This is a genomic window from Dactylosporangium sp. NPDC000244 (genome assembly GCF_040300725.1).
In the GTDB taxonomy this organism is placed as follows: domain Bacteria; phylum Actinomycetota; class Actinomycetes; order Mycobacteriales; family Micromonosporaceae; genus Dactylosporangium.
In genome coordinates this window covers 192,367-245,936 of sequence record NZ_JBEPEH010000017.1, presented here as the reverse complement: position 1 = coordinate 245,936, position 53,570 = coordinate 192,367, and the positions used below count along the sequence as shown (strand labels likewise).

Here is a 53,570-nt window from a genome sequence, read left to right as displayed (position 1 = left end):
AGACCGATGCCCGCGAACGTCCACGGCAGCCCGTACTGCGTGCCCTTCGACTGCCCCAGCGAGAGCGCCGCCGGGGCATAGTCGAGCCCGCTCGCGACACTCTTGAGGTCGAGCAACTTGCCGGTGGCCGCGAGCGTGGCCAGCCAGGCGACGTCGAGCTGGATCGCGCCCTTGAGCTGGCCGCCCTGCACCTGCAGGAGCAGCTGGTTCAGGTAGTCGTTGTAGGGGTACGACGGCGTGGTGATCTTGGTCCCGGCGTTCGCGGCCGTGTACTTGTCGATGGCGTCCTGCATCGGCTGCTTCGTGACGGCCTCGTTGTAGGACCAGGACGTCAGCGGGAACTCCTTCACCCCGTCGTCCTTGAGGCCCTCGGTGCCGGCCGGGGTGGGCGCCTGCGTGGACGGGGCGCAGGCGGCGAGCGTCGACACGCCGATGGCGCTCAGCAGCGCGCGGCGGGTGATGTTCATGTGCGACTCCGTTGCTTTCTTGGGGGTGTCCTTTTGGGGGTTCAGCCCTTTACGGCGCTGCGACTCCGTTTGCTTTGCTGCGGAATGTCTTCGGGGGTTCAGCCCTTCACAGGACCGCGCTGCTCTTCTTGGGGTTCAGCCCTGCACGGGACTGCGTTGCTCTTCTTGGGGTTCAGCCCTGCACGGGATTGCGTTGCTCTTTTTGGGGGATGTCCTTGCGGGTTCAGCCCTTCACGGCGCCGGCGGTGAGGCCGGCGACCAGATAGCGCTGCAGAACGGTGAAGCCGATGACGACGGGAAGAGAGACGACGAGCGAGGCGGCCATCAGGTCCGGCCAGGCGGTCTCGAACTCGCCGAGGAACGTGTTCACCAGACCCGGCGGCAACGTCTGCTTATCAGGACCGGCAAGCGTGAGCGCGAAGATGAAGTCGTTCCAGCCCCGGATGAACGCGAACAACCCCGTCGCCACCAGCCCCGGCAGCGACACCGGCAGCAGAATCCGGTGGATGATCGCGCCCTGCCCGGCCCCGTCGACCTTCGCGGCCTCGATCAGCTCATCCGGAATCGTGTCGAAGAAGCCCTTCAGCATCCACACACACAACGGCAGCGTGAACGTCGTGAAGGACAAAATCAGCGCGAGGTACGAGTTGAGCAGCCCGGCCTGGCTGAACACCAGATAGAGCGTGATGAGCAGCAGGGCCTGCGGGAACATCTGCGAGGCGAGCACCAGGTACATGAGCGAGCGGCGGCCGCGGTACCGGAACTTCGCGAAGGAGTAGCCCGTGTAGGCGGACACGATGACGGTCAGCACCGCGGTGATCGCCGAGACGATCAGGGAGTTCAGCAGGTATTTGAGCAGCTTCGGGTTCTCGAAGATGCTGCCGAAGTGCTCGAACGTGATGTGGTCGGGGAAGAAGTGCGGCGGGAAGCGGAACACGTCCTGGGTCGGGGTGAGCGCCGTGACCAGCACCCAGTAGATCGGGCCGAACGCAAACACGCCGATGATCGCGACGGTGGTCGCGGCGAGCAGCGTGCGCGGGCGGCGCGGCTTGCGCAGGTCCGGCACCACCGTCGGAGCGGGGTCGGTCCGGACGAGTTCCTGCACGGTCATGCGCGCTCACTCCGCTCGAACGAACAGACTTGGACAGTCGCGGCGGTGCTCACGACCAGCGACACGCGCGGCCTGCGCCGGTTGCGCTGCCTGCTCGGTTTGCTCGGCTTGCGCGTTTCCGGCCCTGTCGTCATGCGCGGCTTGCGCACTTCCGGCAGGCCACCGCTCACCGCCGACTCCGCCGCGGCGCGCGGCTTGCGCGCTTCCGGCAGGCCACCGCTCACCGCCGACTCCGCCACGATGCGCGGCTTGCGCGCTTCCGGCAGGCCACCGCTCACCGCCGACTCCGCCACGATGCGCGGCTTGCGCGTTTCCAGCTCTTTCCTCATGCGCGACCTGCGCGCCTCCGGCACGCCACCGCTCACCGCCGACTCCGCCGCGGCGCGCGGCTTGCGCGTTTCCAGCTCTTTCCTCATGCGCGACCTGCGCGCCTCCGGCACGCCACCGCTCACCGCCGACTCCGCCGCGGTGCGCGGCTTGCGCGTTTCGCACACGAACTCCTGCACGGTCATGCACGCTCCCCCCGCTCGGACAGGCGCACGTACACGACGGTCAGCACGAGGATGAGCACCAGCCAGAGGGCACCGAGCGCGCTCGCGTTACCGAGGTCGAAGGCCTTGAACGCGGTGTCGTACACGGCAACGGCAAACGTCGTCGTCGAACCGGCCGGACCACCACCGGTGAGCACATAAATCATGTCGAAGTGCTGCACATTCCAGATCACCTCGAGCAGCACGACGATCCCGAGAATCCCCCGCAGATGCGGCAGCGTCACATGCCAGAACCGCGCCACCGCACCAGCACCGTCCAGCGCCGCGGCCTCATGCAACGCCGACGGCACCGTCTGCAGACCCGCCAGCAGCATCACCATGATCCACGGAAAGCTCGCCCAGCTCTTGGCCACGATGATCGCGGCCATCGCGGTGCCCGGCTGGCCGAGCCAGGAGATCGGTTCGTCCGTCAGGTGCAGCGTGGTGAGCAGCCCGTTGAGCAGGCCGTAGTTCGCGTTGAAGATCCAGAGCCAGATGAACGACACGACCACGCCGGGGATGACCCACGGCATCAGGAACAGGCCGCGGAGCACGGCCCGCCCGCGGAGGCGCGTGTTGAGTGCGAGGGCCAGGGCGAGGCCGATGACCACCGGTACGACCGTCGAACCGACCGTGAACACGATGGTGTGGCCGAGAACGGGCCAGAAGTTCTGGTGCAGGACCGCGGTGAAGTTGTCGAGCCCGACGAACGAGCGGCCCGGGAGCACGAGGCTCTGCTTGAACATGCTCGTGCTGAGCGCGCCGATCAGCGGATACAACACCACAGCGCCGAGCAGCGCGAGGGCCGGAAGCGTGAGGAGGAGCCCGAACGTACGGTCCTTCAGCCCGTGCCCGCGCTCACCGAGCCGCTGCGCGGGCGCGGCTTCTACACGTTCACTCATCGCGCCGCCTCCGTTCCTGCACGTTCGCTCATTGCGCCGCCCCCGTTCGTGCGCCGATCCCGCGGCGACCGAAGTCTGCGCGTTCACTCATCACGCCGCCTCCGTTCCTGCACGTTCGCTCATTGCGCCGCCCCCGTTCGTGCGCCGATCCCGCGGCGGCCGAAGTCTGCGCGTTCACGCATGACGGCTTGCCCGATCGCGCACCGGCACGCCGGCGGCCGAGTTTTCGCACGCTCGCTCATCGCGGGTCGTCCGTTCGCGCCATGCTCGCGGGGAAGGCGCCCTGGTGGCCGGGGCCCACGTAACCGAGGCCGATGCTGATCGAGTCCGCGGCCTCGATGACGCTGCGGGCCAGGTCGGACTCGCGGTTCGGCAGGTCGATCGCCGACAGCGGACCGGAGACGGACAGGGCCGCGGCCACGCCACCGGTCGCGTCGCGGATCGGCGCGGCGAGGCACGCCCGGCCCAGCGCCAGCTCCTCGATCTCGGAGAAGTACCCGCGCGCGAGCGAATTCTTGATCTCGGCGTCGAGGGCGTCATGGTCGGTGATGGTCCTGGGGGTGTACGACATCAGGAAGGGGCCCGGGAGCACCTCCCGGCGCTCCCCCGGCTCGACGCCGCTGAGCAGCGCCTTGCCCAGGCCCGTGGCGTGCAGCGGGTTGTGCTGCCCGGCGAGGGTGAACGAGCGCGGGGCCTGCCGACCCTCGAAGTTGAGCAGGTAGAACAGGCGCATGTCGCGGCGGACGGCGACGTTGACGCCGAGGCCGACCTCGGCCGCGAGGTTCTGCGCGATCTGGCGCGCCTCGCGGTGCACGGGATGGGCGTTGAGCACGGCGCCCCCGAGGCTCACCGTGTCCAGGCCCAGGCGGTAGAGGCCGCTGATCGGGTCGCGGTCGACGAAGCCGGCCGCCTCCAGGGTCCCCAGCAGCCGCGAGGCCGTGGAGAGGCCGAGGTCGGCGAGCTTGGCGACGTCGGAGACGCGCAGCTCACTCCGGCCGGTGGTGAACACCCGCAGGACCGTGAGCGCGCGGTCGACGCTCTGGTTGCTTCCGGCATCCGCTGCCATCGGGCCCTCTCTCGGGGGTCTGCTGATCTGTTTGGTTGCGCTCGCTCACGCAGGCGCGGTGCTTTGTGCGCGGTGACGCTCACTCGTGCAAGCGCCGCCGGTCTCGCCCGGTTGCATTCGTCTTCGCGCGGGCATGCGCATCCGGTGGGACGCACCCGCTCGCGCGAAGGTCCTGCCAGACGTCGCTCGGCTCACGAGAAGTTCCGGGCCGGGCAACGCCCGCCCTCGCGAGGGGTCATGCCGAGTGGCGCTCACCCTCGCGAGGGGTTCTGCTGGGTAACACCCCGTTCACCCGAGAGGCCTTCGTGAGAGCTCCCGGTTGACTCTGGAAATTGCTTGCGCGATACGGAAAGATATCCCGCATGTTGCAAGCGGTCAACCGCCATGTGGGGATGCCTTGTGAAGATCGTTGATGTGGCCACCTGGGCGGTGAAGCTGCGCGGCGAGGACGTCTACCTCGGCGCGGCCACCCGGGAGGCCTCGGACCGCCCGTACTATCAGCGCCCGCCCTGGCGCAGCCTCTACTCGGACCGCTACGAGACCATGATCGTGCGGCTGACCTGCGACGACGGGACCATCGGGTGGGGCGAGTGCCTGGCTCCGGTCGGCCCCGAGGTACCCCAGGCGATCGTCGACCGGCTCCTCGCCCCGGTCCTGCTGGGCGCCGACCCGCGCCCGGTGCGACCGCTCTGGGCGAGGCTGTCCGGACTCATGCGCGAGCGCGGGCACCTCGGCGGGCACCAGGCCGACGCGCTCGCCGCAGTGGACATCGCGCTGTGGGACCTGGCCGGAAAGGCGGCCGGGCTGCCGGTGTACGCCCTGCTCGGCGGCGCTTTCCGGGACACCGTCCCGACGTACGTGTCAGGCCTTCCGGTGCCGGACGACGAGGCCCGGGCCGCGCTCGCCCGCAACTGGCTTGCACAGGGCGCAACTCGCGTGAAGCTGCACCTCGGACACGGGGTCGAGCGCGATCTCGCCACCTACGACGCCGTGGCCGCCACCGGGATGACGGTCGCCGTGGACGCGCACTGGGCGTACGACCTGGCCGATGCCCTGCGACTCGGGCGCGCCCTGGACGAGCGGGGGGCCTGGTTCCTCGAGGCGCCGCTGGTCCCGGAGGACCTCGAGGCCCACCGCGAACTCGCGGCCGCTCTGACCACGCCGGTGGCGGTCGGTGAGGCGTTGCGACATCGGTACGAATTCCGGCTCTGGCTGCAGAATCGAGCACTCGACCTTGCACAACCGGACATCGGCCGGACCGGCATCACCGAGGCGATGGCGATCGCCGAGGTCGCCGCGGCCTTCCACGTGCCGGTCGCGCCGCATCACTCGGTCGGGCTCGGCGTGGTCCTGGCCGCGGGCCTGCACGTGGCCGCCGCGATCGAGGCGATGCCGGCCTTCGAGTTCCAGCCCGGCCCATTCCCCGTCGCGAACCGCATCCTGACCGCCCCGCTCGCCGGCGGCCCCGGCTCGTTCCCGCTCCCGACGGCCCCCGGACTCGGGGTCGACGTCGACATCAGTGCTCTCGTGGAGGATCAGTGACCCGCTCGTCCGATGTCCGTGGCCTCATTCCGGTGCTCGCCACGCCGTTCCAGCCCGGCGGCGCGCTCGATGTGGACAGTCTGCGCCGTCTGATTGCGTTCTCCGTGTCCGCCGGCGTTGACGGAGTGGCCGTGTTCGGCTTCGCGAGCGAGGGCTTCTCCCTGAGCGCGGCGGAGCGGCAGCAGATTTTGGCGGCGGTACTGTCCGAGCTCCCCGACACCACCCCCGTCATCGCCGGCATCTCGGCGACCGGCACCACCGACGCGATCGCGCAGTCCCGCGCCGCGGCCGAGGCCGGGGCCAGCGTCGGCATGGTGATCCCGCCGTACATGGTGAAGCCCTCCCCCAGCCAGATCGTCGACTTCTACGGCACCGTGGCCAGCGAGGGCGGACTGCCGGTGATGGTCCAGGACGCGCCGGCGTCCACCGGGGTGAATCTGCCGGTACCGCTGATCGTCGAGCTCTCCAAGCTCGACGGCGTCACCTCGGTGAAGATCGAGACCCAGCCGACGGCCCCGAAGCTCGGCAGCGTGGTGGACGCGACCGCCGATGACTTCCTGGTGCTGGGTGGTCAAAACGCACTGTTCGTACTGGAGGAATATGCACGCGGCGCCGTGGGCACGATGCCCGCGAGCGAGTTCCCGGACCTCCTCGCCCCGGTCCTGGCCACCTTCACGTCCGGCGACGCCCCGGCCGCCCGCGCCGCCTTCAACCGTCTGCTGCCGCTGATCCGGTTCGGCCTGCAGCCGGGCATCGCGTGGTCGATCCACAAACACGTCCTGCTCCGCCGCGGCGTGATCACCTCGGCGGCGGTGCGCTCCCCCGCGACCGACGCCGACCCGGCGACCCTCGCGGCGCTGGACGACATCCTCACGGACCTGGGCCTGTGACCCGCGAGCCGAATGCGGCCGGGCCGCGGCCCGGGGAGACCGGCGCTGTTCGCGGTGCTCTGGCCACGGGCGGCAGCCCTGGCCGCGCGGGCACCGCAAGCAGCACGGGCGGCGCGGGCACCGCAAGCAGCACGAGCACCGCAGGCACCGCAAGCAGCACGGGCACCGCAAGCACCGCAGGCACCGCAGGCACCGCAAGCAGCACGGGCACCGCAAGCACCGCAGGCACCGCAGGCACCGCAGGCACCGCAGGCACCGCAGGCACCGCAAGCACCGCAGGCACCGCAGGCACCGCAAGCACCGCAAGCACCGCAGGCACCGCAGGCACCGCAGGCACCGCAGGCACCGCAGGCACCGGGGCCAATGGTCCTGGCGGGCTTGGGGCTCTTCCGCGCGGGCCTGTCGTCGTCGGGCTCGGCGAGGCGATGGTGCTCTTCCAGCCCGCGAGCGGCGAGTCGCTGTCGTCATGCGCGACGACGACGGTCCACGTGGCCGGGGCCGAACTCAACCTGCTCGCGGCCGCGCGGCGGGCCGGTGTGCGCGCGGCGTTCTGCAGCCGGGTCGGGGCCGACCCGTTCGGGGAGCGGGTACTCGCGGCCGCGGCCGCGCTCGGGGTCGAAACCGGGCTCGTCGCGGTCGACGCCGGGCGGCCGACCGGTGTCTTCGTCAAGGACGTGCGCGACGACGGCGCCCGTCGCGTCTATTACTACCGCGCCGGTTCGGCCGCGTCCGCGATGGACGAAAACGACGCCGAACGCGCACTGAACGCGCAACCCGCGATCATCGCGGTGTCCGGACTCACCGCCGCGCTGGGAGACGGACCCCGGCGGGCGGTGGCGCGGCTGGGCCGGGCGCCGGGAGTACGACTGGCTCTGGATCCGAACCTGCGCCCAGGACTGCCGCCGGTGACGGATCTGTTGCGAGAGTTGCTGCCGGTGACCGCGTTTCTGCTGCTCGGAATCGATGAGGCCGGGCCGCTGCTGGGCACCGAGGAGCCGCACGAGGTGTTCCGGCGGGCCGCGGCGGCCGGGGTGCGCGAGGTGGTGCTGAAGGCCGGGGCGGCCGGGTGCTGGTACGCGAGCGCCGACGGCCCGGTGCACATGCCGACAGCCGCAGTGCGCGTTGTGGATCCGGTTGGGGGTGGAGACGCGTTCGCTGGTGCATACCTAGCTGCGCGTTTGTGCAACATCGGCCCCCGCGGCGCGGCGTGGCTCGGCACGCGCTTCGCCGCGGGCGTGATCGCGGCGCCCGGCGATACTGATGGGCTGCCCGAGGCCGCTGATGCCGCGGTACTGGTTGAGGCGGCCCGCCTACAGACGGACTCCGGTCTGCCGATGAAAGGGACAGATCCGATCAGTACGTAGGGGGCCCACACCATGCCCGGAGTGCTCTCCTGGCTCATGCCGAAGGTCAGGCTCAGCGATGCGGCGTTCCGGTCCCGGCACCGAGCGCTGACCGTGGTGCTGTGGCTGCACCTACCCGTGCTGGTCGTGGTCGCGATCGTCAACGGACACTCCGTCGTCGGCGACCACGTGCACGGCGAGGCCTGGCTTGTCTGGTCCTTCATCGCGAGTGTCGTGTTGTGCGCGATGTGGGGAGGTATCGCGCGTTCGCGCCGCGGCGGCTCCATCGCCGTGTCCCTCGGCATGCTGTTCGCCGCGATGGCGCTCGTGCACGCCGGCAACGGCCTCACCGACCTGCACTTCCACTTCTTCGTCGTGCTCGGGCTGGTCAGCCTCTATCAGGACTGGGTCCCGCTCTTCCTGGGCATCGTGCTCACTGGCGCCCACCACCTGACGATCGGCATGTCGATGGCCGAGATGGTGTACTCCACGCCGACCGCCCACGCCCACCCGATCTGGTTCTCGCTGCTGCACATCGCGTTCGTGGTGGCGATGTGCGCGACGCAGCTGACGTACTGGCGCTTCGCGGCGGCGGCCGAGGCCGAGGCCGACATCGAGCGCGAGCAGCTCGCGCGCGAGAACCAGGAGCAGCTGCGCGCCGCGGCCGAAAGCGCGACGCAGCGCGAGGAGCAGGCCGCGGCGAACGCCGCCGAGCAGGTCGCGCGCAGCGAGCAGCTCGGCCGCCGGCTCGAGACGGTGCTCGCCGACGTCGCCGACGCCGGCGTCCGCCTCGGCGCGGAGGCGGGCTCGGCGATGGAGTCGTTCCAGTCCGCGCTCGCTGGTATGAACACGACCGTGCAGGGCGCGGTGCAGGATACCGAAGAGGCGCTCACGGACTCCAACCATGCGCGAACGGTCATCGGCGAGCTGGAAACCTCCATCTCCGACATCGCCACCGTCGCCGGTCTGATCCAGGCGGTTGCCGACCAGACAAAGCTCCTGGCGCTGAACGCGACCATCGAGGCGGCGCGGGCGGGCGAGGCGGGCAAGGGCTTCGGCGTGGTCGCGAACGAGGTCAAGGAGCTGGCGGCGCAGACGGCCGCGGCGACGAGCCGCATCGAGACCACGGTCGGCCAGGTCACGGCGGGCGCTTCGGCGGCGGCCTCGGCGGTCGGCGGCGTGGCGAACCGGCTGGGCACCGTGGCCACCGCCCAGCGCGAGGTGGCGGCTTCACTGCACGAACAGACAAACCTGGCCGCAACAACGCGCAGCTCCGTGGCGGCGGCAGCGGAGAAGGTGAGCGCAACCGCGCACCAGTCCTGACCGCTTCGCCAGTTCCTGACCGCTTCACCGGTCCTGACCGCTTCACCGGTCCTGACCGCTTCGCCAGTCCTGACCGCTTCGCCGGTCCTGGCTGCTTCACCTCGCCGCAAGGAATTCCCCGCGGTCCTCGCCTCGAGCCCTCCCCGGCAGGGCCCGCACGCAGGCACTTACCCCCGTCGCTCCGGCTCGCCGAGCGAACGCTCGTCCGCCCTTGCACACATATGCGCGCCGCGGGATGTGTGGACGACGAACCGTCGCCTCCGCCGTGATCCGCGAACTGTCGTTGCCGCGATCGGGTCGGCGGCTTGTGCGCCCGCGCGTTCGCCGCGATCGGGCCGGTGTTCGGTGGCGATCGGCTAGTGCTCGGCGGTTCGTTCGTCGGGCTGGACGCCGGCGAGAAGCTGGAAGCACGGGCGCAGCAGGTCGATGGCCTTCTGGGGGTCGACGGTTTCGAGGCCGGCGATTTGCAGGAGGTACCGTTCGATCAGGATCCCGTGCGTGATCGCGTTGATGAGGCCGGCTCGCAGTCTTGCGTCCTCGCCGCTGAGGGCTTCGGCCAGGCGGTCCAGGCGCGGGAGGGCGATCGCGCGGAAGTCCTCGGCGGCGTCGTCGTGGGTGAGCATCGATCGCAGGACCGCCAGGGACGCCACCGGCTCGTCCTCCAGGCGGCGGGCCAGCGCCGCGAGAAGCTGCTCGGCCACCTCCTCGGGCGTGCCGGATGGCGGTTCCTCCGAGGAGAACCGCGCGACCTTGGCGAACAGCGCCTCCTTCGAGCCGAAATAGTGCATGACCAGGCCACCGTCCACGCCCGCGGCGGACGCGATCGCGCGGATCGTGGTGCGTTCGTACCCGAGGTCGGCGAACATCCGGCCGGCCGCCTCCAGGATTCGGGCCTCGGTGTTGCGGCGCTGTTCGGCTCGGGTGGACATGAGTTCATTCTACGGACGTTGACCGATTCTCCGATTTCGTTCTACGCTCGTTGAATGAAGCTGACGGCTCGGCAGGTCGTGGATCGGGTGCTGGAAGTCGGATTGCGTCAGGATGCGGAGGCGTTCGTGGGGCTGCTCGCTGCGGACGCGACGCTGGAGTGGCCGTTCCGGCCCGCGGGTGTGCCGGATCGGCTCCAAGGTCGCGAGGAGATCCTGGCGTTCATGACGCGGGCGGCGCGGGCACCGATCAAGTTCGAGGAGTACCGCGACGTCGTCGTCCACGAGACGGTCGATGCGGAGGTGGTCATCGTGGAGTACCAGGTGTTCGGGCACGTGACGACCACGGGCGGGCCGTTCCACCAGACGATCATCGCGGTGATTCGCGTGCGGGACGGGGAGATCGTGTCCTACCGCGACTACCTCAACCCGTTGGCGCTGGCGGCCGCGCGCGAATGATGCCGGCCGGTGGACGGGTGCTCGGCGGCTTGTGACCTGGCGCAGCGGTCGCGGGAAGCCGGCTGCGCGAATGAGCAACGCTTTGTGGCCGTTGCGACGAGTTGACGCGCATGGCGGATCGCGCGGAATCGGCTGCGCGAAGGCACGTCACTCTGTGGCCGTTGCGACGAGCTGACACCTGGCGGATCGCGCGGAATCAGCTACGCGCATGGGCGGCGCTTGTGGGCGGGGCGGTGAGTTGGCGTGCATGGTTTGTCCGCTCCGGCCCGGGCTGCGCGAATGAGCGTCCGTTGTGGCTCGGCGTTGAGTCGGCGCGTTGCTGGCGACTCGTGCGGGCCCGGGTGCGCGAATGAGCGTTAGCTCGCGGCTTCCGGGGTTGCCGGTGTCGCTGGCGTCGCTGGGGTCGCTGGGGTCGCGGCCGGTTCCGGGGCGTGGGTGCGGAACGACGGGGACAGCACCACGATGCCCGCGGCCAGCAGCGCGGGCACCACGAAGGCCCAGCGCAGCGACAGGCTCTCGGCCACCGCGCCGATCAGGCCCGCACCGACCACGAAACCGACATAGTTGAACAGGTTGACGCGCGCGATCGCGATGCCCGTGCCGGCCGGGTCCAGGCGACCCGCCGCCGAGAACGACTGCGGTACGACCAGGGACAGGCCCAGGCCCACCACCGCGAAGCCCGCGATACTCAGGGCGGGTGTCGTCGACGCGGCCACCAGGATCAGGCCGAGGCCGCCGACCACGCCGCCGACCGACACCACCATCGTCGGGCTGAAGCGGCTCACGATGCGGTCGCCCGCGGTGCGGCCGACGAGCATCGTCGCCTGGTACGCGGCGAGGCCGAGCGCGGCCACCGCCGTACTCGCGTGCAGGGCCTTCTCGATGAAGACCGAACTCCAGTTGGACACGGCCGAGTCGGCGATGAACATGAGCATCATCGCGATGCCGATCAGGATGATCGGGCGCCACGGGATCGTCGCCTCCGCCGCGGCCACCGTTGCGGCCGGGATCTCCTGCGCCTCCTCGGCCTTGCGGAGCTGTCCGGGGCCCGCGATCAGGGCCAGGATCGCGCCGACCACGGCGACCGTGGCCAGGGACGCACCGATCGACCAGCCCAGATGCGCGGTTCCGGACGTCGCGAGGGCACCCAGGATGGCGCCCGCGCTCCAGACGGCATGGAAGGAGTTGAGGACGGGCCGGCCGTAGCGGCGCTCCACGCCCACGCCCTGCATGTTCATGGTCGCGTCGACGAGTCCGAGCATGAGGCCGACGAACGCCAGCGCGAGGTACAGCTGCCAACGCTCGGCGGCGAAACCCGTCACGGTGATGGCCAGCGCCACGCCGGGGCCGCCCGCGCGCAGCACCGGTGAGCTGCCGAAACGCGTGGTGAGCAGGCCCGCGACCACGCTGCCGACGCCGGCGACGACGGGCACGGCCAGGAGCACCAGGGAGAGCTGGGTGTCGTCGAAGCCGAAGCGTTTCTGCAGGCTCGCGACCTGGGTGAGCAGGCCGGCGAAGCAGAAACCCTGCACGAAGTACGCACCGGCGACGGCGATTCGTGCACGGCGGTCGCGCGCGGCGGCCTCGGGGCTCACGCTGGCGGAGAGCTCATCCACAGGCCGGCTCCTCGAACGCGACAGAGAAGTGAAATTAGTTCGGAAGCATTGTCGACCGCGCGGCGGAACGCAAGAGCAGCAGACGGTGTGCTTGAACGGTCGCTGCGTACCCGACGAGCGTGAGCATATGGAAGAGGTACAGCCACAAACCGACGGCGACCGTTGCACCAACGGCGTCGAGGCCGCCGAACGGGGCGCCGAGGTTCAGCGGCAGTGTCCAGAAGAGCACGAAACCGTGCGCGAATCCGGAGACATTCGCGGCGGTGAACGAGCCGACGGCCGCGGTGACCGCCCAGCCGGGGCGGAGGGGTGCGATCAGGCGGTACACCAGGATGAACACGGGGCTGAGCACGAGCCAGACGATCAGGAAGCTCAGGATCACCGACCAGACCGCCGTCCAGCCGCCCGCGTGCAGGCGGCGCGCGGGCGCATTGAGCGCGGCGAGCAGTGCAAGAACGAGCACCGGGCCGCACGCGAGCAGTGGGAGCACCAGGAGGCGTCCGCGCCAGCCGACGGCCGCGCCGCCCGGCTCGCCGGACAGTGACGCGAGGGCGCGGCGCAGGCCCTCGCCGTACAGGGTGGCCGGGACCAGCGCGACCAGGGTCAGCCACCAGCTCATCGACAATCCGGCGCCGAGCAGCACGCTCGCGCCCGCGGCCATGCGCTCGGGCATGGCAGCGATCACCGGTTCGGCCAGGTGCCGCACCCGGCCGGGGCCGGCGACGGCGGCGGCCAGGCGCAGTACCAGCAATGCCACCGGCACCACCGCGATCCCCGCGTAGAAGGTGATCGCGGCGGCGTGCAGGTTGAGGTCGCGGCCCCGGAAGAAGCGCGCGACGAGCCTGGCGAAGCGGACGATCACACCGGTGAGGTACCCCGTGGGGCGGTGGGCGGAACGGGCGACTGTTCGCGCTGTGCGTACGGGCGTGTCGCTGGTCGCGCTATGGCGTGTTCGACGCCGTTCGCGCGGCCAATGGCGTGTTCGACGCCGTTCCGGCCAACGGCGTGTTCGACGCCGTTCGCGCCACCTCGGCTGTTCGAACGTGCGCTTGTCGCTTTTCACGGGGGCGAACACTCCGGTGACGTGCTCACCGGTGTCGAGCGTGACTGCTCGCGCGGTGCGTACGTGCAATGCGGCGCACGTCGCGGTCCGCCCACCTCACTGTCCGCGCACGTCGCTATCCGTGCACGTCCGATCCGTGCACGACGCTATCCGTGCACCTCTCGCTTTCCGCGCACCTCTCGCTTTCCGCGCACCTCTCCCTTTCCGCGCACCTCGCTGTCCGCGCACCTCGCTGTCCTTTTCCTCGCACCTCGCTGTCCGCGGACACTCTGGTGACGAATCCGCTCGCGCGGCGAGCGAAACGGACGGTCGGCCGAGTCGAGCAACCGAGGGAACGCACGTTTGCGCAGCCGCCGCTGCGCAAACGTGTGCGTTTCCTCTTTTGCGCGAACGCTCACTCCGGTGACGTGCCCACCGGCGCGTCGAGTAGAACCGACAGCAACTCGCGCAGCAGGCCGATGCCGTCCTGGCTGAGCACCGACTCGGGGTGGAACTGCAGGCTCGCGAAGCTGCGGCCGCGCAGTGCGTGCACGTCACCGTTGGCGGGATCGCGGGCGACCTCGACCGGGCCGTACGCGGTGTCGAGCACCGGGCCGTACGCGGTGTCGAGCACCGGGCCGTCATGCGTGGCCGCGAACGTCGAGTAGAACCCGACCTTCGCTGGGCGGCCGAACAGGTCGATGTCGCGCTGCATGCCCTGATACGGCGAGGCCTTGCGCCGCAGCGGCAGGCCCAGCAGGCCGGCGGTGAGCTGGTGGCTCAGGCAGATCGCCAGCATGGGCCGGCCCGCTTCGAGCAGCCCGGACACGATGCCCCGCATGCGCGCGATCTTCGGGTCGTCCAGCTGCCGCGGGTCGCCCGGGCCAGGCCCGGGGATCACGAGGTCGAACTCTTCGACCGAGATTTGGGAGTCGTACCGTACGAGCGTCGTCGACAGCCCGAGCACCCGCAGTTGGTGCACGAGCATGCCGGTGAACGTGTCCTCGGCGTCGACGACGAGCGCGCGGCGGCCGGCGAGCGCCGGGTCCGCGGTGAGCCCGTCGCGAGCCTGCAACCAGAACGGCGCGAGCGTCGCATTGCGCGCGACGAGCGCGGCCTGCACCTCGGGATCGGCGGCCAACCGCGCCTCGGACACCTCCGCGCCCTCGTTCTTGTTCGTTGTGTGCGCGTCTGCCGTGCATATGGACACGAACTCGTGTGCGGTTGGCGCTGCCGTGGCAGTCGCGGCGGCTGCGGTGTGCGCGGGGGCGTGGTTGGGGCCGAGGCCTAGCGCTCGCAGTACGGCTGCTGCTTTGGTGTGTGTCTCCAGGACCTCGCCGTCCGGCGTTGAGTGGCGCACCAGCGTGGCTCCGACCGGGACGCGGAGGCGGCCGGCGGCGTCGATGTCGGCGGTGCGGATGAGGATCGGCGCGTCCAGCGTCTGGCGGCCCTGCGCGTCGCGGCCGACCAGGGCCAGCACCGCGCCGTAGTACCCGCGGCCGCGGCGCTCGTGGCGTGCGACCACTCGGCAGGCGTTCTCGATCGGGCTGCCGACCACGGTCGGGGCGAACATCGTTTCGCGCAGTACCTCGCGCACGTCGCGGGAGCCGCGGCCCGCCAGCATGTACTCGGTGTGGACGAGGTGGGTCATCTCCTTGAGGTACGGGCCGATGACCTGGCCACCGAGGTCGGCGACGGTCGCCATCATCTTGAGCTCTTCATCGAGCACCATCGACAGCTCGTCGATCTCCTTGCGGTCGGCGAGGAACTCGAGCACCGCGGGCTTGGACGGGGCGCCGCGCAGGGTGCCGCTGATCGGGTTCATCATCACGAGTCCGTCGTCCACGCTGACGTGGCGCTCGGGGGTGGCGCCGACGAGCGTTCGCTCACCGGTGTGCACGACAAACGTCCAGTAAGCGCCACGTTCGCGCGTCAAAAGCCGGCGGAATACGGTCAGGGCGGCCGCGACCGGGTCGCCTTGGAGGTCGGCCTCGAACACGCGGTGGATGACGAAGTTCGAGCCCTCGCCGCGGCCGATCTCCTCGCGCAGGACCGTGTCCACGATGGACGCGTACTCCTCGTCGCCGACGTCGAAGCCGGCGTTCGCGAGCTCGATCGGCGTGTCGGGCAGATGCGCCAGGAGGTCGGCCACCGGCAGCTCGCGGCGTGAGGCAATGCGCAGCACGGACAATGGCGTGCCGTCGTCGACGCAATCGAAGCCGCGCTCGCGGACCTGACGGAACGGCACGAGCGCGAGGCACTCGTCGGGGATGTCGGCGAGGGTGTCCACGGTCGAAATCGGGCCGGTGAGTACTTCGACGGCGTCACGGCCCTCGCGGCGGAGCAGGGCGAACGGGGCTGCCGGGTCGAGCAGGCCGGCGAACGACGCGGACTGATCGAATGCGGCGGCTTCATCGGGCGAACGGTGCTGATCGAACGAGGCGGGCTGATCGAATGGCTGCGCCCGCCGCGTGTCCTGGTCGAGTGGTGTGGCCGGTTCGAGCGGCGCGGTGTTCGGTGGGGTCTCGACCGGCGACTGCGCGGACTGCGCGATGGGGTCGAGCGACGCGGCCGGGTTGTGCGGTGCGTTCGGGTCGAGCATGGCGTTCCCTTCAGGCTCGGGTGGCCACCTGCGGAGGCGGCACCCGGCTCTTCCGGGAAAGCAAAACGGCCGCCTCGTGGGCGGCCGCGAAAGTGTCACGCGGGAGTGGGCCGCCTCGTCAGGCGGGCCACCAGCTGTTCATTCGCGCGGTCACGTGCAAGAGCGTAAAGGGACGATGCCCGTCTGCGCCAGCACTTCGGGTGGGCATATCCAAGGATTTCGTGCGTCGCCTGTTGAGCGAACGTTCAAGGGGACGGGTCACGCCGCTCGCTCAGCAGTCGTGTGCCGTGAACACTCAGCCTGGCCTGAACCGCGCCATCGAGGTCAATGCCGACCGAGCGCGCGGCCATGATGTCGCTTGTTGAGCGAACGGCGAGGAACGGCTCACGCCCCGCGCGCTGGGTGGGTTGCCGGTCCGGAACCGCACAGGCGGTCTTCAACGGTGGCGGCGCCGACGTCCTCACGGACGACCCGGCCCTGGTGCGCCCGGGCTCGGCGTGGCGCGACCGGCCGGCATGCGCGCCCGTCGTTGTACGAGCGCGCATGCCCGGGTGTCACTTGTTGAGCGAGCCCATCTCCGCGTACCGGTCCCCCGCCACGTCGCGACCGATGGAGAGTTTCTCGATGGCCGCCAGGTCGTCGGCGGTGAGCTGGACGTCCAGGGCGGCAACGTTCTGCTCGAGGTACGAACGACGCTTGGTGCCCGGGATCGGCACGACGTCGTTGCCCTGCGCCAGCACCCAGGCGAGGGCCAGCTGGGCCGGGGTCGCGCCCTTGGCCTCCGCCATCTGCTTGACCTCGGCGACGAGGTCGATGTTCTTCTGGAAGTTCTCGCCCTGGAAGCGCGGGTTGGTCGCGCGGAAGTCGTCCGCGCCGAACTGGTCCGGGCTGGTGATCTCGCCGCTGAGGAAGCCGCGGCCGAGCGGGCTGTAGGCGACCAGGCCGATGCCGAGCTCGCGGAACAGCGGGATGATCGTGTCCTCGGGGTCGCGGCTCCAGAGGGAGTACTCGTACTGTCCGGCCGTGATCGGGTGCACGGCGTGCGCGCGGCGGACACTCTCCGGTGACGCTTCCGAGATGCCGAGGTGGCGCACCTTGCCCGCGGCGACCGCCTCGGCCAGCGCGCCCCACGTCTCCTCGACGGGCACGCTCGGGTCGACGCGGTGCTGGTAGTACAGGTCGATGTGGTCCACGCCGAGGCGCTGCAGCGACGCGTCGACGGCCCGCCGGATGTACTCCGGGCTGCCGTTGATGCGCCGCGTCCCGCCCTCGCGCTGGATGCCGAACTTGGTGGCGAGCACGACCTCGTCCCGCCGACCGGCGATGGCGCGCCCGACGAGCTGTTCGTTCGTGAACGGACCGTACATGTCGGCCGTGTCGAGCAGCGACACGCCGAGGTCGAGCGCGCGGTGGATGGTGGCGATGGACTCGGCGTCGTCGCCGGGCCCGTAGAACTCGCTCATCCCCATGCAGCCGAGGCCGAGCGCGGACGTGGTCAGTGCACCGAGGTTTCGCGTTTGCATGCCACCAACGTTCCCCCTTAGAGCGCGCTCTAAGTCAAATAGACTGGGGATTGTGGAGCCGGGTTACACGATCGCTGAAGTGTCCGAACGCACAGGATTAAGTGCACATACGCTGCGGTACTACGAGCGCGCCGGACTGCTCGATCCGCCCGATCGCGGCACGAACGGACACCGCCGATACTCCGACGTCGACCTCGGCATGCTGCGCATTCTCACCCGGCTCAAGGCGACGGGGATGTCGATCGCGGAGATGCGGCGGTATGCGGAGCTGTGCCGTGTCGGGCCGGACACGTTCGACTCGCGGCGGGTGTTGCTGGAGAAGCACCGGCAGCAGGTGCTCGACCGGATCGCCGCTTTGCAGACCGACCTCGAGCTGATCGAATCCAAGATCAAGTTCTACGCCGAGGGTGATACGCGCGATCTGGCCAGGCCGTAGAGACAGACCAGGGCCGCGATCACCATCGGGGTGCCGTCGCGGATCAGGCCGTCCACGCCTAGGAGGAGGTAGCAGAGCGTGGGCTGCACCAGTAGTACGAATGCGGAAATCAGGGCAAGGAGCAGCCGGGCCCAACCGTGGCCGAAGAGGGTCACGAAGCTGATGATGCCCGCCACCAGGCCGATCACCAGGCCCAGCACGAACCAGGACACCACCAGCGGCACCGAGATCTCCGGCCGCAGGCGCGGAGTGTCGAACAGCGTTCCGAGCGCGACCGCGCACGGAACGAACATGAGCGCGGAGTACGACAGGGCGGCGACGCGCGCGGTCAGCACCCACGGGGGCACCACGCGGCGCGGCTTGCGCCTGGTCAGGTGCTCGTCGATCGCGGGTGAGCGGAACAGCTGCCACACCACGACCGAGCACAGTGCCAGGACGACGACGAGGCCGGCCACGACCGGCAGCCTCGGCAGGAAGTCGCCCTCCTTCGGCTGGACCAGCCGTGCCGAGGCGAACACCGTGGTCACGGCCAGGATCAGGCCGAGCGGGCGGGCGGTCAGGCGGCCGTACCGCACCTCGCGCATCAGGAACAGGAAGCCGATTGCGCGCAGAACCGCCCAGAATGTGCGTACGCCGAGACCGAAGCCTGCTTCCGCCGAGTACTGCAGGTTGATCACGTCCACGGCGACGGTCGCGATGGCAGTGAGCAGCAGCAGCCGTCGCAGGCGCCGACTCGCCGGCGTGGGCGGGGGTGGCCGCTCGAACCGTACGAGATCGGCGAATGAGCGTCCGCCGCCGTTCATGGAACCGCACGCTAGCAGTCGGCGCAGCCGGCCGCTCGTCGACGTGGACGGCCGGCGCCTTGTTGACGAAGGCGGCCTGCTCCTTGTCGCAGGGACGGCGAGGCCCTTGTTGGCGGAGTCGGCCCGCGCCCTTTGGCGGAGACGGCCGGGCCGGTCGGACCGGCGCGTGATGAGCGAACGAGCGGCCGGTCCTGTTCGTGTCGAGGCCGGGCGCGCGTGTTTGGCGGGTTGACCGCTCGGACGGTACTTAATGTGCGAATGAGCAGGCGGTGCCGTTCAGGGAACCGCACGCTTGTGCGCGGTACGCGGCATATCGTGAGGACATGCTCGAGCACCTGCGCATCCTGGTCGTCGACGACGAGCCGGATCTGTGCGAGATCGTGCGCAGAGTGCTTTCGCGGGCGGGAGCCGAGGTGCTCACCGCGTCCGGGCTGGCCGGGGCCGAGCGGGTGCTGGCCGAGTATCCCAAGGGCATTGACCTGGCCATCACGGACCTGAAGCTCAATGACGGCTCCGGGGTTCAGGTGGCCGAGGCCGTGCGGGGCAGCAGTCCTGATGCGCTCATCATGTACATGTCCGGGCTGCCGTATTTCGATGCCGCCGTCATCGAGCTCGGGGAGGACGCGTCGGTGATTGCCAAGCCGTTCCGGGCCACCGAACTGGTGGACACCGTGCAGAGTGCGCTTGTCAGGGCTGGAAGGGTTGCACCCGAGGCTTGATCGGCGGCTTTGGTGGCGCTGGCAAACGCCAGGGCGGGCTGCGCGGCGCTCGTGCTGGAGCGGTCCCAGCGAAGGCCCAGCGGGCTGCGCGGCCGGCACATGCTGGAGCAGTCCCAGCGAAGGCCCAGCGGGCTGCACGGCCGGCACATGCTGGAGCAGTCCCAGCGAAGGCCCAGCGGGCTGCACGGCCGGCACATGCTGGTGCGATTCCAGCGAAGGCCGAGCGGACTGCGGGGCCCAAGCCGCGCACCATCGCGTCCCGCAGAGACGCAGAAGCGACGTGTTCGTGGTTGTCAGCAGGGGCAGCGTGCGCGAACGGGCGGGCCACGACTTCACGACACGCTAATCGGGGCTTGGCGAAGCGAAGCGCGTTCGGCCATTGAAAGGCGCAACGTCAGCAGGCAAGGCGCGCGGTGTCATGGTGTTGGCGGACCGAGCTGGGTCGTCCATGGTTAGCTGCCTCGGCCGCCTGGGTCGGGTGTCCGCGTCGCCGACGGCGGTGTCCCCGGACGAGGGTGAGCCCGCAGGCGACGGGATGCCATTGCGGCTTCTGTGGTTCGCTCGCGCTTACATAGGCCGGGGGCGAGCCGTGGCGCCGAATCGGGCGACAGGGCGCAAACGACGCTCATCGAGGGCGGAAGGGGCGCGGTTGAACGTTAACGGGCAGGGCTGTGGGGGCATAGGGACCCTGGAGGTGGCGCTCGATGGCTGACGACGAATCTACTGCTGACGACCCCGTGTCGGGTGGTCCCGACCGTCCCACCGAGCTCAGTAAGCGCTCGTGGTTCGAAGTGCTCAAACGGACAATCAAAGAGTTCAACAACGATAACCTGAGCGATTGGGCCGCCGCGCTCACGTACTACGGTGTGCTGTCCATTTTCCCGGGCATTCTGGTGCTCCTGTCGCTTTCCGGGCTGCTGCTGACGGACACGACACAGTCGGCCGTGCTCCAGAACGTGCAGCATCTGTTCCCCGGCTCGATCGCCGGGCCGATGACCGACGCGATCAGCGAGCTGAAGCGGGGCTCGCACGTGGCCGGGCTGTTCGCGATCGTCGGTCTGTTCGGCGCGTTGTGGACGGCGTCGGGGTACGTCGGCGCGTTCATGCGCGCGGCGAACGCCATCTATGACGTGCCCGAGGGCCGGCCCATCTGGAAGGTGCTGCCCATCCGCCTCGGCATCACCGTCGGGGTCGGCATGCTCATCGCGCTCGCCGCGCTGAGCGTGGTGTTCACCGGGCGCTTCGCCGAGGAGGCGGGCGGCTGGGTCGGGCTGTCGAAGGAGTCGGTGCAGATCTTCGACATCGCCAAGTGGCCCGCGCTGCTCCTGGTGGTGATGCTGATCCTGGCCATCCTGTACTGGGCCTCGCCGAACGCCCGCCACCACGGCTTCCGCTGGATCACGCCGGGCGGTGCGCTGGCCGTCTTCATCTGGCTGGTCGCCTCGGGTGGGTTCGCGATCTACGTGTCGAACTTCGGGTCGTACAACAAGACGTACGGCACCCTGGGCGGCATCATCGCCTTCCTCGTGTGGCTCTGGATCTCGAACATCGCCATCCTGCTCGGTGCCGAGTTCGACGCGGAGCTGGAGCGGGAGCGGGCGATCGAGGCGGGGCTGGAGCCGGCGGAGGAGCCCTATGTGCCGCTGCGCGATGACCGGAACGTCAACAAGGACCATGAGATAGGGCTGGGCTGATCACTGGTGGCTGTTCGAGTCGGGTGCTGTTGTGCCCGACTCGGACAGCTTCGTGCATTCGGTGGTGTTCGTCGGCGCCATAGACAAGGAGCGCGGGAAACGACGGCCGCCGGAGACACGAGTGCAGAAACGTGAGCAGGATCGACGTGGGCCGGATAGGCGTGAGCGGATAGGCGCGTCGGCAGGGCTCGAGCGGATAGGTCTCGAGCGGATAGGTAAAAGAGGGCTCGAGAGGACCGGCAAAAGGCGCGGCCGACGGGGTGCGACGGCACAACGCGCTGTCGAACGGGCAGAGGGGCGGCGCTGACCGCACGGTACAAGTGGCGCAATAAAGACTGCGAAAGCGACGGGCTGGCGGAACCGGGCGCGGGGTTCAGCGAGTTGACGGTGTCAGGGCCGCGCCGACCTGGTCTACCAGGCCGGACATCTCGAAGGCGACCTGCCCTACGTCGCAGCCGGGCTGGACCATCGCGGCCAGGCTCGCCAGCGTGTCGCCCTCGCCCAGGGCCATGACGAAGAGCAGACTCCGACCCATTTCTACGATCGTTCGCACAACCGGGCCGGCCTCGGTGCAGGCGGACAGGCCCTGCGCCAGGGAGACGACGCCCGCGACCATGGCGGCCAGCTGGTCGGCGCGCTCCGGCGGCAGCTCGTTCGACGCCGCGACGAGCAGGCCGTCGCCCGACACGGCGACGGTGTGGCGCACGCCGGTGACGCGTTGCGTGAAGCCGCTCAGCAGCCAGTCCAGCCCCGTGGTCGGTGTCATGCCGAAGATCGTCCTTCCGTGGTCGCGTGCTGGTAGCCGGTCATGAGTTCCTTGGCGGCGCCGGGTTCGAGGTCCACCGTAGGGCCGTCCGGGGTGTGCACGGGACCGGGTACGACGGGGACGAGGGTCGAGCGCGGGTGCGGTACGTCCACGGGCTCGCCGCCGGGAAGCACCTGTCCGCGCTCGAACGGCCGCGGCGGGAGCCGGCGCGCGACGGGCGGGTCGGCGGCCGGGGCAGGCGCGTCCAGGACCAGCGTGGCGGGTAGTTGCACGATCGCGCGCAAACCGTGTCCGGATGGGGGCGGGCGCAGCGTGACGGTGAGGCCGTGGCGGGCGGCAAGGCGGGCGGCGACCGCGAGGCCGGTGCGGTGGGCCTCGGCGGCGTCCAGCGGCGGCGGGGCGGCGAGGCGCGCGTTGAGCTCGGCGAGGCGCTGCCGGTCGAGGCCGGGGCCGCGGTCGGCGACCTCCACGACCGCGCCCGCGCCCTCGCGGCGGCCCTCGACCAGCACCGGGCGGTCGGGCGGGCCGTAGCGGGTGGCGTTGTCGAACAGCTCGGCGAGCACGTGCACGACGTCGTCGACGGCGTCGGGGGCCACGTGGACGTCGGGGGCGATCATCGAGTACTCGATGCGCGGGTAGTCCTCGATCCGCGACTGGGCGGCGCGCAGCAGGTTCAGCAGGCTCACCGGGTCGCGGCGGCCCACGCCGGTGTCGGCGCCGGCGAGCACGAGCAGGCGCTGGTTGTCGTGGCGGATCCGCGTGGCCAGGTGGTCCAGGGCGAAGAGCTGGCCCAGGCGGTCCGGGTCGGCCTCGTCACGCTCGGCCGCGTCGAGATGGTGCACGAGCTCGTCGGCGAGCCGCTGACTGCGCCGGGCCAGGCCGATGACCGCGGCGGAGGTGCCGGCGCGCAGGGCGGCCTGTTCCGCCACGGCCCGGGCGGCCTCCTGCCGTACGACCTGGAACTCCTCGGGATCGAGCGGCGGTGACGATCGCGGGCGGGGCGTGCGGGCGGCCCGGGCTGTGCGAACGGCCAGCGCGATCGAGCCGGCCGCGACCGCGAGCACCGCGGCGAGGCCAAGGATGAGCGTTCGGTTCTGCTCGTTGCGTGCAGAGTCGGCGAGGCGGGACTCGTCGGTGCCCGCGTACGCGGTCAGGTCCGTGAGCGCGTCCAGTGCCGGCTGCGGGTCGCCGGCCAGGCCGTTGGGCACGTGGGCGAGGCGGTCGCGCCAGGCCGCGGGCGCGGTCTCGGCGAAGCGGCGCAGGGCGTCGAGGTGGGCGGCCCGGTGCGCGGCGAGGTTCTCGTGCCAGGCCTGGGTGTCGGCGCCGCGGCGTTCGAGCAGTTGAATCTGCGCGAGTTGTTCGCGGGCGACGGCGAGCCAGCCAGAAGCGCGCATCGCGGCGTGCACGGGCGCCGGGGTGGCCGCGTGCGGCAGATCCTGCCGGAGCGCCACGAACTCGCTGATCATTTGGGTGTACTGCATGAGAAAGTCGCCCGCCGCGACCTCCTGCGATGCCGCGGCCACCCGGTTGCGCAGGTCCGCGAGCCCGTCGGGCCCGGCCGGCAGCACTGCGTCGGTGGCCGCGACCTGCGCGTTGTACGCGGCGCGGGCCTGTTCGGAGCCGGTGAGCAGCAGGCTCAGCGCGGCCAGGCGCTCCTTGGACAGCTCGGTCGCGGCTCGGTCGGCGGCCACGCCGGCGGTGACGGTCACGCGTGGGTCGTCCATCCGCCCGCTCGGCCCGGTGTAGAGGTATGCGGCCACGCCCGCGGCGGCCAGCAGGCCGAGCAGGGGCAGGAGCAGCACGGTCGCCAGGCGCGGCCCCGCGGGGCGCCCGGCGGGAGCAGCATCGACCAGCACCGCTACCCCCTGCCATAGTCCGGTTACTTATGCGTACCATCCCTAGCACTCGGTACGGAAGAGATGACTTTGAGTGAACGCCGGGTTTGCCCTCATTCACGGGAAAGGCGACACACTTAAGCAAGAAGAAAGGCAAAGTTGAGGCGTCCTCGCGCCACGCCGCTTGAGGCCTGATCAGCGGCTCACTAGATTCCCTAACGTGCCAGAGCGGCTCTTCCCGGACGACGAGCCGGGCGACGCGCCCAAGAAGGTCAAGGGCGCGTTCTTCTCCGACTTCACGGGCGAGTTCCCGGTGCCCCGGATCCTGCAGCGGAAGCCGGACGAGCAGGCGGCGGGCGACGCGCCGAGGCGGAAGGCCGGCGGCCCCGCGCCCGCGTGGATGCGCACCGGACGGCCCGCCCTGCACGAGCTGACCCGCAACCGGCGCCAGGCGCTCATGGCGCTCGGCGGCGGCGCCATCGCGCTCGGGGCGCTCGGCACCGGGGCCGCGGCCGTGTTCGGCCATGCCCCCGCCGACCCTGACGACTTCGTCAAGACCGGCAGCGGCGGCGGCAACGTCTCGCCCCGCGACGCGGGCTCGTTCTCCAACCGCGACGCGAGCTACACAAGCGGACAGGGCGATCTGAACGACCTCGGCGCGTCGGGCATCGCCGACACGCCGTCGGCCGCCGCCGTCGCCGCGATGCGGGCCACGCCGCGCTTCCCGACCCCGCTGAACCGGGACCCGGTGCTGCACCTGCTGCGCCGCGCCACCTTCGGCCCGACCCTGGGCGACGTGGCGCTGGTCAAGCAGATCGGCATCGACGCCTGGATCGACCAGCAGCTGGAGCCGGACAAGATCGACGACCCGGTCGCCGACGCCGCGCTCAAGGCCGTGCCGACCGCGACCATGACCACGGCGGAGATCCGCTCGACGGTCAAGGACGGCGACAACAAGCCGATGATGGAGCTCACGCGGGCCGTCATCGCGCGGCAGATGTGGAGCAGCCGCCAGCTGCTCGAGGTGATGGTCGACTTCTGGAACAACCACCTCAACGTCACGAGCCCGTTCGACGGCGGCTGGGACGTGCGCGGACCCTACGACACCGGTGTGATCCGCAAGCACGCGCTGGGCAAGTTCTCCGACATGCTCATCGCGTCGGCCCGGGATCCGGCGATGATGCGGTACCTCGACAACACCTCCTCGGACAAGCGCAACGTCAACGAGAACTACGGCCGGGAACTGCTCGAGCTGCACACCGTCGGCATCGACGGCGGGTACAACGAGAAGGACGTGCGCAACTCGGCCTACCTCATGACCGGGCGCACCGCCACGCGGGACGGCACGTTCAAGTACGACGGAAACAAGCACTGGACCGGGGCGGTGAAGGTGCTGGGGTTCCAGCACGCCAACAAGTCCGCCAAGGACGGGCTCGCGGTCGGGGACGCCTACCTGTTGTACCTGGCGACACACCCGTCGACGGCGCGGTACGTGGCGCGCAAGCTGTGTGTGCGGTTTGTGTGCGACACGCCGCCGCAGGGGCTGGTGGATCGGCTGGCGAAGACGTACCAGGAGAGCGGCTCGGCCATCGTGCCGGTGCTGAAGGTGCTGTTCCAGTCGCTGGAGTTCTGGATCGCGACCGGGCTCAAGACGCGCCGCCCGCTCGAGAACTTCATCGCCACGGGGCGTGTCGTCGGTACCACTCCGGGCTCGGACACCGCCAAGGCCCTCGATGACCTCTACAACTTCACCAACAAGCTCGGGCAGCCGCCGCTGGGCTGGGGGCCGCCGGACGGGTATCCGGACGTGGCCACGGCGTGGAGCTCGGCCGCGGGCATGCTGGAGACGTGGAACGCGCATCGCGCGTTCGTGCAGCAGCAGTGGAAGGGTCTGAACAACCCGAAGGCGGACAGTCTTGTCGCGCAGCCGGCGGCGACGCTCGGGACGTATCTCGATGTGCTCGCGAACCGGCTCGTGTTCCAGCCGATGCAGGCGGGCGAGAAGGACGCGCTCATCAAGTTTCTCGGGTCCAAGGCCGATGCCCGGATCACGGACAACAACCTCGGCGGCAAGTTGCCCCTGCTTGCGCCGTTGATTCTCGACTCCGTCTACCACGCGCTGCGGTGAGGCCCATGAGCTCTTTTCCTGACGGCTCCGCTTCCGACGGATTTGCTTTGGACGGCTCCGCTTCGGACGGCTCCGCTCCGGAGGGTTTCGCTTCGGAGGGTTTCGCTTCGGGCTCGGGGGCCGGCGGTTCGTCTCGTGGTCGCTCGGTGCGCGAACGCTCACCTGGTGATGGCGCTTCGCGCGATCGCGGGTCTTCTGCGCGTTTGCCGCACGAACGCTCACTTGAGGATGGCGCTTCGCGCGATCGCGCGTTTTCTGAGCGTTCGCCGCACGAACGCTCGGCTTGGGACGGCTCGCCGCACGATCGTTCCCTGCACGATCGTTCCCTGCACGATCGTGCAGGGAACGATCGCTCACTGTCCGATCGCTCAGTGCCTGATGGTGAGCGGCGGCCGAAGAGCCTTGAAGAGCTACATCGTCATGGGCCGAACCTGTGCGAGGCGGCCATTCGTGTGCACGCCGAGAAGGTCACCGACGAGCTCGCGGCCGAGCGCGACAAGTGGAGCAAGGGCTTCACGCGCCGCCGGCTCGTGCAGGGCGCCGGTTTCGTCGGCGTGGCCGCGCTCGGCACGCAGCTGGTGACCAGCCGGGTGTCGTTCGCCGCGCCCGAGGACAACAAGAACACGCTCATCGTCATCTTCCTGCGCGGCGGCATGGACGGCCTGTCGGTCGTGGCGCCCGGCGATGATGCCAACTACCGGCAGATGCGGCCGAACATCGCGGTGCCGATGGCCTCGATGAAGGCGGCCGGGCGCGGGTTCGGGCTCAATCCGGCGATGACCTCGCTGTATCCCCTCTGGGACGCCGGAAAGATGGCGGCGGTCCACGCGGTCGCCTCGCCGGACGCCTCCCGCAGCCACTTCCAGGCCCAGGACGCGCTCGAGCGCGGGGCCGCCTCGGTCGCGGTCCGCACCGGCTGGCTCGACCGCGTGCTCGCGCAGATGGGTCCGGGCACCACGTTCCGCGCGATCGCGCAGGGTTCGGCGCTGCCTCGCTCACTCGTCGGCGGCGAGCAGGCGATCGTGCTCAACGGCATGCGCGACTTCCGCATCGACAACGACAACATGCGCACGCAGACGATGGACGCGCTCAAGACGCTGTACACCGGGCTGGACCATCCGCTGGCGGGGACGGCGGGCTCGACGCTGCAGGCGATCTCGACCGCGCAGAAGCTCGCGAACACGCAGTACCGGCCGGCGGAAGGTGTCCAGTACCCCGGCGGCGGCCTGGCCGACCGTCTGCGCGACATCGCTCAGCTGCTCAAGGCGGGCGTCGGCCTGCGCATCGCGGCACTCGACGTCGGCGGCTGGGACATGCACACCAACCTGGGCCGCGTCGACGGCGGGGACATGAAGAACTCGCTGACGAACATGTCCGACGCGATCGGCGCGTTCTGCACCGACATCGGGCCGCTGCTGGACAACACGACCATCATCACGATGAGCGAGTTCGGCCGGCGCGTGCAGGAGAACGGCAACGTGGGCGTCGACCACGGACACGGCAACGCGATGCTGCTCTTCGGCGGCGGTCTCAACGGCGGCAAGGTCCACGGCAACTGGCCGGGCCTGTCCCCGTCATCGCTGGACCAGGGCGACGTGGCCGGCGCGAACGACTATCGCGACATCCTCGCCGAGATGCTGAAGAAGCGCTTCGGCGTCGGCGACTCGGCGGCCATCTTCCCGAACCACGACTTCAAGCAGCTGGGCGTCTTCAAGGGCTGAGTTCAAGGCTCGCCGCGAGTGCGAGTGCGAGTGCGAGTGCGAGTGCGAGGCGCGCCGCCACGTCCCCGGCGCCTGGGACCTCGCCCCCACCCTCGTCGCCGGCGGCGTCGACCTGCCCTGGCTCGCGGTGTGCGCGGTGTGCATGCGCGCGGAAGTGTTGGGCTCAGGAGCGAGTCGTCATTGTGAGCGCTCTGGTCCGACACGCGCCGGCCGGGCGCGGGCCCGGCCGGTGGCGGTTGCGGGCCCGGCCGGTGGCGGTTGCGGGCCGGGCTCAGAGGCTGAAGACGGAGCCGGTGGTCGTGCTCAGCGTGCAGGCGTTGCTGAAGGTGTGGGTGTAGGCGACCTTGCGGCCCTTCCACGTGCCGTTCGCGGTCACCGTCACCGGGTCCCACAGCATCATGCACATGCTGCCGTCGCTCTGGAGCTTGTCGATCCGGCCACCGACCTTCGCGAGCTGCTGGCAGGCGTTGCGGGCCTGGCGGTGGCTGCCCCCGGCGGGCTGGCAGGTCAGCGACGCGCGGCGCTGTGCGGGCTTGGTCGATTCGCCCTTGGCCACGGTCAGCACCAGACGGATCGTTTTCGCGTTCTGCGCTTCGGGGGCCGCGAGCGCGCTTCCGGGCGCCGCCGCCTCTCCCGCGCCGACCGACGCCAGCAGCACCGCCGCTGACGCAACCACCCGTGCTACCCGCATTCGTGACCCCCGTTGCACCTTGCCTGGTGCGCAGAGCCTACGCCTTTTGGTCCGACGTTTCGGGAAAATCGGATTTAGCGGTATTTGAGTCACGCGGGTGAGGGATTGCGCGTTCGTGCGTGCGTTTGTGCCGCGCAAGGCAACACGGCGGCCGCGCAAGGCAACACGGCGGCCGCGCAAGGCAACAGGGCGGCCGCGCAAGGCAGACGGTGCTGTGCGGGCGACCTGGCGAACCCGCGGCGGCTCGCGGCGGTCCGCGGTCGCCGGTTGCGTGGTCTTGCGCTTCGGCAGGGTGTCAGGCCGGCATCCGGGGGCCACTCCGTCGTTGGTGCGACATTTTCATCTGTCTCGTTCCCATGGATCGACGTGCGGGACTAGGGTGCTGAATGTTGGAGGTTGCCCCGTGCCGATGGAAGCGCAGGCCCAGAAGCTCGTCGCCGGTTTGGTCCGGGTTGCTGTCATGGCGCCCGTTGACGGACCCGAGCCCGCGCACGGGTTGCCGCCCGCTCATCGGCAGGTGATGCTGCTGCTCGGGCGGCGCGATCGGGAGTACCGGCTGTCCGACCTCGCCGGGGATCTCGGTGCCACCGTGGCCGCCACGATGGCGTTGCTCTCGCCGCTCATCGCCGACGGGCTGGTCGAGATGCGGCCCGCACCCTCGTACGCGGCGCGGGACATGCGCGTGGCCGCCACCGATCGGGGGCTGTCCACCACGCCGGCGCCGGCCAACTGGGCCGATCAACTGCTGGGCGAGGTCGAGGGGTTGAGCGACGGCCAGCAGGCGCGGCTGCTGCGCATGGTCACGGCGAAGATCGGGCTGCTGCAGCAGCAGGGCAGCATTCCCGTCACCCGGATGTGCCTGTCGTGCCGGTTCTTCGACGGGTATCGCCATCCCGGTACGCCTACGCCGCATCACTGCTGGTTCGTCGACGCTCCGTTCGGGTATCGCGAGCTGCGGCTGCACTGCCCGGACCACATCCCCGGCGAACCGCCGAAGCCGAAGTTCTGAGCCGCGCGGGGGCCGGCGCAGGTCGGCGCCGCGGATGAGCGCGACTCGAACACGCTGCGTGCGCGGTCACGCACGGCCACGGAGGAATTTGGCGGCCATCGACGCTCGCACCGGTGAACCTTGGCACGCCGCCCGCTGCGCACGACCCGAAGTGCTTTTATGCTGATCGCGTGACAAGCTGGGGTGCGCCATGAGTATGTCGGTGACGATCAACGTCGTGATGGACGGATCGACCGTACTCTCCGTCCGGGGCGAGATCGACCACAGCAACGCGGCCACGCTGCGTCAGGAGATCGTGTCGGCCGCGACCGACCGGCGGCCGAGCTCGCTGCGTTTGGATCTGGGCCTGGTGACGTTCCTGGACTCGGCGGCCGTCGGGGCCCTCGTCGCGGCGCAGCGGGAGGCCGGGGCCGAGGGCGTGCGCGTGGTGGTGTGGCGGGCCAGTCCGTTCGTGCACCGGCAGCTGCGCATCGCGGGTGTTCACGAGATGCTGGGTGCCCCGGCGGAGCCGGACAGCGACCACATCGTCTTCTGAGCGAAGCAGAAGACAACAGCGCCAGGACCGAGGCGCAAAAGAAAGCGTCAGGCGTTCGAAGTGTCCGAGGCGGACGACGGAGCCGGGACGGACGCGGTCTGCGACGGGACCTCGTAGCGCTTCGGCGCCGGCCGCACGTCGTCGTGCGGAAACACCCAGACCCGGTAGGCCCACAGGCGGAACACCATGGCCACGGCCACGCCGATGACCATGCCGAAGACGAAGTCCGAGACCTCTTCGACCGCCGAGCTCACGTTCGGCGTGTGCAGACCGAAGATGTACTGCGCCACCCACAGCGGCGCCGAGTTGAGCGCCACGCCGATGCCGTTCACCACGGTGTACAGCAGCATCTCGTGGTGCCGCCGCCGGCCGCCGCGCGTGCGGAACGACCATTCGCGGTTGAGGAAATACGAGACCACCGTCGCGATGACATTGGCGATCGTCAGTGCGGTGACCGGCTTGTGCTCCATCACCGTCAGCCGCAGCCCGTAGTTGAGGACCAGGCTGACCACGTAGCAGAAGCCGCCGACGATGATGAACTTCACCGTCTCGCGCCGCTTGCGCAGCAGCGAGGCCACTTGCTCCGGCAGCAGATTGAGGGTCCGGTCTGTAAGCCGCATCGCCGCGACTATACCCGGCGAACCTTGCGTTACGCGCACCGCCGGGTCGGAAACTATCCGCGACCGGCCGTGCACGCTGACGTGGCGGGCGTGATCGAGACCGCCTCGTCGACGGGCCCGAGGACCACGCAGTAGGCCGCGGCGGGGTCGACGTCGCGCACCACGTACTCGGCGGTGCCGGGCGGGAGGGTGCCGAGGACGGCGGCGGGGCCGCCCGCGCGGGAGAGCGCGATCACCACGCTCACCGGCAGCGCGGCCCAGGTGACGGTCAGCTCCCGGCCGCCGTCCTCGATGCGCAGGCCGGCGACGGCGAACGGGGCGGTGGAGGAGGCGGCCGAGGTCGGCCCGGCCGCGAACGGGTCCGGCGGCCCCTCGTGGTGCCACACCAGCAGCCCCGCGAACACCGCCGCGAGCAGCACGACCAGGCATAACAGCGGCCACACCGACCGCAGCGACGACGGCTCCCGCGACGCCGGAGCCGGACGCGCGGGAGCCGGGCGCGCGGCAACCGGACGCGCGGGGGCCCGGCGCACCGGGGCGGGAGGCGTTGGGGCGGGAGGCGCGGGAGCGGGCACCACCGGGTCGACGACCATCGGCGGCGGGGGCATCGAGATGGGCGCCGAGGGCATGGGCGGCTCGACGGCGGCCAGCTCCCACTCCACGGCCTTCGTGAACGGGTGCCGGGTGCCGAGCCGCGCCCGGGCGGCCGCGTGCGCGAGCGTGAACAACCGGCGCGCCTGCAGCACGTCGCCGGTGGCGTACAGTAGCGCCGCCAGCTCCGCCGCGATGCGGATCGTGTCGAGGTCCTCCGCGCCGTACTCCCGCCGATGGATCACGTACGCGGCGTTGAGCAGGGCCAGGGCCGACGCGGTCTCGCCCCGGTCGCGCTGGAGCAGGGCCAGGTTGACCCGGGCCAGGCGCACGGCCCGGGCGGCCGGGTCCGGGCCGTCCTCGTCCACGCCGCTGTCGAGCACGCGGTGGTAGAGCCGCTCGGCCTCGTCCCACTCGTCGTAGTCGTGGCGGACGGCGGCCAGCACCGCGACCGCGTGCACCGTGCGCGGGTGCGTCTGACCGTAGCGCCGCTCGGCCTGGCTCGCGACCGCCTCGGCGAGGTCGTAGGCAGCGTCGAGCTCGCCGAGCTCGCGCAGCACCTCGGCCAGGAACCGGCGCGCGGTGAGCCGGTCGTCGTCGGACAGGCCGGGCTCGTCGAGCAGGCGCTGGACCTCGGTCCGGGCGCCCGGGAAGTCCCAGCCCACGATCAGTTGCCCGACGAGGTCGAGCCGCTCAGTGACATCGACAGTACTCACAGTATCCCTCCGCCCCGCAGAGCTTAGGGATACCGGTGACGCAACGCCAGCTTTCGATCACGGAAAGGGAGCCGGAACCGGGAACGGGAAGGCATCGGCTCCGGCAGCCTGCCACGTCGCTGCCGGAGCCGAGCCGTCCGCGTTACCGCGTCGAAAGCCGCGGGCGCCGCACACTGTGAAGGTCGGCCACCGCCGGGAACCCTTGAGGGATTCAGCCCAGCATTCGCTGGTAGAGCGCCAGATAGTCGTCCACCATGCGGTCGGCGGAGAAGCGCTCGAGCGCCCGGGCGCGCACCCGGGCCCGGTCCAGCTTCAGCGCGTCGTCGAGCACCCCGGCCGCCGCGGCGGCGTCCGCGGCCAGGTAGCCGGTGACCCCCTCGTCGACGATCTCGGGCATCGAGCCGAGCGGATAGGCGACGACCGGCGTACCGCACGCCATCGCCTCGACCACCGAGAGCCCGAACGGCTCGGCGAACCCGATCGGGTGCAGCAGCGCCGCGGCGGAGCCCAGGATGCCGGCCCGCTCGGCCGGCCCGACGTTGCCGCCGTAGACGATCTGCTCGCCGTCGACGTGCGGCAGCACCTCCTGCTCGTGGTACACCTCGTCATGGATCGGGCCGCAGATCAGCAGCCGGCGCCCGGTCGCGCGGGCGATCCGCACGGCCTCGGCGGTGCCCTTGTCCGGGTGGATGCGCCCGAAGGCCACCAGCGTCTCCCCCGGCGCGGGCTGGAACGAGAACTGGCGCACGTCGATGCCGTGATAGATCGTGGCGGCGTAGTCCAGCCCCGGCCCCCGGTCGGCGTCGGAGATCGAGACGAAGGCCGACCGCGCGCGCTGGTACGCGGGCAGGATCGCCGGCGAGCAGAAGCCGTGCACGGTGGTCAGCAGCCGGCTGCGGCAGAAGCCGCTCATCGCCAGCGGCAGCCAGTCGAGGTTGTTGTGCACCAGGTCGAACTCGCCGCTGCGCTCGAAGCAGCGGGCGATGTGGATGGCCTCCCAGACGCGCCCGTCGTAGCTCGAGTCCTCGTTGTACGGGCGCTGCACCACGCCGTCGAGGCGGGCGGTGGTGACGGAGTCGAGGCTCGCGAAGAGCGTGACGTCCACGCCGCGGGCGACCAGGCCCTCGGCGAGCAGCGAGACGACCTGCTCCCACGGTCCGTACGCCCGCGGGGGTGTGCGCCAGGCGATCGGCCCGAGGAGTGCCACCTTCATCGCCGCCCCCTACCCTCGCGCCCCCGCGCGAATCCTCACATCCGTGTCATCGGCTGCCGATAGGAACACAGCCGATGCCCCGTGACGAACATAACGGACAAAAGTCCCAACCGCAGGGAGAACGATGGCCGCCTGGCGCTGGTACGCGGGCCTCGGGCTCGGCGCCGCCGCCGTCGGCGGGTTCCTGCCGGTCATGGCGCGCCAGGGGCTCTACACGCTCATCGGGGTCGCGGCCGCCGTGGCCGTCACCGCCGGGATGCGCCGCTACCGCCCGGCCGAGCGGCGCAGCTGGAGACTCTTCGCCGCCACGCTGTGGTGCTCGGTGGGCGCCGCGGTGCTCTACGCGGTCCAGATCGCCCTCATGGGCCGGCTTACCTTCCCGGCCTGGAAGGACCTGCCGTTCCTCGGCTCCTATCTCCTCATGGCCCTGGGCACCCTCGGCTGGGTGCGGCCCGACCCGGCCCGCCCGCGCGCCGAGCGGTTCATCGACTCCGGGATCGTCGCGTCCGGGGTGGCCGCGCTGTCCTGGACGTTCGTCGTGCACCCGCTGGTCTTCGAGCGGCGCCTGGACGCCGCGCATCTGGCCAGCCACCTGACGTACATCACGATCGACCTGGTCCTCGTCGTGCTCGCCGCCCGCATGATCTTCACCGCGGCCGTGCGCAGCCCCGCGCACGCCCTGGTGTCGCTCGCGCTGGCCACGGTCATCGCCGGCGACGTGGTCTACTACACCGCCGTCGCCTGGACCGGCGGGACGAGCGGGGACAGCCTCTCGACGGTGCTCTATCTGTGCGCGTACACCCTCATCGGCACCGCCGCCCTGCACCCCTCGATGGCCGGGGCGGCCGGCCGGCCCGAGCGCGCGCAGCACGTCATCCCGCGCCATCGGGTCTACGTGTACTCCGTGCTGGCCCTCGTCGGCCCCACGGTCGCGATCACCATGCTGCTCGTCGCCCGGCCGCTGCCGTCGCGCTGGTGGGTGATCGTCCCGCTGGCCACCTCCGTGGTCACCTCGGTGCTGCTCATCGCCCGGCTCAGCCAGCTCGTGCGCTTCGCCAACCGCCGGGTGCTCGAGCTCGACGCCCACGCCGTCGCGCTCGGCGAGGCGCTGCGCGAACAGGACACCCTGCGGCAGCAACTCACGCACCGCGCGCTGCACGACGCGCTCACCGGCCTCGGCAACCGCGCGTTGCTGCAGGAGCGGCTCGAGCACGCGCTCACCCGCACCAGCGCCGCGCACGGCCTGCTGCTGCTGGACCTGGACGGCTTCAAGGACGTCAACGACTCGTACGGCCACCCGGCCGGCGACGCGCTGCTGATCGAGGTCGCGGCGCGCCTGGTCGGGATCGTGCGCGTGTCGGACACGCTGGCCCGCCTCGGCGGGGACGAGTTCGCCGTCCTCATGGAGGACGCCGACGCCGAGCGGGTCGCGGCGGCCGGGCGGCGGATCATCGACGAGCTCGGCCGGCCCGTCACCGTGCACGAGCGCGAGCTCACGGTCACCGCGAGCGTCGGGTCGCTGCTCTTCGCCGCGCCCGCGACCCCGTCGGAGGCGCTGCGCAACGCCGACCTGGCCCTGTACGCGGCCAAGGCGGCCGGCAAGAACCAGCTCACCGCGTACGAGGAGCGGCTGGCCAGCGAGCGCACCGAGCACCTGCGCATCGCCGCCGACCTGCGCCGGGCCATCGCGGCCGAGGAGTTCACGGTCAACTACCAGCCGGTGGTGGACCTCGCGACCGGGCGGGTGACCGCGGTCGAGGCGCTGCTGCGCTGGAACCGCGACGGCGTGGCGGTGCCGCCGCTGGACTTCATCCCGGTCGCCGAGCAGTACGGCCTGATCGTGCCCATCGGCGCCTGGGTGCTGCGGCGGGCGTGCCGGGACGTGCGCACGTGGTACGAGCGCTTCGGCATCGCGGTCACCGTGAACGTCTCCGGCCGCCAGCTGCGCGAGGCGGGCTTCGCGCAGACCGTGATCGGGGCGCTACGCGACGCCGGGCTGCCCGGGGCGGCGCTGATCATGGAGATCACCGAGACCGTGCTGGTGAGCGCCGGGGCGAGCGGGTCCGGGGCCGACGACGTGACGGCGCTGCTCACCCGGCTGCGGGCCGAGGGCGTGCGCGTCGCCGTGGACGACTTCGGGACCGGGTACTCCTCGCTCGCCTACCTGCGCCACCTGCCCGTCGACATCCTCAAGATCGACCGCGCGTTCACGCCCGGCGGCGGGATGGCCGAGGAGCTCGCGTTCACCCGCGCGATCGTCGAGCTCGGCAACAGCCTGCGGCTGTCCTCCATCGCCGAGGCGGTCGAGACGCCGGAGCAGGCCGAGCGCCTGCGCCAGCTGGACTGCCCGCAGGCGCAGGGCTTCCACTTCTCCCGCCCGCTGCCGGCCGCCGACCTCGACGAGGTGCTCACCGCCTCGGGCGGGGTGCTGCGCGGCGCTACGCCTTCCGCAGCAGCCGGTGCTGCCTGACCACGGGAACGGACAGGGTCTTGTACCCGACCTGCTCGAACAGCACCGTCATCTGCTCGCCGGCGTAGGAGAGCACGACGCCCTTGCCCCACTCGCCGTGGCGGACCTCGGCGTGGATGGGGAACGGCGCGTCCTGCGCGGCGGCCAGCCCCGCGGCCGCGCTGCCGTCGGTGCAGTTGTCGCAGTGCCCGCAGGTGCCCTCGAGGTGCTCGCCGAAGTAGGCCAGCAGCGTGCGGCCGCGGCACTGCTCGGTCTCGGCGAAGTTGCGCATCATGTCCAGCCGCGAGCGCGACGTCGTCTGCTGCCGCTCGGCCTGCGCCTCGGCCAGCTCGGCGGCCCTGGCCGGCGTCGGCGCCCAGCGCGGGGCCTTCACCTTGCCCCCGTGCAGCATCCGCGCGCCGCCGACCTCCTCCAGGAGGGCGAGCAGCTGCCCGAGCCGGCGCTCGCCGAGCCCGGTGCGCTCCTCCAGCTCGTCGCGGGTCATCGGCTCCTTCGCGGCCCGCAGCAGGGCCGCGAGCGAGGCGACCTCGTCGCGGTCGACGGAGACGTTGGTGAAGAACTTCCGAAGACCGGTGTCCTCGGTACGGTGCAGCAGCAGGACGTTCGCCGGTTGCCCGTCGCGCCCGGCGCGGCCGATCTCCTGCAGGTAGGAGTCCGGCGAGTCCGGCAGCGAGACGTGGTTGACCCAGCGGATGTTGGGCTTGTCGATGCCCATCCCGAACGCGGTGGTGGCCACCATGATCGGCACCTCGTCGGCGAGGAACGCCTCGTGGGCCCGCTCGCGCTCGCCGGCGCTCATGCCGCCGTGGTAGGCGACGGCCGGGATGCCCTCGTGGCCGAGCTTCTCCGCGAGCTCCTCGGTGGCGCGGCGGGTCGGCGCGTAGATGATGCCGGGCGGGGCGGACTCCCGCACCCGGGCGATGAGGCGGCGCAGGCGCGTCTCCTCGTCGGGGCAGTGCACCGACTCCAGGTACAAATTGGGGCGGTCCAGGCCGGTGACCACGACCTCCGGGTCGCGCAGGCCCAGGCGCTCGATGATGTCCTCGCGCACCGGCGGCGAGGCGGTCGCGGTCAGCGCCACGATCGGCGGGCGGCCGAGCTCGCGGATGAACTGGCCGAGCTGCAGGTAGTCCGGCCGGAAGTCGTGGCCCCACGCGGAGACGCAGTGCGCCTCGTCGACCGCGACCAGGCTGGGCTTGAGCGCCTTGATCTGCGCGACGCGGGCCGGGTCGGCGAACTGCTCGGGGGTGAGGAAGACGAACTCGGCGTCGCCCTTGCGCAGCGACTCCAGCGCCTCCGCGCGCTCGGTCTTGCCCTCGGCGGAGGACAGCCGCACGGCGACGAGCTCCTCCTGGTTGCGCGCGGTCAGCGAGGCGATCTGGTCCTGCTGCAGCGCGAGCAGCGGCGAGACGACGATCGTCGGCCCGGGCAGCAGCGGCGCCGGCACCTGGTAGATGGCGGATTTGCCCGCGCCGGTCGGCAGCACGGCGAGGGCGTCGCGGCCCGCCATGAGCGCCTCCATGGCGCGCAGCTGCTCGTCGCGCAGACGCTCCCAGCCGAAACTGTCCTTCGCAACGCGCCGCAGTTCCTCCGCACTCATGGATGGCATGGTAGGACCTCAGATATGCCTATCGAGACGCAAGGCGTGGTCGCCCTCGCCAAGGGCCGGCCGGTCAGCTTGGAAACCATCATCGTGCCGGAGCCCGGACCCGGCGAGGCGCGGGTCGAGGTGCAGGCCTGCGGCGTCTGCCACACGGACCTGCACTATCGCGAGGGCGGCATCAGCGACGACTTCCCGTTCCTGCTCGGGCACGAGGCCGCGGGCATCGTCGAGTCCGTCGGCCCCGGCGTGACCGACGTGGCCCCCGGCGACTTCGTGATCCTCAACTGGCGCGCCGTGTGCGGGCAGTGCCGCGCGTGCCTGCGGGGGCGTCCGTGGTACTGCTTCAACACCCACAACGCCAAGCAGAAGATGACGCTGGCCGACGGCACGCCGCTGTCCCCCGCCCTGGGCATCGGCGCCTTCCTCAAGCACACGCTCGTCGCCGCCGGGCAGTGCACGAAGGTCGACCCGCAGGCCCCCGCCACGGTCGCGGGGCTGCTCGGCTGCGGCGTCATGGCCGGCATCGGCGCCGCCGTCAACACCGGCAACGTCGGGCGCGGCGACTCCGTGGCCGTCTTCGGCTGCGGCGGGGTCGGCAACGCGGCCATCGCCGGCGCCCGCCTGGCCGGCGCGTCGACGATCATCGGCGTGGACGTGGACGTGCGCAAGCTCAACTGGGCCACCGAGTTCGGCGCGACCCACGTGATCAACTCGCGCGAGACGGACCCGGTCGAGGCGATCCGGGCCCTGACCGGCGGCCACGGCGCCGACGTGGTCGTCGAGGCGGTGGGGTCGCCGCAGGTGTACGAGCAGGCCTTCTTCGCCCGCGACCTGGCCGGCACCGTGGTCCTCGTCGGCGTGCCGCGCCCCGACATGCAGCTCACGCTGCCGTTCCTGGAGGTCTTCGGGCGGGGCGGGGCGCTGAAGTCGAGCTGGTACGGCGACTGCCTGCCCTCCCGCGACTTCCCCATGCTCGTGGACCTGCACCTGCAGGGCCGCCTGCCGCTGGACAAGTTCGTGACGGAGACCGGCGGCCTCGGCGACGTCGAGGACGCGTTCCACAAGATGGAGCGCGGCGAGGTGCTGCGCACGGTGATCGTGCTCTGATCCCGGCTTTGCTCAAGGCCCGTGGCGCCTCGGCGCCGCGGGCCTTTTGGCGCGATATGTCGGGCGCTGGCGCGCCACGACATATCGGATTTATACCCTGTCAGGTCATATGCCGGATGTCGTGCCATGTTGCCCGGGCCACTATCGGGAGGGGTTGTCGGCGATAGGTTCCCGATATATCGTCGAAGTATCAGAGAAACGATCCGACGATATGGGGGATGCGACATGAGGTCGCGACACGGAATGTTCGACACGGGGGCCTGGCAGCGCGGGTTCGGCAGCTTCATCCCGCCCTTCCCGCCCGAGGGCGGACGCGGCGGCGGCTGGGGCCGCGGCGGGCACGGGCACGGCGGCCACGGACGGGGGCGCTCCCGCGGGGGCCGGCCCAACGTGCGCAACGCGGTGCTGGCGCTGCTGCACGAGCGCCCGATGCACGGGTACGAGATGATCCAGGAGCTCGAGCAGCGCACCGGCGGCATCTGGCGGCCGAGCCCGGGGTCGGTGTACCCCACGCTGCAGATGCTCGAGGACGAGGGGCTGATCGTCGCCGAGGAGAGCGGGGGCCGCAAGCGCTTCGTGCTCACCGACACGGGCCGCCCCGAGGCCGAGACGGCCGCGCAGAACGCGCCCTGGCAGGAGTACGGCGACGAGAACGTCTCGCAGGCCCAGGAGTTCCGCGACGCCGCGTTCGGCATCATGGACGCGCTGCGCCAGGTGGGCTTCAACGGCACCAGCGAGCAGCGGGCCCAGGCGCTCGAGGTCCTCACCGAGACCCGGCGCAAGCTCTACGCCATCCTCGCCGACTGAGGCGGGCACCCACAGACGCGATCCCCGGGGCGTGCGGGCCCCGGGGATCGACCATCTCCGACGAAGGAACGCGTCATGCGCTGGTGGACCGTTCGCCCGTCGCCGCCCTCCGGGCCGCCGCGGGAACCACAGCAGCCCGGCCCGGGCCCGGCTACGGCCGCCGCGCCGGATCCTCATTCCGGCCGCCCAGCGCGGCCCACACCTGATTGACCGTCTCGAACCGCGTCCGGGCCGGCAGCGCGTGCAGTGCGTCCAGCACCTCGTCGGGCGCGCTCAGCCCCGCCGCGCCGGCGAGGAGCGCGTCGCGGTCTCCGGGGAGGCTGCTCTTCGGGATGTACCGTCCGAGATTGCTCCTGCCCTCGACCTCGTCCGGCGTCATGCCGACGGGGGCCCCGCCGGTGCGGTCTCCCTCGCCCCCCGGATCGACCCGGCGGGCCTCGATCTCGTCCTCGCGCCGGAGCCGCTCGTCGAGGGCCACTCCGTGCTTCGTGTTGCCTCGCTGCATGGCTTCCATAACGGCGCACGTACCCGGGCGAAATCCCCCCAAACGGGCTCACCCTCGATTGGAAATCGGCGTGCCTGGGTAGCCGTTGGCTATCCGCCCGACAGACCGCACTCCGAGACCCCCCGGTGTGCCGGCCGGGCGCTTCGCAGGAGGTGAGCACACAGTGGCACGCATCGGGCAGCTGTTCGGCGGCCGCGGGACCGCGACCGACCGGGACGGCGACGGCATCGACGACCGCGCCGAGGCGGCCGGCGAGATGCGCACATGGCGCCTCGGGCGTCACCATGACAAGGACGGCGACGGTGTGGACGACCGCACCGAGGCGATGACCGAGCCCAAGACCGACGCCAGGACCACGGGCGCCATCCCCGCCGTCGGGGTCGTGGACCGCGAAAGCGACACGGCCGCCATGCGCCGCACGATCGACCGCGACCCGGTCGCCGCGCCGGAGCCGGTGGTCGAGCCCGTACCCGTCCGCCAGGCCCCCGCGCGGGTGAGCCTGCTCGCCACGCTCGGCGTCATGCTGGGAGTCGCGGGCGTCGCGGCGGCGCTGACCGGGCTGCTCGCGCCGTGGGCGATCCCCGTCGGCGCGCTCGGGCTGCTGTTCTCGTTCGGCGGCATCATCGCCGGGGTGCGGCCCAACGTGGCCGGCCGCGGGCTCGGGACGCTCGGCGTGCTGATCAGCGGGGCCGCCGTGGTCTTCGGCATCCTCGCCATGACCGGCCAGGTCAGCTGGCTCGACAGCGACGTCGACCAGGTCGCCCGGCTCAACGACTGGCTGGACGCCCAGCTGCCCTGGATGAAGGACTGGTGACCGATGGCTCCCCGTAGGCCGCGCCCCTCGGATCTGCCCGCCACCCTGCGCCGCTCGGACAGGCACGCGCAGGCGACCTGGCAGCAGACCCACGACTCCGCCGCCGAGCAGTACGGCGACGGCGAGCGGGCGCACCGCACGGCCTTCTCGGCGCTCAAGCACACGTACGAGAAGGTCGGCGACCACTGGGAGCCCAAGGACGAGGCCGGCCCGAGCGACGCTCAGGCCGCGCAGCACGGCGCCGCGGCGCGCAACCGGCCGCGGCGCACCGCCGAGGGCGTGGACGCCAACGCCTCGAAGCAGCACCTGCTCGAGCTCGCGCGGCGCCTGGAGATCCGGGGGCGCTCGCGGATGACGAAGGCGGAGCTGGTCGAGGCGCTCATGCAGGCCAACCGTCGCGAGACGGCCCGCGCCCGCGGCTGATCGTGCGGGAGTGATGCCGGACAGGTTTCGGACCTGTCCGGCATTACCCGTGCTATCGCCCGTCATTAGGCGATAAGTCCGTTATGTCGTGGCGCGTCAGCGCCCGACATAACGGTGCATTCACTGCGCGGCGGCGGGCTCCAAGGCGGGTGAGCCGCGCCGGGTCGCCAGGATCGAGCCCGCCAGGATCAGCGCGAACGCCACCCCGGTCAGCCACGTCACCGGCTCGCCGAGCACGAGCGCGCCGAGCAGCACGGCCACCGCGGGGTTGACGAACGTGATCACCGTGGCGCGCACGCCGCCGACCTCCGCGACGAGCGCGAAGAACAGCACGAACGCGAGCGCCGTGCAGATCACCGCGAGCGCGAGCGCGGCCAGGGCCGGGCCCGTGGTCACGTCGCGGGCGAGGGCGGGCAGCTTCGGCACGGACACGGGCGCGAACAGCAGCGCGCCCACGACGAGGGAGGCGGCGGCGACGCCGTAGCGCGGTACGTCGGAGAGCCACCGCTCGATGATCAGCGGGCCGGCCGCGTAGCAGACGACGACGCCTACGAGCTCGAGCAGCGGCACGGGACCGCCGCCGCCCGCGTGGAAGCCCAGCAGCACCGCGACGCCCGCGAGGCCGACCAGCAGGCCGCCGACCCGGCTCGCGGTGAGCCGCTCCGCGCGGCCGGTGAGGCGGGCCAGGACGGCCGCGACGAGCGGGACGCCGGCGATGACCAGGCCGGTGAACGAGCTGTCCACGTGCCGCTCGGCGTCGGAGAGCAGCAGCCAGGGCAGGCCGATCTCGACCACGGTGTAGGCGAGCAGGGGCAGCCACGGGCGCAGGGACGCGCGGACCTCGCGGCGGGCGAGGGCGATCGGCAGCAGCAGGACGGCCCCGATGGCGGTGCGCACGAAGACCAGCTCGGCCGGGCCGATCTCGCGCACGGCCACCTTGATCAGCAGGTACGGAATCCCCCACACCACGCACATGGCGCTGAAGAGCAACCAGCCACGACGACTCATGCCCCCGATCTCACGCCGGTGCGCGGCTGCGCGTCTTGAACGCTGTTGCGGAATGCGGCCGGGGTGACGCCCGTCACCCGCTTGAACCAGCGCGTGAGATGGGCCTGGTCGGCGAAGCCCACGGCACCGGCCACGTCGGCGGGCGGGCGCCCCGCGGCGAGCAGGTGGCGCGCGTGGCACACCCGCTCCAGCACGAGCCAGGCGTGCGGCGGGAAGCCGGTCGCGTCGCGGAAGAGTCTCAACATGTGGTACGGCGACAACGCCACGCCCTCCGCCAGCTCCCGCAGGCTCGGGGCGCACCGCAGGTCGGCCAGCAGCCGATCGCGGATCTCGGCGACCTTGCGCGCCGCGGCCGCGTCCGAGGCCCGCATGCCGCCCCGCGGCTCCCGCAGCGCCCCGTGCCGCTGGATCACCGCCTCGAACGCCCAGACGAGCCGGGAGTGCGCGGCGAGCGGGTCGCGTCCGGCGGTGAGCTCCTCGTGGGCGGCGCGGATGAGGTGCACGCTGCGCGGGTCGGTGACGATGGGCTCGCGGAACCCGGCGCGCTCGGTGCGGCCGTCGAAGAGCAGGGCCTCGCTGGGGTACAGCACGCGATAGGCCCACCCCTGCGGCTGCGCGGCCATCCCGTCGTGCGGCTCGTCCGGCTCGAGGATGGCGAGACTGCCGACGCCGGAGCGCAGCAGCTCGCCCCGGTAGCGGAACTGCTCCTCGCCGCGGGTGACCACGCCGATCGCGTAGGTCGCGTGCGAGTGGCGCGCGAACCGGTGTTGCCGGTAGCTGGCGGTGAGCAGGTCGAGCGTGTGGCGGCCGTCGTCGACCCGCGACCACTGCGCCGATTCGCCCATGGCGCGCACGATACTCCGGCCACGGCTCCGCTCCCGGCCGTCGCGTTCCCGCCTGCCGCGCCGGACGAGCCCTCGCCGCCGGCACCGCTTCGCGGCTCTCGCGCCGGTTTTGCCCGAAAAGTCGGGCGCTGCGCGCCACGACTTTTCGCCTTTATGCCCCGGCGAGCGAAAAATCGGCTTATGTCGCGGCGCGGAGCGCCCGACATAAGAACAAGATCACGCGTGCGTGGCGACGCTCAGGACGTGGTCGGTCAGCGACGGGTTCGCGCGCAGCTCCGCCGCGGTGTGCTCGGCCGCCACGACGCCGTCCGCGAGCAGGGCCACCCGGTCGGCGACCGCGAGCGCGTGCTCCGGCTGCTGCTCGACCAGCAGCACCGTCAGGCCGCCCCGGGCCAGCTCGGCGACGACGGCGCGGACGCGGTCGGCGAGGTCGACGGCCAGGCCCTCGCACGGCTCGTCCAGCAGCAGCACGGCCGGCTGGGTGAGCAGCGCCCGCGCGATGGCGAGCATCTGGGCCTCGCCGCCGGAGAGCTGGTCGCCGCGGTTGCGCATGCGCTCCTGCAGCCGCGGGAGCAGCTGCAGGACCCGGGCCTGGGTCCACTCGCCGCGGCGGCGGGACAGGCTCAGGTGCTCGGCGACCGTGAGGCTCGGGAAGACGCGGCGGCCCTGCGGTACCAGGGCGATCCCGGCCCGGGCCACGCGGTGCGCCGGGCGGCCCGCGAGCTCGGTGCCGTCCAGGGCGACCCGGCCGCTGCGGGGCTTGATGAGCCCGCAGATGGTGTGCACAAGCGTGGTCTTGCCGGCGCCGTTGCGCCCGAGCACGGCCAGCGCGCCGCCCGTCGGCACGGTGAGGTCGACGCCGTGCAGCACGGTGCCGCCGCCGTACCCCGAATGCAGACCCTGAACCGTGAGCGTCACGGTGTCACCCCCGCGTAGGCGGCCTTGACCTCGGGCGAGCGCCTGGTCTCGGCGACGGTGCCGGTGTGGACGTGCCGGCCGGAGTGCAGGACGGTGACGTGGTCGGCGAAGCCGTACACCAGGTCCAGGTGGTGCTCGACCAGCAACACCGCGACCGTCTTGGGCAGCTCGGCGAGCAGGCCCGCGAGCAGCTCCACCTCGGGTGGGGCCAGGCCCGCGGCCGGCTCGTCGAGCAGCAGCAGGCGCGGCTCGCCGGCCAGGGCCATCGCGAGCTCGAGCTGGCGGCGCTGGCCGTGCGAGAGGCTGCCGGCCCGCGTGCCGGCCACGTCGGCGAGGCCCACGGCCGCGAGGTACTCCCGCGCGTTCGGCCGCAGCCGGCCCCACGGGCGCCGGGCGGCGACGAGCACGTTCTCCATCGCCGTGAGCGTCGGCCACACGGCCGGGTGCTGGTGCGTGCGGCCGATGCCCAGACGCGCGCGACGGGCCGGGGCCAGCCGGGTCACGTCGCGGTCGTCGAAGTGGATCCGGCCCGTCGTCGGCCGCTGGGCGCCCGCGATCAGGTTGAGCAGCGTGGACTTCCCGGCGCCGTTGGGGCCGATGAGGGCCCGCCGCTCCCCCGGGGCCAGCTGCAGCGCGACGCCGTCGAGCGCGGCCAGGTCGCCGTAGCGCCGGCCGAGGTTCTCCACCCGCAGAATCATCGCGCCGCTCCCGGCTCGGAAACCGGCTCGGAGACCGTCTCGTCGGCCGCGGCGGGCGCGCGCGGCGCCGGGATCCGGGCCGCCGGGGGCGGGCCGGACGGGGGCGCCGGCCGCGACCGCGGGCGGACGAGGCGGTTGAGGTAGGACAGGGCCGCGTGGTCGCCCAGCAGACCGTTGGGCAGCAGGTACACGCACGCGATGAACAGCAGCCCGAGCAGCAGCGGCGCGTGGCCGGCCTCGGCCACCCAGTCGCGGGTCGCGACCACCAGACCGGCGCCGATGAGCGCGCCGACCATGGACGTCGCGCCGCCGATGACCACCGCGAGCAGGATGAGCGCGGCGACGTCGAAGCCGCCGTCGCCCGGGGAGACGTACGACTGCTCCGTGAACAGCAGCGCGCCGGCCACCCCCGCCAGGGCGCCCGCGGCCACGTAGGCGACCGTGAGGTATCCGGCGACCGGGTGCCCGCTCGCGCGCATGCGGCGGGCGTCGTCGCGCGTGGCGCGCAGCAGCGCCCCGGCCGGGGAGCGCAGCACGAGCAGCACGACACCGACGAGCACGCCGACGACGGCGAGGGTGTAGATGTACCGCGACGACTCCGTGTCCAGGTCGGCGAGGCCCGGCAGCGGGGTCACGCTGGTGAACACGGAGATGCCGTCGGTGCCGTGGGTGACCGACTTCCAGCGCCCGGCGAGCGTCGACGTCAGCTCGCCCAGGGCCAGCGTGATCATGAGGACCACGACGCCGCGGGCGTACACCACCAGCGGGGCGGTGATCAGCGCGAACGCGGCGCCCATGCCGGCCGCGGCGAGCAGGTGCACGACGCCGATGGTGTGGCCGTGCTCGATGAGGTTCGCGGTGGTGTACGCGCCGACGAGGAAGGGCGCGGTCTGCCCGAGCGTCGGCAGGCCCGCGACCCCGGTGAGCAGGGCGACGCTGACCGCGAGCAGGCCGATGATGAGGATGCGGGTCAGCATCCCGGTGGCGTAGCGGTCGAGGGTCCACGCGAACGAGACCAGCAGGGCCAGGACGGCCAGGGTCAGCAGGTACCGCAGAAATCTCATGCCGACCGTCCCGACGGCAGCAGACCGCGCGCCCGCGCGGCCAGGGCGAGCGCCATCGCGCCGAAGAGCACGAAGGGCGCGATGGTCGACAGGTCCGGGTTCGCCACGCCGATGGTCTGGATCTCGCCGACCGCGATCGCCGCGACCAGGGCGCCGGCGATGGAGCCCATGCCGCCGAGGACGACCACGACGAGGGACAGCATCAGCACGAGGTCGGCGGTGCGCGGGCCGGCGCCGATGATCGGGGCGCCGAGCGCGCCCGCGAGCCCGGCCAGGGCACCCGCGCCCGCGAGCACGCTGGTGCGCACGGTGAACGGGGAGACGCCGAGCATGGCGACCATCTCGCGGTCGTCGACCGTCGCGCGCACGAAGTGCCCGGCCCGGGACCGGCTCACCACGACGAAGAGCGCGGCCGCGATCAGCGCGGCGACGATGATGAGGGCGAGACGGTACCCCGGGTAGCTGTGCCCGGCGAGGTCAACCGGCCGGTCCAGCGACTTGGGCACGGTCAGGGCCAGCTCGTCCTTGCCGAACATCGCGGTGAGCCGGTCGCCGGCCACCAGCGCGACGCCGAACGTGAGCAGGGCCTGGGCGAGGTGGCCGCGGCCGGCCAGCGGCGTCAGCAGCAGTGAGAGCAGGGCGCCGCCGAGGCCCGCGGCCGCGGTGCCGACCAGCACCGCGAGCGCGAGCGATCCCCAGCTGCCGTCGCTGATCTTCGCGGCGGCGTACGCACCGAACGCGAAGAGCGTCCCGTGCGCGAGGTTGAGCACATCACCGACGCCGAAGGCGAGGGTGAGCCCGGCGGCGACGACGAACAGCAGCAGGCCATAGGCCACGCCGTCGACCGCCGGGATCAGGTACGCGTCCAAGGGAACTACTGGCCGACCGTCGCGAGGTCCTGCACCAGCGTGTTCGCCAGCGCGCGGCCGTCGGCGCGAACCTGGCGCAGGTACCACTTCTGGACCGGCGCGTGGTTCTTGCCGAACTGCCACTGCCCGCGCGGGCTGGAGATCTGGCCCAGCTTGGCGACCTGCTCGTTGATCGTCTCCGCCGTCACGTTGCTGCCGGCGGCGGCGATGGCCCGGTCCAGCACGGCGGCGGCGTCGTAGGACGCGACGGCGTACGTGGTCGGGGTCGCGTCGGGGAACTGCTGACGCCAGGCGGCGACGAACTTGCGGTTCTCCTCGTTGTCGAGGTCGGGCGAGTAGTTGCAGGTGGTGAAGACGTCCTTCGCGGCATCGCCCTCGGCCTGCAGCACCGAGCCCTCGGTCAGGAACGCGCCGTACAGCGGCAGGTCCTTGATGTCCGACTGCTTGTACTGCTTCACGAAGTCGATCGCGGCCTTACCGGCGTAGAACGTGTAGACCGCCTTGGCCCCGCTGGACTTGATCTGGCTGAAGAACGGCAGGAAGTTCGTGGTCTGCGGGAACGGCGTCCACAGCGTCTTGCCGCCGGGGTTGGCCAGCTGCCCGCCGATCTTGGCGAACTCGGTGGTGAAGCCGCCGACCTCGTCGTAGCCACCCTGGTAGTCCGGGCCGATCGCGAAGACCGGGCCGTTGACCTTGTCCTTGATGTACTGCGCGATGGACTGGCCCGGGTCCGAGGACATGAAGCTCGTCGTCCACACCCCGTTGAGGTCCTTGAGCTCGGGGCGGCCGTTCGAGCCGATCAGCGGGATCTTCGCCTGGGCCAGCAGCGGCGCCACGGCGGCCACCGAGCCACCGCCGACGATGCCGGTCATGGCGATGACGCCCTCTTCCTTGACCAGCTTGGTCGCGGCGGGAACGGCGGTCTGCGCGCCGTCGCCCTCGTCACCGATCTTGAGGTCGATCGGGTGGCCGCCGAGCTTGCCGTCGTGCATCTTCAGGTAGAGCTCGAAGCCGTTCTTCAGGTCGGTGCCGACGGCCTGGTAGGTGCCGCTCAGCGAGCCGAGGAAGCCGATCTTCAGGGTGGACGCCGCACCGGCGCTGCCGGACTTGTCGTCGTCCTTGGCGCACCCGGCGCCGGCAAGCACCAGGCCGGTGGCCAGCGCGATGCTGACCAAACGTCGTGGCAGGAACATTGTTCTCCTTGAGGGGGGTTTCTAGCGGCGAGCGCCGGCGCGCTGCGCAAGGGCGTGCTCGGTCACGGCGACGAGGATCTCCTTGGCCGACGCCCGCGACCGAACGTCGGCGTCGAGCATCGGAACGCTGCGGTGCACGGCCAGCGCGTCCCGGATGTCCTCGAGGTGGTAGCGCGCCGCGCCGTCGAAGTTGTTGACGGCGACGACATAGGGCAGGCGGCGGTTCTCGAAGTAGTCGATGGCGCCGAAGCAGTCGGCCAGCCGCCGGGTGTCGGCGATGACGACCGCTCCGATGGCCCCGCGGCACAGTTCGTCCCACATGAACCAGAACCGCTTCTGCCCCGGGGTGCCGAAGAGGTACAGCACCAGGTCGGAGTAGAGCGTGATGCGACCGAAGTCCATCGCCACCGTGGTGCTGCCCTTGTCGGGCACCAGCGAGGCGTCGTCGTGCGCGAGGCTGGCGGCGGTCATGACGGCCTCGGTGGTCACCGGCGGGATCTCCGAGATCGCGCCGACGAGGGTGGTCTTGCCCGCGCCGAACCCGCCCGCGATGATGATCTTTACGGCGGTCGGGCGTCCGCGCCGGTGCGGATCGGTCACATCTGTCCCCGTATGGCGGGCGTCAGCGCGTCGCCGATGCGGTTGGCGAGCTCGGTCATCTCGTAGGAGACCTTGCCGACGTCGGCGTTCGGCGAGGCGAGCACGAGCATCGACGCGCCGTCGCTGAAGGCCATGCAGAACATGAAGCCGCCGTCGAGCTGGGTCACGTTCGAGATGACCTGCCCGGCGTCGAAGAAGCGCGCGGCTCCGGCGAGGAGGGCGACGAGACCACTGCCGGTGGCGGCGAGCTGGTCGGCCCGATCTCGGGGCAGGGCCCGGGTGTGGGCCAGCACGAGACCGTCGGTGGAGATCGCCAGCGCGTGGCTGACGTCGGGGGTGCGGCTCGCGAAGCTATCCAGCAGCCAACCGAGATTACTCGGGTCGGTCACAGACGTGGTCCTCTCCAGCTGTTGCATATACATCCCAACGGTTCCCCCCGGAGCCGATCAGCTTTGCGGGCGTCGGTTCGCGACGCCTCGTGCGTATGCCGACATCGCCGCGGCCACCCGCGAGGGGTCGCGCTTGGGCGTGCCCGTCTGCATCGGTGCGCCCGGCCGCTGCTGCGTCGGCTCGGCCGCGCCCGGCACCAGCTGCCGCCCGGCCGCGCGGACCGGCAGGCCCGCCGCGGTGGTGGAGCTGACCTGCGGCGTGGCCGCCTCGGCGGCGGCGCGCCATCCGGCGTCGGCCGCGCTCTCCCAGTTCTTCGGCTCCGGCGCGGACGCCTGCGGCTGCGGGGCCGGGGCCGAGGTCCCGGCCGAAGCCGCGGCCGAGGCCCCGGCCATCGCGCCGACGGGCTCGGGCTCCAGGCCGGGCGGGGTCTCCACGTGGAACCAGCCGCTGACCGAGTTGAAGATCGGCAGCTCCATCGCGTCGTCCTCGGCCGAGGCCAGGATCGACGAGACCTCGGGCTCCGGCAGCGGCGGCCACATACCCGGCCCGGGCGGGGCCGGCTGGGCGTGCGCGGGCGGCGGCGGGTACGCCGGTGCCTGGTAGGGCGCCGCATCCTGGTACTGGGTGTCCTGGTACGACTGCGCGTCCTGGTACGAGTGCGTGTCCTGGTACGACTGGCCGTTCTGGTACGGCTGGGCGTCCGGCAGCGGCTTGTCGTAGTCCGGCGCCGTGAACACCTGCGTCGTCGCCGAGGACTGGATCGGCGTGAGCTCCTGGGTGGCCCACTGCTGGGCCGGCACCTCGAAGAGGCTCGGCTCGCTCGGCCGCGCCTGCGGCGTGAACAGGTCGTTGCCCGGCCGGGAGCCGTTGCCGTTGTGGTCCGGCGCCCCGACGGTCGCGGGCGCCAGCTGCGGTCCCCGCTCCGACGCCATGATCGGGCGGAAGACGTCCTTGGGGATGACGATCTCGGCGAGCGTCCCGGTGTGCTGGCCGGGGCGAAGGGCGACGGTGATGTTGTACCGCGCGGCGATGTGCCCGACCACGGTGAGTCCCATGGCTCGCACGGCGGCGATGTCGATCGCCGGCGGCTGCGCGAGGAGCTGGTTGAGCTGCTCCCGCCGCGCCGGGGAGAGCCCCACGCCGACGTCCACGATCTGCACGATCACCCGGTCGCCCAGGCCGCTGGCGGTGACCCAGACCTCCGACTCCGGCGGCGAGTAGCCGGTCGCGTTGTCCAGCAGCTCGGCGAGCAGGTGCACGATCTCGTCGACGGCCTCGGCGACCACGGCGACGTCGTCGTCCACGCTGCCGAAGCGGACCCGCACGTAGTGCTCGATCTGCGAGATCGCGGCCTGCAGCACCTTGCCCAGCGGGGCGTCCTCGCGCCGGACGCGCGCGGCGCCCGAGCCACCGAGGACGAGCAGGCTCAGGTTGATCCGGGCCATGCGGGTGGCCAGGTGGTCGAGCTGGTACAGCTCCTGCAGCCGGTCCGGGTCGGTCTCGTCGCGCTCGACCTTGTCGACCTGGGCCAGCACCGCGTCGACCAGTCGCTGCTCACGGCGGGAGAGGTGGACGAAGATCTCGGCGACGTTGGACCGCATGACGGCCTGCTCACCGGCGATCTTGACCGCCTCGCGGTGGACGGCCCGGAATGCCTGGGCCACGTCGGCGACCTCGTCGGAGCCCGCCACCACGAGGGTCGAGCTGGCGCGGTCGGCGACCTCGTCCGGATCGACGGTGCCGGGCGCGGCGGCGCGCAGCTCGGCCACGACGGAGGGCAGCTGGTCGTACGCGACCGTCCGCGCGGCGTCCTGCAGGTAGCGCAGCCGCCGGGTCAGGCGCCGGGCGACGAAACCGGTGAGCACGATGGCGACGAGCAGGACGACGACCACGCCCGCGGTCTGCAGGGCGGCCCGGGTCATCTGGTCGTCGTGCACGACCGTGACGGCCTGCTCGATGTTCTCGTCGACCTGCTGCTCGACCTGGTACAGCAGGCCCTCGTAGCCCGACATCGCGTTGATCCAGGCGGCCGACTCGAAGCCGATCCGCTGGCCGGGCGCGGTGCGGCCGACCTGGTCCTGGAGGCGCTGGGCGGCGACGACCTGGTCGCCCATACCGGCCTGCTCGTACCAGGTCCGCCACTCGGCCGGGGCGAGCTGGGTGAACGCGACCGACTGCTCCGTGAAGCTCGTGCGGGTCGCGGTGATCTCCTGCTGCAGCGCCGGGGTCAGCTCGCCCGCGGCGATCGCGCGGAGCACGGCCGCCTGCTGCTGGCCGATGGCCTCGGCGGCGCGGGAAAGGGCCGCGGCGGCGCGGATCTCGTCGGCCAGGTCGGTCGGGGCGCCGGAGCGGGCCACCGACTCGCGGTACTCCAGCAGGTCGGCGATGGTGATCCGGTAGCTGAACGCGACGGCGGAGACCGAGGCCCGCTTGTCGTTGCGCACCTGGTCACGCAGCTTGGCGAGGGCCCCGAGGTCGGCGTCGATGCGCTTGAGCGTCTCGGAGTCACCGCCGCCCGCGAGGTTGTGGCGCTGGTCGTTGTACTTGCGCACGGCGTCGTCGGTCAGCATCGACTGCTGCTGGAAGGCGTCCTGCTGGGTCGCCTCGTTGTGCAGGACCACGTTGACGGCCGCGGCGCGCTCGCGTTGCAGCGCGTGTGCAAGACCACCGGCGTCGGTGGACAGGGCGGAGAGGTCCTGGAGGGTTCGCGCCCGGTTCACCTCCTGCACGGTGGCGATGAAGGCGACGCCGGCGAACACGACGACGGCGACGAGCGGAAGGGCGACGATGAGGCGGAGCTGGTCGACGATGCGCCGGCCGGCGCGCTGCCCCGAGCGGGCCTCGGGAGCGCGGCCCGGGGGCAGCGGCTCCTCGCGGCGGGCCAGGGCGGCGGTGTGGCGGGTTGGCCGGCGCTCGGGGCTCTGCCGCGGGTCGCGACCCTGCCGTTGGGCGGGCACGGGCAGCGAGCTCTGGCTTTGGGTCACGAAAAGTCCCCGCAGGCATCCGAGATTGACAATGCACGTCGGACGCGGGCCCAGCCGGAACGGGCAAGTGGCTCATTCCCTGGCTGTCGCATCGACGTTGTGCACAATCACAGAGCGGCCGATCCGTGTCAATACCGACGTACGTGATCGAACGACGATCGCCTCATTCCGGCTCATCCGTTCGCCGCCGGTGAGTCAACCCGTACGGACCCAAACGGCTGTACCGGACCGATTTCCGACTGATGTCTTCCGATATAGGCAACCCGGGTGTGATGTTAACTTTACGTTGCCGCAATGATCACAGAATGCATTGTCGACAATGCAGACAGTCACTAATTGTCGAGTGGAAATATCATTTGCCGACAATGTTCATGCGCAGGCAAATATCTCGGCGGCCCGCTGCAACTGTTCGCCACCTTCACAGAGCCGCCCGCCGAAGCCCAGCCTGGCCAGGCCCTGGCAGGACTCCTCGAACCGGCCCGGATCAGGGCATACGTCCGCGACGGGCGGCCCGAGGCGGGCGGCGGCGCCGGCCACGACGGTCATCGAGCGCAGCCACAGCAGGTCACGCTCGGTTGCCGCGCCCATTCCGAGCTCGGCACGCAGGGCGGCCTCGCCGAGTAGCAGCCTGGTGACCCTTGGTGCGCGGGCCAGCTCAGCGGCGGCGAGGAGGCCGGCGGCCGTCTCCACGGCGGGCATGACGGCGATGCTGCCCACCGGGAGGCCGATCGACTCCTCGGCCTCGGCCAGGGCGGCTCCCAGGGCGGCGAGCTCGGGGGCTGAGGTGGATCGGGCGGGGCAGACGCCGACGAGGCCGGGGGCTACTACGGCTCGGGTGGCTCGGAGGCCTTGGTCGCCGGGTGGGAGGCGGACCCAGCCGCCGGGGCCGATGGGCGCGTGGTCGTGGAGGCGGGCGGGGCGGGCGCCGGCTACGAACAGGTACGTACCCATGGTCTGATCTTCGGGGTGATCAGGGGATTCGGCCACTCGGAGGGGTTCTTTCGCCTGGCGCGGGGGCTCGCCGCGCAGCTCTGACTCGCGGCGCGGGCTACTCCGCTCGCTGTCTCGTGTTCGCTTCGTCGCCTTCGCTGCCGTCCGTTCGCCGCACCGCACTCGCTGTGTCGCCTTCGCTCCATCGCGTTCGCCGCTGTGCGCTCGCCGCACTGCCTTCGCCGCACCCCGCTCGCCGCACCGCACTCGCTCCATCGCCTTCGCCGCACCGCGCTCACCTCGCCGCGCTCCCTCCATCGCGTTCGCCGCACCGCACTCCGCCGCACCGCGCTCACCGCATCGCGTTCGCCGCACCGCACTCTCCGCATTGCGCTCACTCCATCGCGCTGGCGGCGCGACTGATGCGACGGCGCCCGCTGCCCGGTGTGGCACTGACCGGACTCCGCTCGCTGCACCGCTCTCGCCCTCATCGCGTTCGCTGCGCGACTGATGCGGCGGCGCCGGTTGCCCGGGCGTGGCACTGACCGCAGCGCTCACTGTGCGGCGCGTGGGGCTGGCTGATCGCAGTGCTCACAGTGCGACGCGCGGGACTGATCGCAACGCTCACCGCTCGGTGCTCGTTTGTGTAGCGCGCGGGACTGCACGCAGCGCTCACCGCTCGGTGCTCGTTTGTGCAGCGCGCGGGACTGCACGCAGCGCCCACTGCCCGGTGCTCGTTTGTGCAGTGCACGGGACCGCACACGGCGCTCACCGCCCGGTGCTCGTTTGTGCGGCGTGGGGCTGGTGCGCGGCGTGGTGCCGTCGCTGGGTCGCTCGTTTTGGGGCGCGGGCTGGCCAGGTGGGGGCCGTTTCGGATTCCGGCCGCGTGGGCCGGCGTTGCCGCCCGGCCGATTTCGGCTTTTGGCCGCGCCGCCGGGCTGTCACGCGCGACCGTGGGAGGTGACGATCCAAGGAGGAGACATGGCTTCCGACGCCGTCACGCTGATCACGAACGACCACCGGATGATGGAGCAACTCTTCGACCGTCTGCGCGACGGCGACGGAGACCGCCAGCTTCTGCTGGACGAATGCGCAGCCCGGCTGACCGCGCACAGCCACGCCGAGGAGCAGAGGGTCTACCCGCAGCTGCCCTCGGCCGAGGAGGCGCACCACGGCGCCGACGAGCATCACGAGGCTGAGCGGATGCTGCACGACCTGCAGCGCATCTCGCCCGAGGGGCCGGACTTCGAGGACAGACTCGAGGAGTTCATCGCGGCGGTGCGGCGCCACGTCGAGCACGAGGAGACCGTCCTGCTGCCCGAACTGCGCGCCTCGCTCACGCCCGAGCGGCTGGATGAGCTCGGGGCCGCGTTCGAGGAGGTTCGCATCGCCGAACTCGCGGTGGCCGGCATCCGGGTCTAGACCCTCGGCTCCGGTGCGGCCTCGCCGAACACAGCGCGGACCGGCGAACACCGCACGGCCCAGTGAACACGGCGCGGACCGGCGAGCACGGCGAGGACTGG

Annotated in this window: 48 protein-coding genes; 18 read left to right on the top strand and 30 right to left on the bottom strand. The window is 71.4% G+C overall.

Annotated elements, in window-relative coordinates; genetic code table 11:
* The 5 genes from ABT369_RS25390 to ABT369_RS25370 all read right to left on the bottom strand — a co-directional run.
* On the bottom strand, positions 1–467 hold a 467-nt coding region (locus ABT369_RS25390), incomplete at its 3' end, for an ABC transporter substrate-binding protein (protein WP_350615460.1).
* Between the two features lie 223 nt (positions 468–690).
* Positions 691–1,578, bottom strand: a complete 888-nt coding sequence (locus ABT369_RS25385) for a carbohydrate ABC transporter permease (RefSeq protein WP_350615458.1) — start codon at positions 1,576–1,578, stop codon at positions 691–693.
* Entirely contained in the window at positions 1,575–2,090 is a 516-nt protein-coding gene (locus ABT369_RS25380; protein WP_350615457.1) for a hypothetical protein, read from the bottom strand. Before ABT369_RS25380 ends, ABT369_RS25385 begins: the two co-directional genes overlap by 4 nt.
* The gene (locus ABT369_RS25375; protein WP_350615455.1) at positions 2,087–3,010 is read right to left on the bottom strand and encodes a carbohydrate ABC transporter permease; all 924 of its coding nucleotides are present in this window, start codon (positions 3,008–3,010) and stop codon (positions 2,087–2,089) included. Before ABT369_RS25375 ends, ABT369_RS25380 begins: the two co-directional genes overlap by 4 nt.
* Positions 3,011–3,248: 238 nt before the next feature.
* Positions 3,249–4,076: an IclR family transcriptional regulator gene (locus ABT369_RS25370; protein WP_350615453.1), complete on the bottom strand. Its 828-nt coding sequence runs from the start codon at positions 4,074–4,076 to the stop codon at positions 3,249–3,251.
* A 399-nt stretch (positions 4,077–4,475) separates the two neighbouring features.
* On the opposite strand from ABT369_RS25370, the gene ABT369_RS25365 reads away from it, so the two are divergent.
* From ABT369_RS25365 to ABT369_RS25350, 4 genes are read left to right on the top strand one after another with little or no spacing between them, the layout of a single operon-like run.
* The gene (locus tag ABT369_RS25365; protein ID WP_350615452.1) at positions 4,476–5,618 is read left to right on the top strand and encodes a mandelate racemase/muconate lactonizing enzyme family protein; all 1,143 of its coding nucleotides are present in this window, start codon (positions 4,476–4,478) and stop codon (positions 5,616–5,618) included.
* A complete protein-coding gene (locus ABT369_RS25360; protein WP_350615450.1) occupies positions 5,615–6,508 on the top strand; it encodes a dihydrodipicolinate synthase family protein in 894 nt (297 codons plus the stop codon). The genes ABT369_RS25365 and ABT369_RS25360 overlap by 4 nt, the downstream gene beginning before the upstream one ends.
* Entirely contained in the window at positions 6,505–7,872 is a 1,368-nt protein-coding gene (locus ABT369_RS25355) for a sugar kinase (protein ID WP_350615448.1), read from the top strand. The genes ABT369_RS25360 and ABT369_RS25355 overlap by 4 nt, the downstream gene beginning before the upstream one ends.
* A gap of 12 nt (positions 7,873–7,884) precedes the next feature.
* Positions 7,885–9,174, top strand: coding sequence for a methyl-accepting chemotaxis protein (locus ABT369_RS25350; RefSeq protein ID WP_350615447.1), 1,290 nt, complete (start codon positions 7,885–7,887; stop codon positions 9,172–9,174).
* A 356-nt stretch (positions 9,175–9,530) separates the two neighbouring features.
* On the opposite strand, the gene ABT369_RS25345 is transcribed toward ABT369_RS25350, so the two are convergent.
* On the bottom strand, positions 9,531–10,103 hold the full coding sequence (locus ABT369_RS25345; RefSeq protein WP_350615445.1) for a TetR/AcrR family transcriptional regulator: 573 nt from the start codon (positions 10,101–10,103) through the stop codon (positions 9,531–9,533).
* Between the two features lie 54 nt (positions 10,104–10,157).
* Between ABT369_RS25345 and ABT369_RS25340 the strand changes: the two genes are divergently transcribed.
* Positions 10,158–10,559: a nuclear transport factor 2 family protein gene (locus tag ABT369_RS25340; protein WP_350615443.1), complete on the top strand. Its 402-nt coding sequence runs from the start codon at positions 10,158–10,160 to the stop codon at positions 10,557–10,559.
* A gap of 356 nt (positions 10,560–10,915) precedes the next feature.
* Here ABT369_RS25340 and ABT369_RS25335 read toward each other — a convergent pair whose 3' ends face one another.
* The 4 genes from ABT369_RS25335 to ABT369_RS25320 form a co-directional block, all read right to left on the bottom strand.
* Positions 10,916–12,175: an MFS transporter gene (locus ABT369_RS25335; RefSeq protein WP_350615441.1), complete on the bottom strand. Its 1,260-nt coding sequence runs from the start codon at positions 12,173–12,175 to the stop codon at positions 10,916–10,918.
* 34 nt (positions 12,176–12,209) lie between these two features.
* A complete protein-coding gene (locus ABT369_RS25330; protein ID WP_350615439.1) occupies positions 12,210–13,037 on the bottom strand; it encodes a YhjD/YihY/BrkB family envelope integrity protein in 828 nt (275 codons plus the stop codon).
* 595 nt (positions 13,038–13,632) lie between these two features.
* Positions 13,633–15,819, bottom strand: coding sequence for an anthranilate synthase family protein (locus ABT369_RS25325; protein ID WP_350615438.1), 2,187 nt, complete (start codon positions 15,817–15,819; stop codon positions 13,633–13,635).
* 554 nt (positions 15,820–16,373) lie between these two features.
* Positions 16,374–17,342, bottom strand: coding sequence for an aldo/keto reductase (locus ABT369_RS25320; RefSeq protein WP_350615437.1), 969 nt, complete (start codon positions 17,340–17,342; stop codon positions 16,374–16,376).
* Between the two features lie 52 nt (positions 17,343–17,394).
* Between ABT369_RS25320 and ABT369_RS25315 the strand changes: the two genes are divergently transcribed.
* Positions 17,395–17,778: a MerR family transcriptional regulator gene (locus tag ABT369_RS25315; protein ID WP_350615436.1), complete on the top strand. Its 384-nt coding sequence runs from the start codon at positions 17,395–17,397 to the stop codon at positions 17,776–17,778.
* Here ABT369_RS25315 and ABT369_RS25310 read toward each other — a convergent pair.
* A complete protein-coding gene (locus ABT369_RS25310) occupies positions 17,739–18,581 on the bottom strand; it encodes a hypothetical protein (RefSeq protein WP_350615434.1) in 843 nt (280 codons plus the stop codon). The two genes, ABT369_RS25315 and ABT369_RS25310, sit on opposite strands and share 40 nt — an antisense overlap.
* A gap of 323 nt (positions 18,582–18,904) precedes the next feature.
* On the opposite strand from ABT369_RS25310, the gene ABT369_RS25305 reads away from it, so the two are divergent.
* The gene (locus ABT369_RS25305; RefSeq protein WP_350615433.1) at positions 18,905–19,300 is read left to right on the top strand and encodes a response regulator; all 396 of its coding nucleotides are present in this window, start codon (positions 18,905–18,907) and stop codon (positions 19,298–19,300) included.
* A 704-nt stretch (positions 19,301–20,004) separates the two neighbouring features.
* On the top strand, positions 20,005–20,994 hold the full coding sequence (locus tag ABT369_RS25300) for a YihY/virulence factor BrkB family protein (RefSeq protein ID WP_350615431.1): 990 nt from the start codon (positions 20,005–20,007) through the stop codon (positions 20,992–20,994).
* Between the two features lie 373 nt (positions 20,995–21,367).
* Here ABT369_RS25300 and ABT369_RS25295 read toward each other — a convergent pair whose 3' ends face one another.
* Positions 21,368–21,760 carry a roadblock/LC7 domain-containing protein gene (locus ABT369_RS25295; protein WP_350615429.1) on the bottom strand — a complete coding sequence of 131 codons (393 nt, stop codon included), beginning with the start codon at positions 21,758–21,760 and terminating at the stop codon, positions 21,368–21,370.
* A complete protein-coding gene (locus ABT369_RS25290) occupies positions 21,757–23,616 on the bottom strand; it encodes a sensor histidine kinase (RefSeq protein ID WP_350615428.1) in 1,860 nt (619 codons plus the stop codon). The genes ABT369_RS25295 and ABT369_RS25290 overlap by 4 nt, the downstream gene beginning before the upstream one ends.
* Before the next feature lie 199 nt (positions 23,617–23,815).
* Here ABT369_RS25290 and ABT369_RS25285 point away from each other — a divergent pair, with 199 nt between their 5' ends.
* Together ABT369_RS25285 and ABT369_RS25280 are read left to right on the top strand one after the other, a co-directional pair.
* Positions 23,816–25,723: a DUF1800 domain-containing protein gene (locus tag ABT369_RS25285; protein WP_350615426.1), complete on the top strand. Its 1,908-nt coding sequence runs from the start codon at positions 23,816–23,818 to the stop codon at positions 25,721–25,723.
* 146 nt (positions 25,724–25,869) lie between these two features.
* On the top strand, positions 25,870–27,444 hold the full coding sequence (locus ABT369_RS25280; RefSeq protein ID WP_350615425.1) for a DUF1501 domain-containing protein: 1,575 nt from the start codon (positions 25,870–25,872) through the stop codon (positions 27,442–27,444).
* Positions 27,445–27,715: 271 nt separating this feature from the next.
* Here ABT369_RS25280 and ABT369_RS25275 read toward each other — a convergent pair whose 3' ends face one another.
* Positions 27,716–28,102, bottom strand: coding sequence for an SSI family serine proteinase inhibitor (locus ABT369_RS25275; protein ID WP_350615424.1), 387 nt, complete (start codon positions 28,100–28,102; stop codon positions 27,716–27,718).
* Positions 28,103–28,538: 436 nt separating this feature from the next.
* Here ABT369_RS25275 and ABT369_RS25270 point away from each other — a divergent pair, with 436 nt between their 5' ends.
* Positions 28,539–29,144, top strand: a complete 606-nt coding sequence (locus ABT369_RS25270) for a winged helix DNA-binding protein (protein WP_350615423.1) — start codon at positions 28,539–28,541, stop codon at positions 29,142–29,144.
* A gap of 190 nt (positions 29,145–29,334) precedes the next feature.
* The gene (locus tag ABT369_RS25265) at positions 29,335–29,679 is read left to right on the top strand and encodes an STAS domain-containing protein (RefSeq protein WP_350615421.1); all 345 of its coding nucleotides are present in this window, start codon (positions 29,335–29,337) and stop codon (positions 29,677–29,679) included.
* 47 nt (positions 29,680–29,726) lie between these two features.
* Here the strand turns inward: ABT369_RS25265 and ABT369_RS25260 are convergent, their stop codons facing one another.
* From ABT369_RS25260 to ABT369_RS25250, 3 genes are all read right to left on the bottom strand, one after another.
* Positions 29,727–30,299, bottom strand: a complete 573-nt coding sequence (locus tag ABT369_RS25260; RefSeq protein WP_350615420.1) for a GtrA family protein — start codon at positions 30,297–30,299, stop codon at positions 29,727–29,729.
* Positions 30,300–30,352: 53 nt separating this feature from the next.
* Positions 30,353–31,606: a tetratricopeptide repeat-containing protein gene (locus tag ABT369_RS25255; protein WP_350615419.1), complete on the bottom strand. Its 1,254-nt coding sequence runs from the start codon at positions 31,604–31,606 to the stop codon at positions 30,353–30,355.
* A gap of 211 nt (positions 31,607–31,817) precedes the next feature.
* Positions 31,818–32,819 carry a glycosyltransferase family 4 protein gene (locus tag ABT369_RS25250; RefSeq protein WP_350615418.1) on the bottom strand — a complete coding sequence of 334 codons (1,002 nt, stop codon included), beginning with the start codon at positions 32,817–32,819 and terminating at the stop codon, positions 31,818–31,820.
* 124 nt (positions 32,820–32,943) lie between these two features.
* Between ABT369_RS25250 and ABT369_RS25245 the strand changes: the two genes are divergently transcribed.
* The gene (locus tag ABT369_RS25245; RefSeq protein WP_350615417.1) at positions 32,944–35,289 is read left to right on the top strand and encodes a putative bifunctional diguanylate cyclase/phosphodiesterase; all 2,346 of its coding nucleotides are present in this window, start codon (positions 32,944–32,946) and stop codon (positions 35,287–35,289) included.
* On the opposite strand, the gene ABT369_RS25240 is transcribed toward ABT369_RS25245, so the two are convergent.
* On the bottom strand, positions 35,258–36,889 hold the full coding sequence (locus ABT369_RS25240; RefSeq protein WP_350615415.1) for a RecQ family ATP-dependent DNA helicase: 1,632 nt from the start codon (positions 36,887–36,889) through the stop codon (positions 35,258–35,260). The genes ABT369_RS25245 and ABT369_RS25240 overlap by 32 nt on opposite strands.
* Positions 36,890–36,913: 24 nt before the next feature.
* Between ABT369_RS25240 and ABT369_RS25235 the strand changes: the two genes are divergently transcribed.
* Both ABT369_RS25235 and ABT369_RS25230 read left to right on the top strand, forming a co-directional pair.
* Positions 36,914–37,999 carry an S-(hydroxymethyl)mycothiol dehydrogenase gene (locus tag ABT369_RS25235; RefSeq protein ID WP_350615413.1) on the top strand — a complete coding sequence of 362 codons (1,086 nt, stop codon included), beginning with the start codon at positions 36,914–36,916 and terminating at the stop codon, positions 37,997–37,999.
* Positions 38,000–38,224: 225 nt separating this feature from the next.
* Positions 38,225–38,806 (top strand): PadR family transcriptional regulator, encoded by a 582-nt coding sequence (locus ABT369_RS25230; protein WP_350615411.1) that lies wholly within the window; start codon positions 38,225–38,227, stop codon positions 38,804–38,806.
* Between the two features lie 151 nt (positions 38,807–38,957).
* On the opposite strand, the gene ABT369_RS25225 is transcribed toward ABT369_RS25230, so the two are convergent.
* A complete protein-coding gene (locus ABT369_RS25225; protein ID WP_350615410.1) occupies positions 38,958–39,311 on the bottom strand; it encodes a DUF2795 domain-containing protein in 354 nt (117 codons plus the stop codon).
* 163 nt (positions 39,312–39,474) lie between these two features.
* On the opposite strand from ABT369_RS25225, the gene ABT369_RS25220 reads away from it, so the two are divergent.
* Together ABT369_RS25220 and ABT369_RS25215 are read left to right on the top strand one after the other, a co-directional pair.
* Entirely contained in the window at positions 39,475–40,125 is a 651-nt protein-coding gene (locus ABT369_RS25220; protein ID WP_350615409.1) for a hypothetical protein, read from the top strand.
* Between the two features lie 3 nt (positions 40,126–40,128).
* The gene (locus tag ABT369_RS25215; protein ID WP_350615407.1) at positions 40,129–40,548 is read left to right on the top strand and encodes a ChaB family protein; all 420 of its coding nucleotides are present in this window, start codon (positions 40,129–40,131) and stop codon (positions 40,546–40,548) included.
* A gap of 120 nt (positions 40,549–40,668) precedes the next feature.
* Here the strand turns inward: ABT369_RS25215 and ABT369_RS25210 are convergent, their stop codons facing one another.
* From ABT369_RS25210 to ABT369_RS25160, 11 genes are all read right to left on the bottom strand, one after another.
* Positions 40,669–41,556, bottom strand: a complete 888-nt coding sequence (locus tag ABT369_RS25210; protein WP_350615405.1) for a DMT family transporter — start codon at positions 41,554–41,556, stop codon at positions 40,669–40,671.
* Complete coding sequence (locus ABT369_RS25205; RefSeq protein WP_350615403.1) at positions 41,553–42,401, bottom strand: AraC family transcriptional regulator; 849 nt, start codon at positions 42,399–42,401, stop codon at positions 41,553–41,555. Before ABT369_RS25205 ends, ABT369_RS25210 begins: the two co-directional genes overlap by 4 nt.
* A gap of 216 nt (positions 42,402–42,617) precedes the next feature.
* Positions 42,618–43,319: an ABC transporter ATP-binding protein gene (locus ABT369_RS25200; RefSeq protein ID WP_350615402.1), complete on the bottom strand. Its 702-nt coding sequence runs from the start codon at positions 43,317–43,319 to the stop codon at positions 42,618–42,620.
* Positions 43,316–44,017, bottom strand: a complete 702-nt coding sequence (locus tag ABT369_RS25195; protein WP_350615401.1) for an ABC transporter ATP-binding protein — start codon at positions 44,015–44,017, stop codon at positions 43,316–43,318. The genes ABT369_RS25200 and ABT369_RS25195 overlap by 4 nt, the downstream gene beginning before the upstream one ends.
* Positions 44,014–45,081, bottom strand: a complete 1,068-nt coding sequence (locus ABT369_RS25190; RefSeq protein WP_350615400.1) for a branched-chain amino acid ABC transporter permease — start codon at positions 45,079–45,081, stop codon at positions 44,014–44,016. Before ABT369_RS25190 ends, ABT369_RS25195 begins: the two co-directional genes overlap by 4 nt.
* Entirely contained in the window at positions 45,078–45,950 is an 873-nt protein-coding gene (locus tag ABT369_RS25185; protein ID WP_350615398.1) for a branched-chain amino acid ABC transporter permease, read from the bottom strand. The genes ABT369_RS25190 and ABT369_RS25185 overlap by 4 nt, the downstream gene beginning before the upstream one ends.
* A 5-nt stretch (positions 45,951–45,955) precedes the next feature.
* The gene (locus ABT369_RS25180) at positions 45,956–47,143 is read right to left on the bottom strand and encodes an ABC transporter substrate-binding protein (RefSeq protein ID WP_350615397.1); all 1,188 of its coding nucleotides are present in this window, start codon (positions 47,141–47,143) and stop codon (positions 45,956–45,958) included.
* Positions 47,144–47,164: 21 nt separating this feature from the next.
* Positions 47,165–47,743: a GTP-binding protein gene (locus ABT369_RS25175; RefSeq protein ID WP_350615396.1), complete on the bottom strand. Its 579-nt coding sequence runs from the start codon at positions 47,741–47,743 to the stop codon at positions 47,165–47,167.
* On the bottom strand, positions 47,740–48,132 hold the full coding sequence (locus tag ABT369_RS25170; RefSeq protein WP_223102326.1) for a roadblock/LC7 domain-containing protein: 393 nt from the start codon (positions 48,130–48,132) through the stop codon (positions 47,740–47,742). Before ABT369_RS25170 ends, ABT369_RS25175 begins: the two co-directional genes overlap by 4 nt.
* Before the next feature lie 57 nt (positions 48,133–48,189).
* On the bottom strand, positions 48,190–51,117 hold the full coding sequence (locus tag ABT369_RS25165; protein WP_350615394.1) for a sensor histidine kinase: 2,928 nt from the start codon (positions 51,115–51,117) through the stop codon (positions 48,190–48,192).
* A 369-nt stretch (positions 51,118–51,486) separates the two neighbouring features.
* Positions 51,487–52,068 (bottom strand): aldolase/citrate lyase family protein, encoded by a 582-nt coding sequence (locus tag ABT369_RS25160; RefSeq protein ID WP_350615393.1) that lies wholly within the window; start codon positions 52,066–52,068, stop codon positions 51,487–51,489.
* 960 nt (positions 52,069–53,028) lie between these two features.
* Here ABT369_RS25160 and ABT369_RS25155 point away from each other — a divergent pair.
* A complete protein-coding gene (locus tag ABT369_RS25155) occupies positions 53,029–53,469 on the top strand; it encodes a hemerythrin domain-containing protein (RefSeq protein ID WP_350615391.1) in 441 nt (146 codons plus the stop codon).
* The last annotated feature ends 101 nt before the right edge of the window (positions 53,470–53,570 follow it).

Bases quoted from the DNA above. Each gene is read 5' to 3' on its own strand.
- ABT369_RS25245 (WP_350615417.1), top strand. From the start codon at position 32,944: ATGGCCGCCTGGCGCTGGTACGCGGGCCTCGGGCTCGGCGCCGCCGCC.
- ABT369_RS25225 (WP_350615410.1), bottom strand. From the start codon at position 39,311: ATGCAGCGAGGCAACACGAAGCACGGAGTGGCCCTCGACGAGCGGCTC.
- ABT369_RS25180 (WP_350615397.1), bottom strand. From the start codon at position 47,143: ATGTTCCTGCCACGACGTTTGGTCAGCATCGCGCTGGCCACCGGCCTG.
- ABT369_RS25155 (WP_350615391.1), top strand. From the start codon at position 53,029: ATGGCTTCCGACGCCGTCACGCTGATCACGAACGACCACCGGATGATG.
- ABT369_RS25380 (WP_350615457.1), bottom strand. From the start codon at position 2,090: ATGACCGTGCAGGAGTTCGTGTGCGAAACGCGCAAGCCGCGCACCGCG.
- ABT369_RS25300 (WP_350615431.1), top strand. From the start codon at position 20,005: ATGGCTGACGACGAATCTACTGCTGACGACCCCGTGTCGGGTGGTCCC.
- ABT369_RS25325 (WP_350615438.1), bottom strand. From the start codon at position 15,819: ATGCTCGACCCGAACGCACCGCACAACCCGGCCGCGTCGCTCGACCCC.
- ABT369_RS25250 (WP_350615418.1), bottom strand. From the start codon at position 32,819: ATGAAGGTGGCACTCCTCGGGCCGATCGCCTGGCGCACACCCCCGCGG.
- ABT369_RS25375 (WP_350615455.1), bottom strand. From the start codon at position 3,010: ATGAGTGAACGTGTAGAAGCCGCGCCCGCGCAGCGGCTCGGTGAGCGC.
- ABT369_RS25265 (WP_350615421.1), top strand. From the start codon at position 29,335: ATGAGTATGTCGGTGACGATCAACGTCGTGATGGACGGATCGACCGTA.
- ABT369_RS25230 (WP_350615411.1), top strand. From the start codon at position 38,225: ATGAGGTCGCGACACGGAATGTTCGACACGGGGGCCTGGCAGCGCGGG.
- ABT369_RS25205 (WP_350615403.1), bottom strand. From the start codon at position 42,401: ATGGGCGAATCGGCGCAGTGGTCGCGGGTCGACGACGGCCGCCACACG.
- ABT369_RS25310 (WP_350615434.1), bottom strand. From the start codon at position 18,581: ATGAACGGCGGCGGACGCTCATTCGCCGATCTCGTACGGTTCGAGCGG.
- ABT369_RS25210 (WP_350615405.1), bottom strand. From the start codon at position 41,556: ATGAGTCGTCGTGGCTGGTTGCTCTTCAGCGCCATGTGCGTGGTGTGG.
- ABT369_RS25160 (WP_350615393.1), bottom strand. From the start codon at position 52,068: ATGGGTACGTACCTGTTCGTAGCCGGCGCCCGCCCCGCCCGCCTCCAC.
- ABT369_RS25345 (WP_350615445.1), bottom strand. From the start codon at position 10,103: ATGTCCACCCGAGCCGAACAGCGCCGCAACACCGAGGCCCGAATCCTG.
- ABT369_RS25190 (WP_350615400.1), bottom strand. From the start codon at position 45,081: ATGAGATTTCTGCGGTACCTGCTGACCCTGGCCGTCCTGGCCCTGCTG.
- ABT369_RS25350 (WP_350615447.1), top strand. From the start codon at position 7,885: ATGCCCGGAGTGCTCTCCTGGCTCATGCCGAAGGTCAGGCTCAGCGAT.
- ABT369_RS25215 (WP_350615407.1), top strand. From the start codon at position 40,129: ATGGCTCCCCGTAGGCCGCGCCCCTCGGATCTGCCCGCCACCCTGCGC.
- ABT369_RS25370 (WP_350615453.1), bottom strand. From the start codon at position 4,076: ATGGCAGCGGATGCCGGAAGCAACCAGAGCGTCGACCGCGCGCTCACG.
- ABT369_RS25295 (WP_350615429.1), bottom strand. From the start codon at position 21,760: ATGACACCGACCACGGGGCTGGACTGGCTGCTGAGCGGCTTCACGCAA.
- ABT369_RS25305 (WP_350615433.1), top strand. From the start codon at position 18,905: ATGCTCGAGCACCTGCGCATCCTGGTCGTCGACGACGAGCCGGATCTG.
- ABT369_RS25320 (WP_350615437.1), bottom strand. From the start codon at position 17,342: ATGCAAACGCGAAACCTCGGTGCACTGACCACGTCCGCGCTCGGCCTC.
- ABT369_RS25385 (WP_350615458.1), bottom strand. From the start codon at position 1,578: ATGACCGTGCAGGAACTCGTCCGGACCGACCCCGCTCCGACGGTGGTG.
- ABT369_RS25235 (WP_350615413.1), top strand. From the start codon at position 36,914: ATGCCTATCGAGACGCAAGGCGTGGTCGCCCTCGCCAAGGGCCGGCCG.
- ABT369_RS25260 (WP_350615420.1), bottom strand. From the start codon at position 30,299: ATGCGGCTTACAGACCGGACCCTCAATCTGCTGCCGGAGCAAGTGGCC.
- ABT369_RS25240 (WP_350615415.1), bottom strand. From the start codon at position 36,889: ATGAGTGCGGAGGAACTGCGGCGCGTTGCGAAGGACAGTTTCGGCTGG.
- ABT369_RS25195 (WP_350615401.1), bottom strand. From the start codon at position 44,017: ATGATTCTGCGGGTGGAGAACCTCGGCCGGCGCTACGGCGACCTGGCC.
- ABT369_RS25340 (WP_350615443.1), top strand. From the start codon at position 10,158: ATGAAGCTGACGGCTCGGCAGGTCGTGGATCGGGTGCTGGAAGTCGGA.